This window comes from Gracilibacillus sp. YIM 98692 (assembly GCF_010993965.1).
GTDB lineage: Bacteria > Bacillota > Bacilli > Bacillales > Amphibacillaceae > Gracilibacillus.
Window position 1 is genome coordinate 1 of the sequence record NZ_WIXM01000025.1, and the last position, 57401, is coordinate 57401.

Annotated in this window: 57 protein-coding genes, 1 rRNA gene, 2 pseudogenes and 1 other annotated feature; of the genes and pseudogenes, 45 read left to right on the forward strand and 15 right to left on the reverse strand. The window is 34.0% G+C overall.

Annotation, left to right across the window (positions count from 1 at the left end; translation table 11 throughout):
* Positions 1-173 precede the first annotated feature (173 nt).
* From rrf to GHD00_RS21485, 3 genes and pseudogenes are all read left to right on the forward strand, one after another.
* Positions 174-289, forward strand: a 5S ribosomal RNA gene (gene rrf, locus GHD00_RS16140).
* 173 nt (positions 290-462) lie between these two features.
* Positions 463-921 (forward strand): annotated as a pseudogene (locus GHD00_RS16145) (transposase family protein); the annotation flags it as partial.
* Entirely contained in the window at positions 903-1040 is a 138-nt protein-coding gene (locus GHD00_RS21485) for a transposase (RefSeq protein ID WP_163539247.1), read from the forward strand. The pseudogene GHD00_RS16145 and the gene GHD00_RS21485, both read left to right, overlap by 19 nt.
* Positions 1041-1260: 220 nt before the next feature.
* On the opposite strand, the gene GHD00_RS16155 is transcribed toward GHD00_RS21485, so the two are convergent.
* Complete coding sequence (locus tag GHD00_RS16155; protein WP_163539195.1) at positions 1261-2523, reverse strand: BaiN/RdsA family NAD(P)/FAD-dependent oxidoreductase; 1263 nt, start codon at positions 2521-2523, stop codon at positions 1261-1263.
* 195 nt (positions 2524-2718) lie between these two features.
* On the opposite strand from GHD00_RS16155, the gene GHD00_RS16160 reads away from it, so the two are divergent.
* Together GHD00_RS16160 and GHD00_RS16165 are read left to right on the forward strand one after the other, a co-directional pair.
* Complete coding sequence (locus GHD00_RS16160) at positions 2719-4338, forward strand: putative polysaccharide biosynthesis protein (RefSeq protein ID WP_163539196.1); 1620 nt, start codon at positions 2719-2721, stop codon at positions 4336-4338.
* Positions 4339-4359: 21 nt separating this feature from the next.
* Positions 4360-5076, forward strand: coding sequence for a pseudouridine synthase (locus GHD00_RS16165; RefSeq protein ID WP_163539197.1), 717 nt, complete (start codon positions 4360-4362; stop codon positions 5074-5076).
* Positions 5077-5139: 63 nt separating this feature from the next.
* Here the strand turns inward: GHD00_RS16165 and GHD00_RS16170 are convergent, their stop codons facing one another.
* Positions 5140-5358 (reverse strand): HTH domain-containing protein, encoded by a 219-nt coding sequence (locus GHD00_RS16170; protein ID WP_163539198.1) that lies wholly within the window; start codon positions 5356-5358, stop codon positions 5140-5142.
* Positions 5359-5470: 112 nt separating this feature from the next.
* On the opposite strand from GHD00_RS16170, the gene GHD00_RS16175 reads away from it, so the two are divergent.
* The 4 genes from GHD00_RS16175 to GHD00_RS16190 all read left to right on the forward strand — a co-directional run bounded on the left by GHD00_RS16175 (position 5471) and on the right by GHD00_RS16190 (position 8921).
* Positions 5471-6514, forward strand: coding sequence for a potassium channel family protein (locus GHD00_RS16175; protein ID WP_276208286.1), 1044 nt, complete (start codon positions 5471-5473; stop codon positions 6512-6514).
* A gap of 5 nt (positions 6515-6519) precedes the next feature.
* The gene (gene thpR / locus GHD00_RS16180) at positions 6520-7071 is read left to right on the forward strand and encodes an RNA 2',3'-cyclic phosphodiesterase (protein ID WP_163539200.1); all 552 of its coding nucleotides are present in this window, start codon (positions 6520-6522) and stop codon (positions 7069-7071) included.
* 8 nt (positions 7072-7079) lie between these two features.
* Positions 7080-7976 (forward strand): NERD domain-containing protein, encoded by an 897-nt coding sequence (locus GHD00_RS16185; protein WP_163539201.1) that lies wholly within the window; start codon positions 7080-7082, stop codon positions 7974-7976.
* A gap of 132 nt (positions 7977-8108) precedes the next feature.
* Positions 8109-8921 carry a phosphotransferase family protein gene (locus tag GHD00_RS16190; RefSeq protein WP_240468730.1) on the forward strand — a complete coding sequence of 271 codons (813 nt, stop codon included), beginning with the start codon at positions 8109-8111 and terminating at the stop codon, positions 8919-8921.
* Here GHD00_RS16190 and GHD00_RS16195 read toward each other — a convergent pair.
* A complete protein-coding gene (locus GHD00_RS16195; protein WP_163539202.1) occupies positions 8902-9186 on the reverse strand; it encodes a YtzH-like family protein in 285 nt (94 codons plus the stop codon). The two genes, GHD00_RS16190 and GHD00_RS16195, sit on opposite strands and share 20 nt — an antisense overlap.
* 114 nt (positions 9187-9300) lie before the next feature.
* Here GHD00_RS16195 and trmB point away from each other — a divergent pair, with 114 nt between their 5' ends.
* Entirely contained in the window at positions 9301-9945 is a 645-nt protein-coding gene (gene trmB, locus GHD00_RS16200) for a tRNA (guanosine(46)-N7)-methyltransferase TrmB (RefSeq protein ID WP_163539203.1), read from the forward strand.
* Between the two features lie 141 nt (positions 9946-10086).
* Here trmB and GHD00_RS16205 read toward each other — a convergent pair whose 3' ends face one another.
* Positions 10087-10419: a PepSY domain-containing protein gene (locus GHD00_RS16205; RefSeq protein ID WP_163539249.1), complete on the reverse strand. Its 333-nt coding sequence runs from the start codon at positions 10417-10419 to the stop codon at positions 10087-10089.
* Between the two features lie 159 nt (positions 10420-10578).
* On the opposite strand from GHD00_RS16205, the gene GHD00_RS16210 reads away from it, so the two are divergent.
* From GHD00_RS16210 to ytxJ, 12 genes are all read left to right on the forward strand, one after another.
* Positions 10579-11646 (forward strand): M42 family metallopeptidase, encoded by a 1068-nt coding sequence (locus GHD00_RS16210; RefSeq protein WP_163539204.1) that lies wholly within the window; start codon positions 10579-10581, stop codon positions 11644-11646.
* A gap of 14 nt (positions 11647-11660) precedes the next feature.
* Positions 11661-12164 (forward strand): DUF84 family protein, encoded by a 504-nt coding sequence (locus GHD00_RS16215; RefSeq protein WP_163539205.1) that lies wholly within the window; start codon positions 11661-11663, stop codon positions 12162-12164.
* Positions 12165-12261: 97 nt separating this feature from the next.
* Complete coding sequence (locus GHD00_RS16220) at positions 12262-12780, forward strand: hypothetical protein (protein WP_163539206.1); 519 nt, start codon at positions 12262-12264, stop codon at positions 12778-12780.
* A gap of 27 nt (positions 12781-12807) precedes the next feature.
* Positions 12808-13125 carry a thioredoxin family protein gene (locus GHD00_RS16225; protein ID WP_163539207.1) on the forward strand — a complete coding sequence of 106 codons (318 nt, stop codon included), beginning with the start codon at positions 12808-12810 and terminating at the stop codon, positions 13123-13125.
* 367 nt (positions 13126-13492) lie between these two features.
* The gene (locus GHD00_RS16230) at positions 13493-14296 is read left to right on the forward strand and encodes a DUF1444 domain-containing protein (RefSeq protein ID WP_163539208.1); all 804 of its coding nucleotides are present in this window, start codon (positions 13493-13495) and stop codon (positions 14294-14296) included.
* A gap of 24 nt (positions 14297-14320) precedes the next feature.
* Positions 14321-14926, forward strand: coding sequence for a YtpR family tRNA-binding protein (ytpR, locus tag GHD00_RS16235; protein ID WP_163539209.1), 606 nt, complete (start codon positions 14321-14323; stop codon positions 14924-14926).
* Positions 14927-15294: 368 nt separating this feature from the next.
* Entirely contained in the window at positions 15295-17400 is a 2106-nt protein-coding gene (locus tag GHD00_RS16240; RefSeq protein WP_163539210.1) for a DNA translocase FtsK, read from the forward strand.
* 247 nt (positions 17401-17647) lie between these two features.
* Positions 17648-18775, forward strand: coding sequence for a nicotinate phosphoribosyltransferase (locus GHD00_RS16245; RefSeq protein WP_163539211.1), 1128 nt, complete (start codon positions 17648-17650; stop codon positions 18773-18775).
* Between the two features lie 106 nt (positions 18776-18881).
* Entirely contained in the window at positions 18882-20180 is a 1299-nt protein-coding gene (gene murC / locus GHD00_RS16250) for a UDP-N-acetylmuramate--L-alanine ligase (protein WP_163539212.1), read from the forward strand.
* A 183-nt stretch (positions 20181-20363) separates the two neighbouring features.
* Positions 20364-20771: a DUF948 domain-containing protein gene (locus GHD00_RS16255; protein WP_163539213.1), complete on the forward strand. Its 408-nt coding sequence runs from the start codon at positions 20364-20366 to the stop codon at positions 20769-20771.
* Positions 20772-20794: 23 nt separating this feature from the next.
* Positions 20795-21223: a YtxH domain-containing protein gene (locus tag GHD00_RS16260; RefSeq protein WP_163539214.1), complete on the forward strand. Its 429-nt coding sequence runs from the start codon at positions 20795-20797 to the stop codon at positions 21221-21223.
* Positions 21224-21291: 68 nt separating this feature from the next.
* Entirely contained in the window at positions 21292-21612 is a 321-nt protein-coding gene (gene ytxJ, locus GHD00_RS16265) for a bacillithiol system redox-active protein YtxJ (RefSeq protein ID WP_163539215.1), read from the forward strand.
* Positions 21613-21694: 82 nt separating this feature from the next.
* Here the strand turns inward: ytxJ and GHD00_RS16270 are convergent, their stop codons facing one another.
* Positions 21695-23842: a cell division protein FtsA gene (locus GHD00_RS16270; protein WP_163539216.1), complete on the reverse strand. Its 2148-nt coding sequence runs from the start codon at positions 23840-23842 to the stop codon at positions 21695-21697.
* Positions 23843-24002: 160 nt separating this feature from the next.
* Here GHD00_RS16270 and GHD00_RS16275 point away from each other — a divergent pair, with 160 nt between their 5' ends.
* From GHD00_RS16275 to motS, 4 genes are all read left to right on the forward strand, one after another.
* Positions 24003-25067 (forward strand): bifunctional 3-deoxy-7-phosphoheptulonate synthase/chorismate mutase, encoded by a 1065-nt coding sequence (locus tag GHD00_RS16275; protein WP_163539217.1) that lies wholly within the window; start codon positions 24003-24005, stop codon positions 25065-25067.
* 245 nt (positions 25068-25312) lie between these two features.
* Entirely contained in the window at positions 25313-26308 is a 996-nt protein-coding gene (gene ccpA, locus GHD00_RS16280; protein ID WP_163539218.1) for a catabolite control protein A, read from the forward strand.
* A 179-nt stretch (positions 26309-26487) separates the two neighbouring features.
* On the forward strand, positions 26488-27303 hold the full coding sequence (gene motP / locus GHD00_RS16285) for a flagellar motor protein MotP (protein WP_163539219.1): 816 nt from the start codon (positions 26488-26490) through the stop codon (positions 27301-27303).
* Positions 27293-28021, forward strand: a complete 729-nt coding sequence (motS, locus tag GHD00_RS16290) for a flagellar motor protein MotS (protein ID WP_163539220.1) — start codon at positions 27293-27295, stop codon at positions 28019-28021. The genes motP and motS overlap by 11 nt, the downstream gene beginning before the upstream one ends.
* 525 nt (positions 28022-28546) lie before the next feature.
* On the opposite strand, the gene GHD00_RS16295 is transcribed toward motS, so the two are convergent.
* The 3 genes from GHD00_RS16295 to GHD00_RS16305 all read right to left on the reverse strand — a co-directional run bounded on the left by GHD00_RS16295 (position 28547) and on the right by GHD00_RS16305 (position 33552).
* Positions 28547-29689, reverse strand: coding sequence for an acetoin utilization protein AcuC (locus GHD00_RS16295; protein ID WP_163539221.1), 1143 nt, complete (start codon positions 29687-29689; stop codon positions 28547-28549).
* A 21-nt stretch (positions 29690-29710) separates the two neighbouring features.
* Positions 29711-30328: a GNAT family N-acetyltransferase gene (locus tag GHD00_RS16300; RefSeq protein ID WP_163539222.1), complete on the reverse strand. Its 618-nt coding sequence runs from the start codon at positions 30326-30328 to the stop codon at positions 29711-29713.
* A 200-nt stretch (positions 30329-30528) separates the two neighbouring features.
* Entirely contained in the window at positions 30529-33552 is a 3024-nt protein-coding gene (locus GHD00_RS16305) for a transglycosylase domain-containing protein (RefSeq protein WP_163539223.1), read from the reverse strand.
* Positions 33553-33679: 127 nt separating this feature from the next.
* Positions 33680-33886, forward strand: a binding site (T-box leader).
* Between the two features lie 150 nt (positions 33887-34036).
* Between GHD00_RS16305 and tyrS the strand changes: the two genes are divergently transcribed.
* A complete protein-coding gene (gene tyrS, locus GHD00_RS16310) occupies positions 34037-35311 on the forward strand; it encodes a tyrosine--tRNA ligase (protein ID WP_163539224.1) in 1275 nt (424 codons plus the stop codon).
* 153 nt (positions 35312-35464) lie between these two features.
* Here the strand turns inward: tyrS and cydS are convergent, their stop codons facing one another.
* From cydS to GHD00_RS16330, 5 genes are all read right to left on the reverse strand, one after another.
* Entirely contained in the window at positions 35465-35563 is a 99-nt protein-coding gene (gene cydS, locus GHD00_RS21490) for a cytochrome bd oxidase small subunit CydS family protein (protein WP_481810397.1), read from the reverse strand.
* 13 nt (positions 35564-35576) lie between these two features.
* Positions 35577-36593, reverse strand: a complete 1017-nt coding sequence (locus tag GHD00_RS16315) for a cytochrome d ubiquinol oxidase subunit II (RefSeq protein WP_163539225.1) — start codon at positions 36591-36593, stop codon at positions 35577-35579.
* The gene (locus GHD00_RS16320; protein ID WP_163539226.1) at positions 36593-37936 is read right to left on the reverse strand and encodes a cytochrome ubiquinol oxidase subunit I; all 1344 of its coding nucleotides are present in this window, start codon (positions 37934-37936) and stop codon (positions 36593-36595) included. Before GHD00_RS16320 ends, GHD00_RS16315 begins: the two co-directional genes overlap by 1 nt.
* Before the next feature lie 488 nt (positions 37937-38424).
* Entirely contained in the window at positions 38425-39615 is a 1191-nt protein-coding gene (locus GHD00_RS16325; protein ID WP_163539227.1) for a tyrosine-type recombinase/integrase, read from the reverse strand.
* Between the two features lie 52 nt (positions 39616-39667).
* Positions 39668-40198: a helix-turn-helix domain-containing protein gene (locus GHD00_RS16330; RefSeq protein WP_163539228.1), complete on the reverse strand. Its 531-nt coding sequence runs from the start codon at positions 40196-40198 to the stop codon at positions 39668-39670.
* Positions 40199-40364: 166 nt separating this feature from the next.
* Between GHD00_RS16330 and GHD00_RS16335 the strand changes: the two genes are divergently transcribed.
* From GHD00_RS16335 to GHD00_RS16370, 8 genes are all read left to right on the forward strand, one after another.
* Positions 40365-40637: a hypothetical protein gene (locus GHD00_RS16335; RefSeq protein WP_163539193.1), complete on the forward strand. Its 273-nt coding sequence runs from the start codon at positions 40365-40367 to the stop codon at positions 40635-40637.
* 53 nt (positions 40638-40690) lie between these two features.
* Entirely contained in the window at positions 40691-42910 is a 2220-nt protein-coding gene (locus GHD00_RS16340; RefSeq protein WP_163539229.1) for a virulence-associated E family protein, read from the forward strand.
* A 1243-nt stretch (positions 42911-44153) separates the two neighbouring features.
* Positions 44154-45230 (forward strand): hypothetical protein, encoded by a 1077-nt coding sequence (locus tag GHD00_RS16345; protein WP_163539230.1) that lies wholly within the window; start codon positions 44154-44156, stop codon positions 45228-45230.
* Positions 45231-46137: 907 nt separating this feature from the next.
* Positions 46138-46662, forward strand: coding sequence for an RNA polymerase sigma factor (locus GHD00_RS16350; protein WP_163539231.1), 525 nt, complete (start codon positions 46138-46140; stop codon positions 46660-46662).
* Positions 46646-47290: a hypothetical protein gene (locus tag GHD00_RS16355; RefSeq protein ID WP_163539232.1), complete on the forward strand. Its 645-nt coding sequence runs from the start codon at positions 46646-46648 to the stop codon at positions 47288-47290. Before GHD00_RS16350 ends, GHD00_RS16355 begins: the two co-directional genes overlap by 17 nt.
* A 199-nt stretch (positions 47291-47489) precedes the next feature.
* Positions 47490-47705 carry an AbrB/MazE/SpoVT family DNA-binding domain-containing protein gene (locus GHD00_RS16360; RefSeq protein ID WP_163539233.1) on the forward strand — a complete coding sequence of 72 codons (216 nt, stop codon included), beginning with the start codon at positions 47490-47492 and terminating at the stop codon, positions 47703-47705.
* A gap of 272 nt (positions 47706-47977) precedes the next feature.
* Positions 47978-48655 (forward strand): DUF7003 family protein, encoded by a 678-nt coding sequence (locus GHD00_RS16365; RefSeq protein ID WP_163539234.1) that lies wholly within the window; start codon positions 47978-47980, stop codon positions 48653-48655.
* Between the two features lie 183 nt (positions 48656-48838).
* Positions 48839-49417 (forward strand): hypothetical protein, encoded by a 579-nt coding sequence (locus GHD00_RS16370; RefSeq protein WP_163539235.1) that lies wholly within the window; start codon positions 48839-48841, stop codon positions 49415-49417.
* A 399-nt stretch (positions 49418-49816) separates the two neighbouring features.
* Here the strand turns inward: GHD00_RS16370 and GHD00_RS16375 are convergent.
* Together GHD00_RS16375 and GHD00_RS16380 are read right to left on the reverse strand one after the other, a co-directional pair.
* Positions 49817-50272: pseudogene (locus GHD00_RS16375) on the reverse strand (DUF5643 domain-containing protein); the annotation flags it as partial.
* 70 nt (positions 50273-50342) lie between these two features.
* Positions 50343-50582, reverse strand: coding sequence for a hypothetical protein (locus GHD00_RS16380; RefSeq protein WP_163539236.1), 240 nt, complete (start codon positions 50580-50582; stop codon positions 50343-50345).
* 440 nt (positions 50583-51022) lie between these two features.
* Here GHD00_RS16380 and GHD00_RS16385 point away from each other — a divergent pair, with 440 nt between their 5' ends.
* The 10 genes from GHD00_RS16385 (at position 51023) to GHD00_RS16430 (ending at position 57266) form a co-directional block, all read left to right on the forward strand.
* Positions 51023-51343 carry a hypothetical protein gene (locus tag GHD00_RS16385; protein WP_163539237.1) on the forward strand — a complete coding sequence of 107 codons (321 nt, stop codon included), beginning with the start codon at positions 51023-51025 and terminating at the stop codon, positions 51341-51343.
* Between the two features lie 389 nt (positions 51344-51732).
* A complete protein-coding gene (locus tag GHD00_RS16390; protein ID WP_163539238.1) occupies positions 51733-52206 on the forward strand; it encodes a hypothetical protein in 474 nt (157 codons plus the stop codon).
* On the forward strand, positions 52203-52691 hold the full coding sequence (locus GHD00_RS16395; RefSeq protein ID WP_163539239.1) for a hypothetical protein: 489 nt from the start codon (positions 52203-52205) through the stop codon (positions 52689-52691). The genes GHD00_RS16390 and GHD00_RS16395 overlap by 4 nt, the downstream gene beginning before the upstream one ends.
* A 571-nt stretch (positions 52692-53262) precedes the next feature.
* Positions 53263-53514 (forward strand): DNA-binding protein, encoded by a 252-nt coding sequence (locus GHD00_RS16400; RefSeq protein ID WP_163539240.1) that lies wholly within the window; start codon positions 53263-53265, stop codon positions 53512-53514.
* Between the two features lie 51 nt (positions 53515-53565).
* The gene (locus GHD00_RS16405) at positions 53566-53859 is read left to right on the forward strand and encodes a hypothetical protein (RefSeq protein WP_163539241.1); all 294 of its coding nucleotides are present in this window, start codon (positions 53566-53568) and stop codon (positions 53857-53859) included.
* 118 nt (positions 53860-53977) lie between these two features.
* Complete coding sequence (locus tag GHD00_RS16410) at positions 53978-54388, forward strand: hypothetical protein (protein WP_163539242.1); 411 nt, start codon at positions 53978-53980, stop codon at positions 54386-54388.
* A gap of 10 nt (positions 54389-54398) precedes the next feature.
* Positions 54399-54992 (forward strand): hypothetical protein, encoded by a 594-nt coding sequence (locus GHD00_RS16415; protein WP_163539243.1) that lies wholly within the window; start codon positions 54399-54401, stop codon positions 54990-54992.
* A 174-nt stretch (positions 54993-55166) separates the two neighbouring features.
* Positions 55167-55679 carry a hypothetical protein gene (locus GHD00_RS16420; protein WP_163539244.1) on the forward strand — a complete coding sequence of 171 codons (513 nt, stop codon included), beginning with the start codon at positions 55167-55169 and terminating at the stop codon, positions 55677-55679.
* Positions 55680-55845: 166 nt separating this feature from the next.
* On the forward strand, positions 55846-56679 hold the full coding sequence (locus tag GHD00_RS16425; protein WP_163539245.1) for a hypothetical protein: 834 nt from the start codon (positions 55846-55848) through the stop codon (positions 56677-56679).
* 170 nt (positions 56680-56849) lie between these two features.
* Positions 56850-57266 (forward strand): YxiG family protein, encoded by a 417-nt coding sequence (locus GHD00_RS16430; protein WP_163539246.1) that lies wholly within the window; start codon positions 56850-56852, stop codon positions 57264-57266.
* Positions 57267-57401 lie beyond the last annotated feature (135 nt).

Here is a 57401-nt window from a genome sequence, read left to right on the forward strand (position 1 = left end):
GAATACTAATCGATCGAGGACTTAACTATACTGATGAACGCTTTAAACCGTTTGGTTTTGATGTCTATTTTTCTTATCTAGTTTTTAGGGTATATCCTTTTTAAAACGAAAAGGATGATTGACTAAGATCGTCACATCGATGTGACAACGTCGATCGACCTGCATTCAGCAGGCCTGGTAACGATAGCGGAGAGGTCACACCTGTTTCCATGCCGAACACAGCAGTTAAGCTCTCCAGCGCCCATGGTAGTTGGGGCTTTGCCCCCGCAAGAGTAGGACGTTGCCAGGCAATACAAAGTAAAGCTGACTCAAATGATCGCAATTAGCGAATTTGAGTCAGCTTTTTTATTGGCTCTATTATATATGTTGGGGTATGGAAAAATTAAGCATAAGAAAACACGCAAGCTCCTATATCATTTACACTTGAATTGACTAGAAACAAATCAAAGGGATAGGAGTTGCGTGTACATGCAGTTTAACATGAATTTACCTGGATTAGAAAGTGTTATCGTTACGACAGATGGAGGAGCTAGAGGGGAATTTTTACTTACATGTAGAGTTACCTATTATAAAGCACCGATGTCCTGTTGTGGGGAGAGGACAAGCCGAATTCATGACTATAGAATACAAAAGGTACAGCACTTAAAGGTATTTAAACGAACATCATATTTGTTTTATCGAAAGCGTAAGTATGTTTGTTCATGTGGGAAGCGATTTGCTGAAAACAACCAAGTAGTAGATCGGTATCAAAGACATTCAAAGGAATGGAATCAAGCCCTTGGCCTTTGTGTTATTAAGGGGAAAAACTTCAAAGATACTGCTAGTCAGTTTAGAACGTCTCAAACGACAGCTATACGCAGATTTAATCAGATATCAGCTGTTAGTTTAGAAGAAGTGGACACATTACCGCCAGTAAATGCCAAGCGGAAGTTTTAAATAGCCTTGCCCTTGGATATAACAATGGGGTTGTAGAGGGATTAAATAACCAAACAAAGGATATGAAACGTAATGTATTTGCTTTAAACGATATGATCGAGTAAGGTTACGTGTATTACTGTAATACTAATTTAAGGATGATCTCAAGCAGGTTAAGGGATAGGAGCAAATACTCCTACCCCAACATTTGACGTAGAACTGGAATTCAAGAAAAATCCGAGATCGCTATAAATAAATGTAAAATAACGACGTAATCCAAGCCAGGTTGCATTGCAATCTGACGAAATGATTGCTAAAACATTATTCTTATTATAAAATGCTACCTTACCTGCTCATACTTTCCCAAGCAGCATGCATTCCAGCTACTCTACCAGTTACCATAGCTGCTGTTATATTGTAGCCGCCTGTATATCCATGAATATCTAAAATCTCACCACTGAAGTATAAACCGTTCATAAACTTGGACTGCATGGTGCTTGGAATCACTTCTTTTATAGAAATTCCCCCACCAGTAACAAAAGCCTTTTTTATAGGTAAACTGTCATGTACTTTAAATCGGAAATCTTTTATGTAGTTCGTTATAGATTCTAACTTTTCCCGGGAAATATTTGCACTATTCATTTGTGCATATATTTTATTTTGTTCAAGAATAAAGTCTAAATATCTTTCAGGAATGAACCCTTTTAGTACATTTTTAATACTTTTCTTAGGGTTTTCATTAACTAATGATAATATTTGATTGTAAAGATTGTTGTAATTCGTCAAAGGTAGAGCGTCAATTCCAACTTCTACTTCAATATTACCTTTCATCAGTAGTTTCACAATATATTGTGAACATCTTAATACGGCTGGTCCTGAAATGCCAAAATGGGTAAAAAGCATATCCATTTGATGTGTGATCTTCTTTTTTCCTTTTTCATCATAAACCGATAAAGCAATATCTCGTAACGCAAGGCCTTGAAGGGATTTCTGTTGGATAAACGTCTCTTCTGATACAATTGGAACTTCTGTTGGATAAATAGGTGTGATAGTATGGCCTGCTTTTTTTGCCCATGGATATCCGTCTCCTGTAGATCCAGTATGTGGCACGGCTTTTCCACCAACTGCAATGACAACTGTTTTCGTCTTTATTTTGTCACCATTCTCAAGAATAACAGTATGCTCGCTTTCTCCGTAGTCCATTGCTTTTACCGTCGTGTCTGTTTTGACTGTGACTTTCCATTTATCTAACTCATTTAACAAGGTTTTGACAACGTCTTGTGCATTATTACTTTTAGGAAACATTCGTCCATGGTCTTCTTCCTTAAGGGCAACTCCAAGTTCTTCGAAATAATCGATAATATCGTAATTGTTAAATGTAGAAAAAGCACTATATAAAAAACGGCCATTCCCAGGTATGTGTTTAATTACTTCATCTTCTGGTAATCGGTTGGTTACATTACATCTTCCACCACCAGAAATTGCTAATTTTTTACCTAATTTATTACCTTTATCAATAAGTAATGTATCAACACCTTGTTCAGCTGCAGCGATAGCGGCCATTAAGCCTGAAGGTCCACCACCTATTACGGTTACTTGATATGACATGTTCATTCGTCCTTCCTTCAGTTACGATAACAAATTTCTTCTGCAAATAAGCATATAGGAAATAAAGAGAGTAGTAAATAGTAAAGGATTATGCTCTCACATTATTTGATTAGTATTGACAACTTTTCATAACAATAAAAAAATAGTTATGTTAAAATAGATACGATATTTTAATCAAGAATCTAGGGTGAAAATATGTCGAATTTATTACGCGGTACGATGCTTTTAACTGGGGCAAGTTTTTTATCAAAGTTTTTAGGGATGGTATATGTTATTCCTTTTACAAACATAGTGGAAGAAGAAGGTATGACATTATATAGCTATGCATACACCCCTTACAGCATCATTTTGAGTATTTCAACAGTTGGCGTTCCGTTAGCTGTTTCAAAATTTGTTTCCAAATATAATGCTCTAGACGATTATCATACAAGTATGAGAATGTTTAAATGGGGACTTTCGCTCATGGCGATTACAGGTTTTTTAGCATTTCTTGTCTTATTTTTCGGGGCTGAAACGATTGCTCGTTTTACCATTGATCCTAGAACAGAAGATATTACGATTGATGATGTAAAACATGTTATACAAATGGTCAGTGTTGCTTTAATCATTATTCCAGCTATGTCGATTGTTAGAGGCTTTTTTCAAGGACATCAGTCCATGGGACCTACCGCCGTGTCGCAAGTAGTGGAACAAATTGTGCGCATCTTATTTTTATTAATTTCCGTATTTATTATTATGGTATTATTAAATGGAGATGTGACGGTAGCTATTGGATATGCCACTTTTGCCGCTTTTATTGGTGGTTTAGCTTCCTTTACAGTATTATACTGGTATTGGCAAAAACGTAAGGCTTATATAAAAGATAATGTTATCAAACAAAAGAAAAAGTCTAATATACCTAAGGTTCACTTGTTTCAAGAGTTGTTTCGATATGCTGGCCCCTTCGTTTTAGTAGGTATTGCAACACCACTATATCAACTTGTAGATCAATTTACTTTCAGTCGAGCGATGGCAGAAATTGGACAAGAGGATATCTCAAGCATCGCTTATTCCAGCTTTAACTTGCAAGGTCATAAATTAGTGATTATTCCTGTTACAATTGCCACAGGGCTTTCTTTAGCGCTATTGCCAGAAATTACGAAAGCATTTAATTTAAATCAAATGACCCGAGTGAAAAATCAGATTAATCAAGCTTTACAAATTATTATGTTTTTCGTTTTACCGTCTGTTTTTGGGTTGATGATTTTATCAGATGAAATATATGGATCGTTATTTGGTTATCGTACCATTGAAATATCTGGTCCTCTTTTTGCATGGTACACACCAGTTGCATTATGTTTTGCTTTTTTTACCGTCACTAGTTCCATCTTGCAGGGAATTGAACAACAACGCTTTACAGTTATCAGCCTTACTGTTGGATTATTGATCAAGATATTATGTAATGCGTTGATGATACAAATGATTGGAGGAGCAAAAGGGGCAATCTTGACGACCATTGTTGCTTCAGGTGCAGCAGTTTTCTTAAACTTATGGCAAATTAAAAAAACGATTGGCTTTCCATACAGAAAGTTTATGAAATTAACAGCCTTGATGGGGATTTTTACTGCAATCATGTCGATCATCTTGTTGCTTTTAAAATGGCTATTAGGGATTATCTTGAATTTCGATGACAACCGTTTGATCGCATTCATTGTGGTGATGATTACGGTTACTATTGGAGGAATAATTTATCTTTACTTAAGCTATGTCTCTACTTTGTTAGAAAGAGTCATAGGCAAAAAAATACGACCGTTAGATAAGTTATTCGGACGTTAAGTCAAGGATAGGAGGATATAAATGCGGTTAGATAAGCTGCTTGCTAATATGGGAGTTGGCAGTAGAAAAGATGTGAAGAATTTAATCAAGAAAAAGAAAATACAAGTAAATGGTTCTATTGCGAAAAAACCGAATCAAATGATTGATCCTGAACAGGATGAAGTTATTTGTAATGGAGAGCAAATCCGTTATCAGAAATACATCTATTTAATGTTGCATAAACCAAAAGGTTATATTTCTGCGACACATGATGACTCTCAACAGACTGTTCTTGACCTTATAGATCCATCGGACAAAGTATTGGAACCATTCCCAGTGGGACGTCTTGATAAAGATACGGAAGGTCTTTTGCTGCTAACAAATAACGGACAGTTAGCCCATCAATTGCTTTCTCCTAAAAAACATGTAGAAAAAGCTTATATAGCACATGTTGATCATTCTGTTTCTTCAAAAGATATAGAACTATTTGAAATAGGTATAGACATTGGAGAAAAGGAAATAACGCGGCCGGCGAAATTAGAAATATTAGACGAAACAGAAGCTAATAAGGTGAAAGTAACTATTTCAGAAGGGAAATTTCATCAAATCAAACGAATGTTTCATGCATTGAATAATGAAGTTACTTATTTAAAACGCATTTCGATGGGGAGTTTGAGTCTTGATAAATCAATTCAGCTAGGAGATTATCGTCATTTAACCGAAGATGAAATAGAAAAGCTAAAGAAAGATGGTACATAAAAATGCCAGTATTAAAAAATACTGGCTATATAAATACATATTATTTTTCATCTTTTCGTTATTCTAAGAAATTTTTACCTTTTTATTTGTGATTTTCCAACGTCCCCGATTAGGGCTATTGACAAGCCCATTATATGCTAGCAAGTGTAAATCTCGTTGTACTGTACGGTCAGTGATTCCAAACTCTTCAGCTATTTCACCCGTTGAAACTGGCCCATTTTCCCTGATAAACAAATAGACAGCTTTTACACGAGTGAGCATGCGGGTGGTTGATTGGCTCAAAAAATCACTCCTTAAAAGTTATCGGTAAACAGTAAGAGTATATTCATGTTGTTGTTTCCATTTTACACTTTTCAAAAAAAATTATCTAGTTTCACAAATAAATTTACTGAAAATTTTAAAAAAAGGAGGTTTGATAATTGTGCATGTACTAAAAGCAATTATGAAAAAAATGATTAAAATCTCTAATTATATATTATTTACTACTAGTTTATTGTTGGTGCTTGTATCCTCCATTCTTATAGTATTATTAGAAAGGGAATCTTTCCCTACTTTTTTTGATGGTTTGTGGTGGGTTATGACAACAGTCACAACAGTCGGGTATGGCGATTATTATCCAGTTTCATTTGGAGGTAGATTGCTAGCTTTATTTTTGTACATATTTGGCATAGGTCTGATAGGTGTAGCGATTGGAAAAATTATTGACGGTTTAGCTATTTATCGTAAAAAAAGAGAAGAAGGTGATATTGTGTATAAAGATAAAGGGCATTATGTGATTGTTGGCTGGTCTCAAAAAGCAAAATTTGCAATAAAAGAAATGTTAGATACGAATAAAGATATTGATATTATTATTATTGATGATAAAGAAAAAGCTCCTTTATTAGACCATAATATTTATTATATAAAAGGGAATGCTTCGGAAAAGGAGACATTACTCAAGGCAAATATAAAAGATGCAAAATCTGTATTAGTTTTTTCAGATGATAATATTAACGATGGTCAATTAGCGGATGGAAAAACATTGTTAATTGCCTCTACAATCGAATCACTGGCACCGGATGTGCATACCATTGTGGAAGTAATGGAAGAAGATCACCTGAAAAATTTTGAATATATTAATATCGATGAATTTATCATTTCTCATGAGACGATCTCTTCATTATTTGTGCGTTCTGCTTTTCGAAATGGCGTTTCTAATATATTCGGTCAATTATTAAGACGAAGTCAAGGTGATGACTTATATTATGTTCCTTTAAAAGAAGCTTGGAAAACATATCGAGATGCCTTTAATGATCTTCTTCAACAAGGAGCTACATTAGTTGCTGATCGAGATAAATTAAACATTAATCGAATGTTGGACGAATCATTATCAACCGATAGCGAATTATATGTAATATGTGATAAGGACACTTACAAACAAATTTTAGAAAGAAAGTGATAAGGATGCAAAATAAGCATTATTTCATCGCAGTAAAGCTGGATGAGCAATGTAAAAATTGGCTTATGGACATACAGAGTTATTTTAAGACATTGAATCTACCTTTTAAATCATGGGTTCACCGTGATGACTTTCATATTACTTTACAATTTTTAGGTGCACTTGAACAAGAAAAACTTCTATCTCTATCAGACGAGCTTGAGAAAATCAATAAGATACCAAAATTCGATTTAGAAATAGGTAATGTAGGGACTTTTGGAAAAAGTATTCAACCTAGAGTGCTTTGGGTGGATGTTGTAAAAAATAATGATTTAAACCATTTACACCAAAAAATCAAAGAAATATTAATCCAAATGACTCTACGAGTAGAAAAAAGACCGTATCGCCCCCATATCACGTTAGCAAAAAAATGGAGAGGGGAAGAGACGATTCATTTGAGCAAATCACATACAACCACAGAAATGAAAAAATTTCAAGTAGATCAAATAGCTTTGTATGAGATCTATCCAAACGAAGAAGTAAAATATAAACCGATAAAAGTGATTTCATTAAAGTGAGGGTGTTTATGGCACAGCTAATTAAACTTGACAATTATATATCCAGATATGAACAGGATTTATACCATTATCCTAGTCAGTTTTCCAGGTTAAAAAAACAAAACTGGCAAAATCTAAAAAAAAAATGGGAGTCTAATGATTTCACAAACACTAATTCGACAATGGAATCAGACGAGTATGTTAGCAAATGGCACTGGAAAAACTTCTTTTTTAAAAAAGAGCAAGAGGAAATGGGAAATGATGAACAGGTACTGCCTAATTCCGAAGCACACCTTAAACAATTTTATTTGGATATGTTATTTCCTTTTCAATTAAAGTGGGCTTCTACTACGTTAAAACGTAAGTCTTTTTTAGATAGAAAGTATTCGGATGATTTCCGGTTAAGATATCTACTACAGCGAATTCCAGATAATCATTTAGTGATGTATCTGCCTGTTTTTCAATTAAAGCATCAGCCAATGGATGGAGAAATTATGTTGATAAGTCCAGTTGGGGTAGAAATTATTACTTTTTTAGAGAGGTTTGACAATCAAACATTTATTGCTGGGGATGATAGGGGATGGTTTGTGGAGGAAAACAACATTCGAACTAAGATATTAAGTCCGCTTATTTCTTTAAAAAGAACGGAAAAAGTAGTGCGTAGCATTTTCAAAAAAGCAGGTTTGGAATTTCCTATTCAAAAAATTGTCTTATCTCGGTCTAACCATATTGATTTTCAACAGGAGGCTTATCAAACACGTTATGTGGGAGTAGAAGAGCATCTTACTTGGTTGAAAGAAAAGCAAAATTTATTATCTCCAATAAAACGCAGACAATTGCAGGCAGCAAACCATTTGCTTTCTTATTGTGAGACTGTATCTGTACAAAGGTCAGAATGGGATGAAGAATCACAACCTTTTGTGTAAATTTGACAAAATTCCTGATAAAATTATAGAAAAATACAATTTATACTTGAAATCGAACCTACTTTTACGTTAATCTATTATTACTATTCCCATTTTTAGAAATAGTTCATAGATTATTAAGAGGAATTGAGGGTGACAGCTTTGGAACACATATTAGGAGAAGATTGGACAGTAGTATCTGCTGGCGGTTCAACTGGTACGGCATATTACGCGAAATCTAATCAAAAAAGACTATTCTTAAAACGTAATTCATCGCCATTCTTAGCAGTGCTTTCAGCTCAAGGTATTGTACCAAAGCTTGTATGGACCAAACGGTTAGAAAATGGTGATGTTGTAACAGCGCAACAATGGTTAGATGGTAAAGCATTGAATCTAGAGGAAATGCAACATCCTAAAGTTGCTAGACTTTTAAGTAAGATTCATCATTCCTCTGAACTGTTAGATATGTTATTACGAATTGAAAAAACAACTCTTACAGCTGATCACCATTTATTCAAAGTAAAACAAAAAGTGCAAATGAATTCATTTGCAGCTTGTTCTTTAGTCATTCACAAAGCGGTTAAATACTTAGAAAGCCGTTTACCATATATGAATATCGATCATCCCGTTGTCTGCCACTGTGATTTGAATCACCATAACTGGATGCTTTCCCAAAGTGGTGAATTATACTTAATTGATTGGGATAATGCACGTGTCGGCGATCCAGCTATGGACATAGGTCGTATTTTACAATCTTATATACCGAAAGAAGATTGGAATCAATGGTTATCTAATTACGGGATAGAAAACAGCGAAGAGCTAATGCAGCGAATGCATTGGTATTTAATGATTGATGAAATCTCTGGTTATATTTGGTGTGTGAATAATTATAAAAATAAAGAAGCCAACCAACATTTAAATGAATTAATTAAGCTTCTTGAACAAATTAATAATTGGAATCTTTAATTGCTTGTAACCAGTTTTCAATATCATGCTGATGGTATTCAATATGTTGATTAAGATTGGCAGATGATTCCCCGACTGTACTATATTGATAAATAAAATCCAGATGTTCAAACAATTTAGATTGTTGAATATTTGGATTTTCTTGAATGGATTTAATTAATCTAGATATTTGTTGACATTCAGATGTACTTCCACAACACTCTTCAGCTTGCAGACTAAGTAAGTCATGCAATAGATCAAGTTGATTATTCATATTTAAAGACATTGATCAATCCCACCTTTTAAATTTATGTTGTACGAATTTGTTTAGAATATGCAATAAAAGAAATAATAAAATTTAGAAGTATCCAGTATTGGATTTAAGAAGGAGTTATGGTTTATGAGAGCGAGATATAAGCCTTGGGCTGATAATTATTTGAGAGAAAATCATGATATTATGGAATTACATCCATATTCACATAAAGGCAGATGGAATAACGTATTTAGTGCACCCGCTTCTCCATTGCATTTAGAGATTGGAACAGGGAAAGGACAATTTATCGCTGGAATGGCAAAGCAGTTTCCTAACATAAACTTTGTTGGCATGGAAGTAGTAAAAAGTATTATTGTGTCTGCAGTGGATAAAGTAAGTCAAGAAAGTATATCGAACGTAAGGTTAATCAATGAAAATGCTCATGATCTTTTAGAGATCTTTGCAGAAAATGAAGTGGACACGATTTATTTAAATTTCTCAGACCCATGGCCAAAAAATAGACATGAGAAAAGAAGGTTAACTTACTATACATTTTTAGAGAAATATAAACATATATTAAAACCTAATGGCCAAATCATTCTAAAAACAGATAATCAACAGCTGTTTGAATACTCTCTCGTTAGTTTTTCCCAGTATGGCTGTGTAATGGATGAGGTTTCCGTCGATTTACATAAAAAAGAGGATCCAGAAAATATAATGACAGAATACGAAGAAAAATTTTCTGCTAAAGGACAACCGATATATCGTTGTAAAGTACGGTTTTTAATGTAAAGAAAACTCGTCGATTAACTAGCCTTTAGCGAAGTTAGAGACGTAGTTGCCCTTATCTATCATCCTTATCGTGGTATCTACGTCGATTTTTATTTCATCTGTAACACGATATAAATCTGTTATGGTAAAAAAAGCTGCCAGTTACTTGGCAGCTTTTCTTATTTCTTCATTACTTATTTGGGTTATTTCAATTATAGTTCCTGTTTTAGCATCTGCCCAAAACTCCACAGGTATGTAAGAATCATTTACATGTTTGGTGATGCCGCCATGGTATACTTCATAAGCTAACCCTTGTTTCTCCAGCGTTTGTGATTTCATATAAATCCATGAGCCACTCACCTTATATTTCGTTGAGAATTGCGATTTAACTAATTTTAAAACATTTTCTGGCTTCATCATTTGTCCATCATCTACTTGTTTTCTTATTAGAAATCCTAAGCTGAACCCTAATATGACTGGCAATAGCCATTTCATTTGTTTCACATTTATCACCCTTCATTAGGTTTTTCCAAAATGTTATTTCTTTATGCTACAAATACTACTATAAAGAAAAGTTCTTACCAAAAGCAAGTAGTTAACGATAAACGGTAAAAATGGTATAGTAAGGATAATAAAAGAAAGGGTGGCGGTTAAATGAAACAAGAAACGTTAGAACTTTTTAGAGAACTAACAGAACTACCAGGAGCACCTGCAAATGAGCATAAAGTGAGAAATTTTATGCGTCATCATTTAAACAAGTATGCAGATGATGTTATGCAGGATCGTCTTGGTGGCATATTCGGTGTCAAACATGGAACAGGTCCAAAAGTATTAGTCGCAGGTCATATGGATGAGGTTGCTTTTATGGTTAAGCAAATCACCGATAATGGAATGATTCGATTTCAGCCCCTAGGTGGTTGGTGGTCTCAAGTTTTATTATCACAAAGAGTAGAAATACATACAGCAACCAAGACCGTTATTGGAGTGGTTGGGTCTATCCCGCCACATAATTTAACAACTGCTGAAAGGTCTAAACCGATGGCGCAAAAAAATATGCTTATCGATGTCGGGGCTGACGATAAAAAAGATGCTGAAGCAATGGGAATCAAGCCAGGACAATCCATTTTACCTGTTTCACCGTTTACACCAATGGCTAACGAGAAAAAGATTTTAGCTAAAGCATGGGATAATCGGTATGGCTGTGGTTTAGCAATTGAATTACTAAAAGAATTACAAGGAGAAACAGTACCTAATCAACTGTATGCTGGAGCAACGGTTCAAGAAGAAGTAGGATTGCGCGGGGCAAAGGTTGCAGCAAATATGATTCAACCAGATATCTTTTATGCGTTAGATGCCTCTCCAGCTAATGATATGTCAGGAGATGATCAGGAATTTGGTCAACTTGGTAAAGGAGCGCTTCTGCGTATATTCGACCGTTCCATGGTCACTCATCGAGGAATTAGAGATTTTGTGTTAGATATAGCAGAAACGAATCAAATTCCTTACCAATATTTTGTTTCTCAAGGTGGAACAGACGCTGGGAATGTACATTTATCCAATCAAGGTGTACCTTCAGCTGTGATTGGCATCTGCTCACGATATATTCACACACACGCATCGATTATTCATGTCGATGATTACGAGGCTGCTAAAGAATGGTTAGTGAAGTTAGTGAAAGCGACAGATCAAAATACTCTTGAACAAATTCGACAAAATCAATAAAAAGGATCAAATAAATGGATATTGTAGTAGGTTCCCATAATAAGGCAAAAGTCAACGCTGTTCGTAAAGCTTACCCCCATCAACATATTTTAAGTGCAGAAGTCGATTCCTTGGTGAGCGATCAGCCCCGTTCTGATACAGAAACAAAGCAAGGAGCCCTCAATCGGGCAGTGGCTTGTAGAGAGTTAAAACATGATAGTATTGGAGTAGGGCTAGAGGGTGGTGTAACTGAAATCGATGGTACACTGTATTTATGCAGTTGGGGTGCTATGATTACCCAAAGCCGTCATCAATATATAGCAAGTGGATCCAGGATTCCTTTGCCAAAAGAGGTGTCGCATCGCATCTTACTCGGAGAAGAATTAGGACCAGTTATGGTTGAGTATACGAATGATCATTCCATACGTCATAATCAAGGTGCAATAGGAGTTTTTACTAATGGTGTTATTTCTAGAGAAGAGATGTTTACACATGTGATGTATATCTTAAAAGGCCAAGCTATGAGAAATGAATCATAAAATGTAGAAATTTGTAGATTTATCTCTTGTCAAATTCTGAAAAAATAGTATGATAGGATATGAGGAATTGAAGGGTTTAAAAAACAGGAGGAAGATTATGAAAATAGATAGAATCGGTATCGTTGTCATCTCCCTTCTACTCATTTTTATCATATGGGTTAGTGCTTGGAGTATGCAACCTACAGAGGAAGTTTTACGAGAATCAGTTCAGATAGCAGAACAAGAATTTAATCAAGAGTCCAAAGTGACAAATACGAATTTAGAACATTTTAATATATATTTGCCCGAAGAGTTTACTGTTGCAGAGCAATCAGTAAGCAATGTTCTATTAGAGAAGGATAATCAAACATTTATTTTGTTTTATAATACGTTAGAAGATTCTACTAGCCGACTTAATTATGAAGCTGCAGTGAGCATGGATAATCATTTGGCATTAGAATCATTTGAAGATGAGGATAGGTTTGGCTATATAAATATCTCCAATAATCAAGAGGACGAGATACAATTACAAGTTGGAATTGGCGGTGTAAAAATCACCACTTTTACAGATTGGTCTGATATGAAACATGATGTATCAGATATGATGAAAATAGCCAATTCCTTAGCTTATGAATAATGCAGATGAAGTATGGAGGAAGAAAGAATGGAACAATTACAATCGCAGCAACAATTTCAAGAGTGGATCCAGAAGGAAAAAGTCGTATTTTTGTTTTCAGCTGATTGGTGCCCTGATTGTCGTGTCATAGAACCAATAATACCAGAATTAGAAGAAAAATATTCGAACTATCACTTTGTATACGTGGATAGAGATTCATTTATTGAGATATGTCAAGAAAATGACGTGTTTGGTATTCCAAGCTTTTTAGCCTTTGATCAAGGTAAAGAAGTAGACCGATTCGTTAGTAAAGACCGTAAAACAAAAGAAGAAATCGAAAACTTTTTATCAGGACTATTTCAATAAACAGAAATAGATAGTGAAAAAGACTTATCAAGTAAGATAAGTCTTTTTGTTATGGTAGTAGTAACTCTAATTATTTTTTTGATGTTAAACAGCTGAGGAATGTTACGAGACTCCTGTGGGAAAAAGAGTTTCTTTCCACAGCGTCAGGTTAAGCTATTTTTTAATGGAGACTAAAGTAGAGATAAATGAAACGAGAATTTATTATATTCTTAATAAAGATAGAGTAGAAACATAATCTCAATGAACTAGATGATAATTAGTCAATATTTCTTATTTTATTAAGCAGTAGTATTAATATTTTAAAACAAAAGAAAACATGGTATAATGAAAGATGGTTGTTTTCTTCCTAAAAGGAGATTGATATATAATGAAAATGACATCAATTAAAATGAAAAGAAAATTAGATGAATTGTTTAAACATGATGAATGGCGAGTTTCGTTCAATCGAGATAAAGATTTATACCGAGTGGAATGGAAGGATACCCATCAAGGTGTGTCCATAAATATACCAAATGTTATTTCCAAGTATGAGGAACGAGGGGAAAAAGCACTAGAAGAGCTTCAATATCACGTTAGTGAATCCTTAAAAATGATGCGTGAAGATCATCAACTGGAAGGAAAAGAAAAATATATCTATCCAGTGATTAGGTCCACTTCATTCCCGAAAAAAACAAAAGCAGATATTCCGTTAGTCTATTCCGAGCATACAGCAGAAACAAATATTTATTATGCATTAGATTTAGGCACAACTTATCAGCTTATTGACGAAAATATGCTGAAGGATCAAGGATGGACAAAAGACAGGTTAAAAGAGATTTCCATGTTTAACATTCGCTCATTATCACCTGATTATAAGAAAGATACCGTAGCAGATAATGATTTTTATTTTGTTGCTACTCAGGATGGGTATGATGCCAGTCGAATTTTAAATGAATCTTTTCTAGAAGAAATGAAAGCAAATGCGATAGGAGAGCTTGTTGTTGCTGTTCCTCACCAAGACGTACTAATACTAGCTGATGTAAAGAACGAAGCAGGTTATGATATTATCGCACAAATGACCATGAAATTTTTCGCAGAAGGCAGAGTGCCGGTTACATCGTTACCTTTTATATATGAAGATAAACATTTAGAGCCAGTATTCATCTTAGCAAAAAACAAACCAAAGAACTAGAGTGGGAAGGGAAGATATGAACGCATGTACGTGTATTATAACGAAATTGGGTTAGGAGATGTCCTTTTATTCCCAGTTAAAAATAGCGAACAGAATAGAGTGACTTTTCAAACATTTGGAGATGTTGTGAAAATCACGGATCAAAATACTGACGAATTACTAGGATATAATGTATTTCAAGCATCGAAGTATTTTAAGCAATTAGGCCAAGGCAAGACTAAACTCACAGCAAATTTACTTGACCGTTTAAAACAAATCTTCGATGAAAATGATTTAAATGATAGCTTGGAATTTGATTTAACACCTAAATTTGTTGTAGGTCACGTAACTGAATTACAACAGCATGAAAATGCAGACAAATTAAAGGTGTGTCAAGTTGAAGTTGGAACGGAAAAGCTGCAAATAGTATGTGGTGCGCCGAATGTTGCGGAAGGACAAAAAGTAGTGGTTGCAAAAGTTGGTGCTATTATGCCAAGTGGAATGGAGATAAAGCCAACACAGCTTCGAGGCGTAGATTCATTTGGAATGATCTGTTCTCAAAAAGAATTAGGTCTCCCGAATGCACCAAAAGAAAAAGGAATATATGTCTTGGATGCTCAGGAAAAAGTAGGAGAAGTTTTTAAGTTTTAAGCCTTTGTCAATAGACAAGGGTTTTTTTAACCATATCAGAACTTATCACGGTGAACAATCGTCCGTAAGCCCCCACTACAAGACTTACAAGAATAAAGAAGTGTAAGAGGAGGGTAACGGACGCTAGCACGCTAATAAGTTTCGCTAACCATTAGTGGGAGATGAAGGAAATCTCTCTCTTTATATCGTATTACAGCTGAAGTGAATTCGACATAGATACCACGATGAGGAAGATAGATAAGGGAAACTAGGCTTCCGCACTGCGCCATAAGGCTTGGGTAAGCCCAAGTTTTCTTTACACAATGCAGATTAACAAAGTTTTTTAGCTTTACATTAAGTCATACTACTGAGATGGGAGTGAGAAATGAATGTGGAAAAATATTAAGGATAAATGGAATGCCTTATTTGAAGAAGACAATGGGAAAGAGCAAGCTGAAGAAAAGGTGAAAGAAGAAAAGCTTTCCGATACATCTATACATAAAACAGTAGAGACAAAAATGTCTTATCGATATCCAAAAAATAAACCAATGAATCTTCAAACCGAACCAAAGCGTACGACTCGTCCTAGACATTCATCTGCTAGACAAGTTAACGTTGCAGATCATGCTTCAGAACAAAGGAAGCATTTTGATTCTGAAACGGCGGGAAGAGGTTTTGAAGTAAGTCATGTACCATCCCCTATCCATGGATTTCGCAAGCCAACTATTGCTACTACTCAATGGAACGATAAACCCAATAAACAAAAAACAAAAAATTCTGACATGGGTCATACAAAAAGAGAAGAAACTTTACCAAAAGTAATGAAAAAGAAAGAAGAAAAAGAAGAAGTTAAGCATAGACAAGCAGAACATAAACCTTCGCTATCTATGAAAGAAGATCAGCAAAACGTAAGTCAGCACTCTCATCAATCAACCGATACACAAAAAGAAAAACAGGCACCTAATCAACAAAAAAGCCGGTCATCTAGTAAACCATTTAATGTCATCATGACACCCAGAGACAAAAAGAGAAATATGGAAAAATATAGTCACATGGAAAAAAAGCCGATGCAACATCGTATAAAAAGGGAAGTGCCGATTCAATTATTAGATGATGACGTTAAACAAGAAAAGCAAAACATCGAATGGATGGAGCAGCAGAAAGAATTATTGCAAGTGACATTAAATTACTTCCATATTAAAGCGACAGTTGTGGATGCAACACAAGGCCCTTCTGTAACCCGTTTTGAAGTCCAACCAGAGCCTGGTGTTAAAGTTAGTAAAATCAAAAATTTAAGTGATGATATTAAGCTGAACTTAAAGGCAAGAGATATTCGCATGGAAGCACCCATACCAGGAAAGAACACGATTGGAATAGAAGTGCCTAATCTCGTATCAGAACCTGTTGTATTACAAAATATGCTAATTGGCGATCATTTCAAACAACAAGCATCACCATTAACGGTTGCTTTAGGGTCTGATATCGAAGGAAATGCTATTGTAACAGATCTGAAAAAAATGCCACATGGTTTAATTGCGGGGGCAACTGGTTCAGGAAAAAGTGTATGCATCAATACAATATTAATAAGTTTACTTTATAAAGCTTCCCATGAAGAAGTTAAATTTTTATTAATTGATCCCAAAATGGTGGAATTAACCCCATATAATCAAATACCTCATTTGGTATCCCCTGTTATTACGGATGTTAAAGCAGCGACATCTGCTTTAAAGTGGGCCGTATCTGAAATGGAAGATCGTTATGAAAAATTTGTAGAAGCTGGTGCACGGGATATTGAACGGTATAATCAGAAGATGGAAAGACAAGGTGACAATGAATCTAAATTACCATATATGGTTATCGTGATAGATGAATTAGCAGATCTTATGATGACATCTCCACAAGATGTCGAGGATGCCATATGCAGAATTGCACAAAAAGCAAGAGCATGTGGTATTCATCTTATTATTGCAACACAAAGGCCTTCTGTAGACGTTATTACCGGGCTTATTAAAGCGAACATACCAACTAGAATTGCCTTTAGTGTATCGTCTCAAGTGGATTCTCGCACAATCTTAGATACCAATGGAGCAGAGAAACTATTAGGAAAAGGGGATATGCTGTTTATTGAGAATGGGTCTGCAGACTCAAAGCGTATTCAAGGGGCTTTTGTATCAGATGATGAAATAGAGCGGGTCACTTCATTCGTTAAAAAAATAGCCCCACCTAATTATTTATTTGAACAAGAGCATCTAATTCAACAGGTAGAATCAGATTTGGCAACGGACGATCTTTATAATGAAGCAGTGGCATTCGTTATGGAACATAATGGAGCGAGTGCTTCTCTGTTACAACGTCGCTTTAAAATTGGATATAATCGAGCGGCACGCTTGATTGATACAATGGAACAGCATGGGATTATTTCAGGCCAAAATGGAAGTAAACAACGAGAAGTATTACTTTCAAGCAGTGAATTAGAAAACTATTTGCAAGGATAGAGCTCTATATCAAAATAACTTGTCGAATATATAGAATTGCTTTATGATAGACAAAGGTAATTTATCACGGTTAACAATCGTCCGTAAGCATCTCACTTCCAGACTTAGAATAATGAAAGAAGGATAAGTGGAGGATAACGGACGCTAGCACCCTGATAAGTTTCGCTAACCATCAGTAGGGGATGAAATCCTCTACTGACGGAAGTCTCACTTTATCTCAAACATTGAAAGACTGAGGAGAAAGCTGATGAAAGAAATAACAAAAAAATTAAACGGTGAAATAGATCGTTTAACAAATAAAACATTTAAGTTTGATAAAAGAATTGGGGAAGGCTGGTTCTCAGGCGTTTACTTTTTAAAAACAAAGAAAATTGCAGAAGAAAAGTTACCGAATAATGAGATAACCATGCAATTTTTCCAAAAATCTTACGCAGTACTATGTGGTACAGATGAAGTTATTGCACTAGTACATACATTTGCAGATGATCCAGAATCATTAGAGATTTATGCATTAAAAGATGGGGACAAAATTAGTCCAAATGAAACGGTTTTAACTATAACGGGACCTTATCAATCTTTTGGGTACCTAGAAGGTATTATTGATGGGATTTTATCTAGAAGAACATCCGTAGCTACTAATGTATATAATGTGGTAAAAGCAGCGCGCATTTCCGGTAAACAAAAACCCATTATATTTATGGGAGATCGGGATGATCATTATACCCAACAAGCAGGAGATGGGTATGCTGCATTTATTGGAGGCTCAACAGCACAGGCGACCCATGCAATGAATGAATGGTGGGGAAAACAAGGTATGGGGACTATGCCACATGCCATGGTACAAATGTTTGAAGGTGATATTGTAGCGGCAGCGAAAGCTTATCATGAAACCTATCCAGACGACGACCTCACCTTATTAGTTGATTATAATAATGATGTTATCCAAGATTCATTAAAGGTAGCAAGAGAGTTTGGGTATACTTTAAAAGGAGTTCGTTTGGATACATCTAAAAATATGGTGGATGAATTTTTTTTGCGTGAGCCTGAAATTATGGGAGATTTCGATCCTCGAGGTGTTAATCCTACTCTCATTTTTGCACTGCGAGAAGCATTAGACAGAGAGGGATTTGAGCATGTTCAAATAATTGCTAGTGGTGGCTTCGATGAAGACAAAATAAAAGCATTCGAACAAGAGAATTTTCCTGTTGATATGTATGGTGTGGGCAGGAATTTATTAGATAATAAAATAGGTTTCACTGGAGATAACGTTCTGCTTAATGGCAAGCATGAGGCAAAAAAAGGAAGAAAGTATCAACCGAATCCTCGCTTGAAAAAGGTTCATTACCATCTAAATATGGAAATGGCAAAATCATAAGGCTTGGTTGAGAAACGAAGCAACAAATATGCTTAAAAAAGAAGAACTATCTGGGAAATTCGTAGCGATAGTTCACACTGATCAATGATTTTGGAGGTTCATGTTTATGACAACTTACCATTTTATCGGTATTAAAGGGACGGGGATGAGTGCATTAGCTCAGATTTTACATGACTCAGGAATGAAGGTACAAGGTTCTGATATAGAAAAGAGAATTTTTACACAAAAGTCATTAGAAGATAGAAATATACCCTTATACTCTTTTTCAAAAGAAAATATTGAAGAGGGGCAAGTAATTATTGCAGGTAACGCATTTCAAGATGATCATGAAGAAATCAAAGAGGCGCAAAAACAAGGACTCCCCTTTTATCGATATCATCAATTTTTAGGTGAATGGATTAATAAATTTACTAGTATTGCAGTGACAGGTGCGCATGGAAAAACCTCTACAACAGGTTTATTAGCACATGTTCTTGATAAAGCATTTCCAATCTCTTATTTAATTGGAGATGGTACAGGAAAAGGAACAGAGGAAAGTCAATATTTTGTTTTTGAAGCATGTGAATATAGAAGACATTTTTTAGCTTATCATCCAGATTATGCCATTATGACAAATATTGATTTTGATCATCCGGATTATTTTAAGGATATTGAGGATGTATTTGCCTCATTTCAAGAAATGGCAGAAAATGTTAGGAAAGGGATCATAGCATGTGGTGACGATGAGTATTTGCAATCTATACAAGCCAAAGTTCCAGTACTTTACTATGGTTTTAATGAAACAAATGATTTTCAAGCTAAAAATATTCAAACAGATGCTGAAAAAACAACTTTTGATGTCTTTGTTCGTAATAATTATTATGACACTTTTCACATTAACACATTCGGAGAACACAATATTCTAAATGCATTGGCAGTGATTGCTATTTGTCATTACGAAGAAGTAAAAACATCTGATATTAAAGAAATTGTATCTTTTCAAGGTGTAAAGAGGAGATTTTCAGAAAAAAATTATCAAGATCAAGTGTTAATTGATGATTATGCTCATCATCCAAAGGAAGTAGAAGCAACTATAAATGCTGCAAGACAAAAATATCCTAATAAAGAAATAGTAGCTATATTTCAACCGCATACCTATACAAGAACCATGACCTTTTTAGAGGAGTTTAGTGAATCTTTATCGAATGCAGACAATGTATATTTATGTGACATATTTGGATCTGCTAGAGAAGGAGAAGGAGAGCTTACTATTCATGATTTAAGGAAAATTGTACCGGATAGTCAATTGCTCGAGCTTGATAATGTCCACTTATTGACCCGACACAAAGATAGTGTGCTTGTTTTTATGGGAGCAGGGGATATCCAGAAGTATCAAGAAGCATATGAAAAAACTTGCTTAAGCTAAGCAGGAAATTAGAAAATTTTAGAGAATATAGTATGTATCAAAGAAAGAAGGACATGTAAATTCCTTCTTTCTTTCTATAAGAATGAGATTTTTCGATCATTTTTGTTTAGAATATGTTTTATCGGGTAAAACATATTTAGGAGACATGATACATAGATGGCATACATATAAGGAGTGAATGCAATGGAGATTTTAGGTTATCTTGCAGCAATAATAGCCGCGGTAGCTTTTGCTGTGTTAGTGGTATACCTAGTTAAAGTATTAAAAGAAACTAGGCGTACCATGTCACATGTAGCCGATACATTAGAAGGTCTGGAGAAACAAATGGAAGGAATAACGGTAGAGACAACAGCTTTGCTAAATAAAACGAACAAGCTTGCTGAAGATATTAATGATAAATCAACAAGACTTAACACATTGGTGGATGGTGTGAAGGATATTGGAGATAGCGTAAAAAATTTCACACAGTCCATACGTACTGTTTCTGAATCTGTTTCCACTGTTGCTGAGGAGAATAAAGAAACAACAGCACAAGCGGTTAAATGGAGCACTGTTTTTATGGAACTATTTAATAGAAATAAGAATAAATAATTTTTGAAATGGAGGAATGATCGATGAGTAATCAACAGGAAGAAAATCAAAATATTAATAGTAAGGACTTTTTAATTGGATCATTAATTGGTGGTATTGTTGGAGGTTCATTAGCATTGATTTTTGCACCAAAGTCTGGAAAAGAGTTAAGAGGAGATATTAATCAAGGTGCTCACTATGTGAGAGATCGCGCTAACGACTGGAAAGATATTGCCTATGAAAAAGGCAATGAATGGAGAGATTATGCAAAAGAGCAGTCTGGTCAAATTGGCCAAACTGTTTCAGAGAAGTCACAAGATTTAACTAGTAAATTAAGAGAAACCAAAGAAACTATTCAAGAAAAAATAAATAAAACAGAAGATCCAGAAAAAGCTGCAGAAGAAGTAGCACAAGCAATCGATGAAGCTGCTCGTGCGGTAGATCAAGACGAAGATAATGTAACAAATGTATAATAAGAAAGAGGGGCTGTTCTATATTTTAGAACAGTCCGTTTTACATTAACAAGGGAGGTTTTTTAAGGGTGGAAATTAAAACAATCAAGGATATTAAAGAATTTAAAGAATTAGAATATACACATGACTCACTTGTCGTTTTCAAACACAGCTTAACATGTCCCATTAGTGCAGCTGCAAATACTGAATTTGAAAACTTTAGTAAAAAGGTAGATTTACCATTATTCCGGTTATATGTGCAAGAAGCGAGAGATTTATCATCATATCTTGAAGAAAAATATAACGTGAGACATGAATCACCACAGGCACTAAAAATTGAAGAGGGAGCCGTTGTGTGGCATGCTTCTCATGGAGCAATCACAGAAGATAGCTTAAACGAAAATGTTTAAGGATTTCTTTGATGGAGTATAGCCACGGAGAAACATTCTCCGTGGTTATAGGATTTCCTATCAACGCGTCATCATTTGAAAGCTAGTGTTTCTCAGCGATGGATTCGAATGTTATTTCTATCGAATCATTAGGAAAAAGCTGATCAAAAAAGGTAACATCTTCTCCATTTCTAGTCATTTCTACTCTTCCTTTTACATTTTGAAGGTCTAGTGATATAAAACGGAATATGTCTTGAAAAATAAATGGGGATTCCTTTTCTTTTACTATTTGTAAGGAGTCTTGATGATAAATAGGATCATCTAATGATAATTTTTTACCATTTCTAAATACTGTTAAAATCGGCTTTGATAAAGTGAGCGGTTTTTGATTATAAGTAATATTTATTTTTATTTCATAATCTCTTTGTTCCATTTTTAATAGATCAAGAACTGTTGGTTGAAACCCGGATTCAATAGTTAGCTGATCACTGTTATTTAATATAGTGTGATCATTTATTATGTTTCCATTTCTCTTTAATGTTTGTGACCATTCTTGATAAGTAATGAGCTTGTCATTGGCATAAATGGAAAATGGCTGGTTCATATCTGTATTTACGTTGATAAAATCAAGAAAATCTCTCACATATATGTTTTTATTAAATGTAACATGATCCCCATCTTTTAGTAAATAGGCAGTAGGAACTTCATGGTTATTCACTTGAACAGTCGGATGCATAGCATATGTTGTATCATTTAATGAAATAGTTATCGGCGTTGTTTCACCAATGAATTCCTCAATAGTGTACTGAGGAGATTCGCCATCCTTCCCTTTTGTAACGTTTATCATATCCCCGTCCTTTACAACGGAATCAATGGTTACTGGCTCATCATTTAACGTAATATTAGGAGCTGTACCAAAACTACCTGGCAGTGTTACCTGCTGTCCATTAAAATGAATCATATAGGCCATTCCGGGACGTCCATAAAGCTTTTGAACTTCAATTCCTGCTGCTAATAAACTATCTCCCACTGTAAGTTGTTTCATTTCAAATAAACGTAATACACGACCGTTCACGATCACACTGAGATAGTGAACTGGATTTTGCTTGGCTGCAATGGCAATCCCGATTGGTGTGATGTATTCCGGTCCAATTGGCAATCCCTCTTGCTTTATAAGACCTTGAATGGCATCGACGCCACGAATAGCTACTCGATTAAAAGGTAAATGGAGTTTAAGTGCTAATCGTTTCGTTAATTCTGGTGTTTGACTGCCGCCACCGACAAGCATCACTGCTTTAGGAGCCAATCCGTTTAGCTCTATAATTTCCTCTGCAATCGCAGTTGCTAATTCATCAATGGTTGGCTTTATCTGACATACTAATTCGTCGTAAGGAACTTCCTGCTCAAAACCTAAAATGTCAGTGACAGTCGCTTTGTAATTGGTTGTGATCTCTTTTTTTAATTCTTCAGCTTGATTAAAATCTAGTAAATAATGATCACTAATGGCTTCCGTTATTTCATCTCCAGCTTTTGGAACCATTCCATATGCCGTAATGGTCCCTTCTGAAGTTAAGGCAATATCACTGGTGCCTGCTCCAATATCTACTAAAGCAACATTTAATCGTCTCATAGAGGCTGGAATAAGTATATGAATAGCGGCAATAGGTTCCAAAGTTAAAGCTTCTAGTTGTAAACCTGATCGTTTTAAAGCAGAAAGTAAAGATTCTACTACCACTTTTGGCAAGAATGTGGCAATGATTTCAACGCTAGCTTTATCTCCTTGTTGATCAATAAGTGATCCAATTTCCTCTTGATCTAACTGATAATGAAGAACAGAATACCCTACACAATAGTAATCAGTGCTATTTTCTTCAGAATCATCAGATGCTAAGTCAAATTGAGCTTTTTGTACAGCTTCTAGTTCCAAAAATCGAATATCTTCTTCATCCATTAAAGGTTGTTTCGTTATGTTTTTCGTGGCCTCTACTCTTTTTGTTTTTAGAGCACGTCCCGCTGCAGCGACGCATACTTTATGAAGTTCTATTTGGTGTTTTTCTTCTAAAAGCTTTTTCACTTGTTGAATGACACGAGAGACAGAAACTATATCATGAATTTGTCCATCAAGCATTGATCGTTCTTCGTGTTCCACTGTATAATGATCAAGTAATTTGTATTCATCACCATCTTTTTTCATCAATAAACCAACAACAGATCGAGTTCCAATATCTAGTGCAAATAAAAAATCTGACATATTGTGATTCCTTTCTACCATAAATTAAAAAATATTCTGTAAAATATTAATGCTAACTGGTGACAAGTCGAAAAATTTTAGCTATAATTATCTCTAATTATGTATATAGAAATTATAACATTCTTTATGCAATTTAAAATAGGAACAGGGGGATTTTACAATGAGTAATGAACAATTGGATCAACTTCGAGAAAAGCTTGACCAAGTCAATTTAGAAATTCTTGAATTAATTAATAAACGTGCGGAATTAGTTAAAGAAACTGGTCAAGTAAAAGAAAAGCAAGGTGCTAACAGAAGCTATGACCCAGTTCGCGAACGCGATATGTTAAACTTAATCACAAAGAACAACAATGGTCCATTTGAAAATTCTACTATTGTTCATTTGTTCAAAGAAATTTTTAAAGCAGGTTTAGAGTTGCAAGAAGATGATCATAGTAAAGCATTACTCGTATCGCGTAAGAAAAAACCAGATAATACTGTGATTGATATAAACGGAGATAAATTTGGAGATGGTGAACAACACTTTATTTTTGGTCCATGTGCGGTAGAAAGTTATGACCAAGTAGCAGAAGTAGCAAGTGCTATTAAGGATCAAGGTCTGAAACTTATCCGCGGAGGTGCGTTTAAACCAAGAACCTCTCCATACGATTTCCAAGGATTAGGATTTGAAGGTTTAGAAATCTTAAAGAAAGTCTCAGAAGAGTATGGACTTGCCGTTGTTAGTGAAATTGTAAATCCTGCACATATTGAAGAAGCAGTAGATTACATTGATGTGATTCAGATTGGTGCACGAAATATGCAAAACTTTGAATTGCTAAAAGCGGCAGGTGAGACAAATAAACCAGTATTGTTAAAACGAGGAATGTCTGCGACTATTTCTGACTTTATTAATGCAGCTGAGTACATTAATTCTAAAGGGAATGGCGACATTATTTTATGTGAACGTGGTATCAGAACATACGAAAAAGCAACGAGAAACACACTAGATATCACAGCAGTACCAATTTTAAAACAAGAAACTCACTTACCAGTTATGGTGGATGTGACACATTCAACAGGTAGAAGAGACTTACTCTTACCAGCAGCAAAAGCTGCATTGGCGATTGGAGCAGATGGTGTTATGGCTGAAGTACACCCTGACCCGGCTGTTGCCTTATCTGATTCAGCACAACAAATGGATATTCCTACTTTCCAAAACTTTATGAACGAATTATCGAAAAAATAACTCAAAAAAGCCTTGCATATGCATATGCAAGGCTTTTTTTTTATGTTAAAATGAAAACTCTATCGAAAAATGAAAATAAAATGAAAATAATATGTAAAATTTGTCTAATTTTTTGTTATACTATAAGTAAGATACATATCCCATATCAAGAAATGGGCAAAATAATGGAAAGATTGCAGAATTTGTCGTTGTAAAGAATGAAATCTGAAATAAAGCGTTTTTATGCATAATGGAGGTAGTTAAAAATGAATGTGACAATTTATGATGTAGCAAGAGAAGCAAATGTCTCGATGGCTACTGTATCAAGAGTTGTGAATGGAAATCCGAATGTAAAACCAACCACAAGAAAAAAAGTTTTAAACACGATTGAGCAGTTGGGATATCGACCTAACGCGGTTGCCCGAGGTTTAGCTAGTAAGAAAACGACGACAGTTGGGGTTATTATTCCTGATATATCTAGCATCTTCTTCTCAGAGCTAGCGAGAGGGATTGATGATATTGCTACTATGTATAATTACAATATCATCTTAAGTAACTCTGATCAGAATAAGGAAAAAGAACTTCGCCTTATTAACACCATGTTTGAAAAACAAGTGGACGGATTAGTTTATATGGGAGCTACCATTACAGAGGATCATGTGGATCAATTAAAAACATCACCAGTTCCTGTAGCTCTAGCGGCAACAGTTGATGGCTCCCAAACCATTCCATCTGTGAATATTAATTACGAAGAGGCCGCTTATGAAGCAACTTCTATTTTAATACAAAATGGTACTGAGCATCCAATTTTTGTAACAAGTGAAGAAGATTCAGATGTAAATGAACGAAAATTCGCTGGATATACACGTGCTATTAAAGAAAAAAATGATGAAGTTAATCAAGAGTATGTTATTCAAACAGATTCTTCATATGAAGCTGGAATTGAGGCAGCAAATCAAATCATAGAGAAAAAAGACTATCCAAAAGCTATATTTGTAGCGACAGATGAAATGGCGCTAGGTATTATACATGGTTTCCAGGATAAAGGTCTTCGTGTACCTGAAGATGTAGAAGTCTTTGGTTTTGACAATACAAGACTTGCTACGATGGTACGCCCAACATTAACAACTGTTGTACAGCCAATGTATGATATCGGAGCGGTTGCGATGCGTCTTTTAACAAAGTATATGAACAAAGAAACCGTAGAAGATCAAAATGTTGTTTTACCGCATCAAATTGTACAAAGAAACTCAACAAAATAAAAGGATTGTCCGATATTAAAACTAGGGTGTCTAAGCGCCCTAGTTTTCTTATACTATCAGAAAGTACAAAGTATTATGGTTGATAGTATAAGTAAAACTAAGGCTTTCGCCATTAAGACTTAGCGATAAGCCAAGTTTTTCTTTATTGCACGATAGATACGATTAGGGAGAGAGATTAGATGAAAAGAAGAGATTTTTTAACTCCTATAGGCATTACCGTAGGATTTTTAATGATTATGTTTGGAATTGTTAGCAGTGGAGGAATGGGTGGATTTGTCGGTTTTCTCCAAGGATCCTCTGTACTAATCGTGATTGGCGGTTTGCTCGCAGCGTTACTTGTTAACTTTAATGTTAAACATATAAAAACGACCAAACACGTCATTCAAGAAACTTTTAGACATGAGGATCATGATTTAGCTGAGTTAATTGATCTATTTGAGCATTTATCGGAGCGAGCAAGGCGAGAAGGATTACTGACATTAGAGAATGAATTAGAGGAAGTAGATGATCCTTTCATTAGAAAAGGAGTTTTACTTGCGATTGATGGTATTGAACCGGAAGTCATACATGATATTCTAAACGCGGAAATTGATGCAATGGAAGATCGACATTACCGCGGAAGGTTAATTATAGAAAAAGCAGGGGAATATGCTCCATCTTGGGGAATGATTGGTACATTAATTGGTTTAATATTAATGTTGCAAAATCTAGAGGACCCTACCACACTTGGACCAAGTATGGCCATTGCTTTGCTTACTACTTTCTATGGGTCTGTGTTAGCTAATCTAGTATTTATTCCAATGGCGGGCAAATTAGAAACAAAAACGAATGAAGAAATTTTTATGAAACAAGTAATCATTGAGGGCGTCATAGGTGTTCAATCAGGGCAAAATCCGAGGATATTAAAGGAAAAATTAAGTGCCTTTTTATCCAATAAGGTAAAGGACAAGAAAGAAGAGGAGAAAGGATCGGAGGATTCCGTATATGAGGCTTAGACGGAAAAAACGCCCTATTAAAAAAGGTGCTCCCAAATGGATGGCAACCTATTCAGATATGGTTACATTGGTCCTTGTTTTCTTTGTTTTATTATTTTCTATGTCCCAAATTGATGCACAAAAATTTAGAGCTATATCGGAAGCCTTCCGAAATGACAGTATATTTGAAGGGATGCCTTCTGTTATGTCTTCCGACAAATTAGAACAAGTAGATAAGAGTCGTGAACATAAAGATATAGAATCGGAACAAGATACTTTAGATGATTTATATGAAGAAGTGATCTCCTTTTTAAACCGAAATGAATTAAATGAGCATATTTCAGCAACAAGGACTAGTGAAGGGGTAGAATTAGTGTTGCAGGAAAATATTCTATTTAATACAGGAGAAGCAGAGATATTAGATTCTGCGAAGCCTTTTTTAGATAGAGTAGGAACACTACTTACCACTCTGTCAAATAAGGTAAGAGTAGAAGGTCATACAGATAATCGTCCGATCTCCAGTTACCGCTATCCATCAAATTGGGAATTATCAGGTGCACGTGCAAGCAGTGTCATTCGGTACATAATGTCTGCAGAATCACTTGACTCCTCTAGATTTATGGCAGCTGGCTATAGTGATACACAACCACTAGTTCCTAATAACTCTCGTGAAAATTGGAGCAAAAATAGAAGAGTCGAAATTATTATTTTAGAAAAAGGAAAACAAGAAGCAACATAATGGCAAATTAATTTCAAAAGTAACTTTCTTATAGAATCTTTTCATATGGTTTGTTGTTCTATGTCGCAGTTGAACCAAACTGCGCAATAGTGTGGGGCGAGAGTTTAAATGACGCTTCGGAAATATACTTCGCTTTCCGCGGGCAACGCTTCAGCTTCCTCGGAAGCAAAATACACTTCCTGCGGGATCTTCAGCCGTTGCTTTTCCCGCAGGAGTCTACGTATATTCCCTACGCTGTTAGGATGGTGAATTTTTTGTGCAAACGCATTATATATAAAAGCTACTAGAATTTTTTCTTACTAAATACGAAAACTCACACAAGCGAGCGTTTTTCCAAAGCGCCGGACTAGCACTCATCTAAGAAAGAATGTTAGAAAGTCATGATAGGATTACGTCGTAGTTTATGGATATTGTGAAAGAGGTTATTTTAAAAAGAACAGGCTTTTTATAAGATCATTACCTAGAATATAGGGACTTTTATAGGAAAAGCGGTATATTCTTGTAACGTATATGGTTAACATGTGTTTATAGCAGGTTATATAAAAACGATAAGGATTGTTGTGTCATAGATCGATTATTTGTTCTTATTTCTTCTCTGCGTGGAATAGAAGGGAAATTTTCTTCTTTATCATCCCATCTCTTGGGTAAAGCATCGTTTGTTTGCTTTTCCCATTTTTTTAACCACGTTTCAGGTAAAGGACCCTGAAAAGGTTGCCCATCTTTCATCACTTTCCATAATTGTGACCATGCTCTAGGTACTACTTTCCATATATTATATCCCCCACCGCCCGTAGCTACCCATTTTCCATCACAATAGTGATCTGCTAATTTTTTTATCAATACAGGTATTTGTTCATAAATTTTCATTGTACTATGTAAATGTGTAAGAGGATCCAAGATATGAGCATCAACACCATGCTGGCTAATGATGATATCCGGTTCAAAGTACTCCGCTATTAATGTTAACGATTCTGTGAATACTTCTAAAAAAGACTCATCTTCTGTATAGGCATCCAATGGGAAATTAAAGCTGTATCCATATCCAGCTTTTTTTCCTCTCTCATCGACTTTTCCTGTACCTGGGTATAAATATCTCCCTGTCTCATGAAAAGATACGGTACACACATTGGGATCATCGTAAAAGCAATGTTGGACGCCATCTCCATGATGCGCATCTGTATCAATGTACAAAATTTTATAAGGGTAATTTTTTCTGATTTGTTTAATAGCAACAGCTAAATCATTAAATATACAAAATCCAGCTGCATATCCAGGAAAACTATGGTGCAGTCCTCCTCCAAGGTTGATAGCTCGTTTTTTCTTTCCAGAGGCAACTAAGTCACAAGCATGAATGGTCCCCGCTGAAATGGCTTTGGAAGCATGATACATGTTAGAAAAGACAGGTGTATCGATACTTCCTATCCCGAAATTTTTTATATCAGGTATAGCTTTTTTGACTGCAGTTAAATATTCTTTTGTATGAATAGATGCTAATATGTCATCTGTTATAGGTTTAGGAGCAATTATTTCACCTTTACCTAGAGATTGCATCAATTCTAACAAATCTTTAGTAAGTACTAACCTTTTTTGATTAAATGGGTGTTGTGGGTGAAAAGCATAATCTAGAAAATCATCTGAATATATGAAAGCATTTACATTGTTTGGCATCATGATCCTCCTAAAACTTCTTTATAAAAATCGAATTTGATCAAACAAAGAAATATCTTCCTTGCTGACATATTTCCCTATTCGCATCATTAAGCAATTGGCAGGATGAGCCATGATTTCTGGATCGTTAGTTGGTGCTGGCTTTAGTCCTCCTGCATTCATCATTCTTTCCATTAGTTTGCGATAATCCCAGATACTTAGTTTGGAATGATGTATGTCCCAATGCCAATAATATTCCGTAGAGATGACGATATAGTGTTCCACGTTTGGGTCAGACATCGCTAATTGAATTAAACGACTGCCGATACCAGCTCCACGATAATCAGGTGCTATTTCTATCGCACCTAATTCTAAAAGGTTATCTTTCCTATATGTTGACCAGCGTTCAATTGGATCTGGGAATAGAAAAATAACATACCCTATGATTGTGTCCTCATCTAATGCTATGATGATTCTGGATTCAGCGTCTGTTGCAATATCTATTAGTGCTTCTAATTGTTTTAACGGTGGGCGAAATGCATCTAAATCATGATGTATTTTGTATTCATGAAGTTCTTTGGCGTGGACAGGTCCCTGGATGAGAAGCTTTTTGTTTTGAAATAGATGCTGTTTCTCTAAATAGGTTTTATGATGTATCAAAAACAAGGCCACCTTTCACGAAAGATGTTACTTCCAAGTATATCGAAGAATGCTGATTTTGAAAATCTATAGCATGGTAAAAAAGATGGAGCTGTCCCAAAAGTAAGTTTACTGTACACACAATTATAATAACTTCCTTTTCCTTGGTGTATGTTAGCAAACTAAACTTATGAGATAGCTCCTACTTTTTTTACTCTTAACTATTCATTTTCTGTATTCTCTTCATCGTTTGATTGTGTCTCGGTATTATCGTCATTAGAGTTACTATTTTGATCTTGGTCACTATTTGTGTTTTCTTCCGAATTATCTTCTGATGATGAATCTTCGGAGTTATTACTATTGTTATTTTCATTTTCATCTGCCTGTTCTTCTTGTTGGTCATCCTCCTGATTTTCTTGTTCCTTCTCAGGTTCTTCAGGTTCAGAGAAATCTCCCATAATTACTTCTGTGGAAGCTTTGGATTCTTGCCCAAAATAATCTACAGCGCGGACATGATAAACAGCTTCTCTGCTTGGTAACGTGTAGCTTAAATCAGTGGTGCTTCCGATACGTTGAAAATTATCATCGTCTGGATGACTAGAACGATATATTCGATATCCAACTACGTCTTGACTAGAAGAAGCATCCCAAGATAAATTTTGTTCGTTTAACGATACCGAAGTAGGCATAAGTGGATCTTCACCATCATTATTGATTTCATCTGTTTCAGGGAATTGGATATCACCCCATACTCCCGAATCAGATGGAATGAGTTGTTCAATATCAGAGAGTTTGTCATATCCCATATCTTCTAACCAGTCTGGGTTAAAGGCGACTCCATCTCCTTCAGTAAATTCCTTTGGTGTATCAGTACCAGCAATCACTGCTTTGTCACCAACCATCACGTACGTTTCTTCTACTAAACTGTCATCACGTTTAGTTGGTACGTAATTCGCATTGTAAATATCAGTTTGAACTAATCCTAACTCACTGCATAAGTCTGATGGTAACATACCAGATGTGGTACAATACGTTCTAGACACTATTCCACCAGGACGTTCAAATGATTGAGATGGAGCCATTAATTCTGGTCTAATTTCTGTAGCGGCATTGACTAGCTGAGCCCAAAATACATTGTTTCTGGCACTATAACCGCTATCTAATTGTTGATTGTAGTCATAACCCATCCAGCTTCCTAAAGTAACATTAGGGTTAGTCGCAACAAACCAAGTATCACGAAAGTCGTTAGATGTTCCAGTTTTACCAGCCCAGTCTACGCTTTTATTATTCAAATTAGCTCTTGCGGCTGTCCCAGTACCTCTAGTTAATACATCTCTCATCATATCGATCATGAGATAGTTAGTTTGTGGACTGAAAACATCCTCTGTTGTTTCACTTTGATGTTCGTAAATCACTTCTCCATCATTTGTTTCAATTTTCTCAATCATATACCCATTAACAAAGTCACCGCCGTTGCCAAAAGTCGCATAAGCATTTGTATTTTCCTCAACGGTTACTCCTCTATAAGAGCTTCCTAATGCTAAGGATAAGTTGGCATAGTCATTGTGTGCTGGGTCATCAGATAAATGATCAAATCCCATTTTATCTAGAAATTGTTGTGCCGGGTTTTGACCGAGTATATCCTTATATACTTGCAACGCTGATACGTTGTGTGATTTATATAAAGCCTCTCGAGCCGATACTAGTCCATAATATCTCCCTGTATAATTAGTTGGCGGTCGATTATATCCATAGGAAGAAAAATCTTCCTCTACGTCAGCAATCACAGATCCAGGTTGCACTTGCCCGAGTTCCATTGCAGGTGCATATACGGCTAATGGTTTCATTGTACTACCATTATGTCTCGGAACAGATGTAGCGTGATTTTGTTGCGAGGTATTATAATCTCTTCCCGCGACAAAACTAATAATCTTCCCCGTAGAATTTTCTAGTAAAACACTTCCCGCTTGGACGGGTACTACCAATGGTTCTAACTCACCGGTTTCTGGGTTTTCTACTCGAATGACTTCTCCCGTTCTTTCATTTCTTGCTACTTTGTCTCTTCCGTAGTTGCTATATTCTTTAGCAATCTTTTGGAAAGCATCGTAGACTTCCTTATCAATGGTAGAATGAATTCTATATCCATTACTTTCTAAAGCGCGATTAGCAAGAATGTGATATTCTTCTTCTAGAATATCACTATTGTTTAAATCTTCTTCTGTATATCCATCTTGCTCAGCTAATACATTGACTAAGATATCCGTCGCACGGTCTTTCAATTCATTCATAAGAAACGGGTATTCCTCTAAAACAGATGGTTCTCTAGGCTTAAAGTCTGATACAATGTCATAGTCAAGGGCTTCTTGATATTCATTGTCGGTAATATAACTTTCCTCATGCATTCTTGCTAAGACGGATTTCATTCGGTTTAATCCAGGTTGTAAGCCTTCTTCGCTCTTTAGCCCCCCTCCATTATTGAATGGGGTATAGTATGAAGGGCTTTGAGGTAAACCAGCAATAAAGGCAGCTTGAGCTATGTTTAATTCATTTGCTTTTAAACCAAAAATACCTTCTGCTGCTGTTTGGATACCAGCGATATTCTGACCAGATGAGTTTCGGCCAAATGGGACGATATTTAAATACGCCTCTAAAATTTCATCTTTATCAAAGTACCTCTCTAATCGTAAGGCTAGGAGCATTTCTTTTGCTTTACGCTCAAAAGATACTTCATTCGTTAAAATTTGATTTTTTATTAATTGCTGTGTTAATGTACTACCACCAGTTTTGTTGGCAGCGTTGGTGACCTCTTGAAATACTGCCCGAAAAATGGCTTTTGGTACAATACCATTATGTGTTTCAAAATATTCGTCTTCTGTCGCAATCACGGCATTTCTTACATTTTCTCCGACTTGGGTTAATCCAATTTCATCTCTTAGCAGGTCTGTACTAATTTCGGCAAGAAATTGATCGTTCGCAAAATACATTTCTGATGTTTCTTCATAGCTGTAAATAGCACTAGCCATTTCTTCTTCTGATTGAACACTTTCATCGTCGACTAGTGATGCAAAATAACCGGCACCAAGTCCTCCTAAGAAAAAAGCACCAACGATGGCTATCGTTATAAAAAATAATACGATATTCCAAATAATGTGATAACCAATTCTAGTAGATGTTTGAATCGTTTGCTTCTGCCAAATATTTTTTATGTTATTCCACGATTTTAGTAAAAAGTCCTTTATCTCCATTGTTAAAACCTCCTGTTTCTCCAATCCATATTATAGCATAATCGTCAACTTAAATTGATATTATTGAATGAAATTTACATTGCATTTTATATTAATTTATGCTAAAACTAAAATAACAATAAAAGATACAAGAGCGTTGAAAGATTGCAGTAATTTCTTGATTCCCTATTTTTAGAGAGCTGGCGGTTGGTGAGAGCTAGTATATAATCAAGAGATGAATTACGATCAGGAGCTTCTTCATGAAAATGAAGACGGTGTGGTCTACATCGTTATTTCCTTAAGTGGCAATGATGAATTGCAACAAGGGTGGTACCACGAGCAACTCGTCCCTTTTCTAGGGAGGAGTTTTTTTTATACTATCAGAAAGTATAAAAATTTATTGTTGATAGTATAAGAAAACTAAGGCTTTCGCCAGTAATTGGCGATAAGCCAAGTTTTTCTTTATGTTTCTATTAACTAAAACAAAAGAGGAGTGTGAATATAAATGCACATTTTAGATGAGTTACAAAAACGTGATCTGATTCAACAAACCACTGATGATGAAGGGTTAAGAAAGCATTTGGAGGAAAATGTTGTTACTCTATATTGTGGATTTGATCCAACAGCGGACAGCTTACATATCGGTCATTTATTGCCGATTCTTATGTTAAAGAGATTTCAAAAAGCAGGCCACCGTCCAATTGCTTTAATTGGCGGCGGGACAGGTATGATTGGTGACCCAAGTGGAAGATCAACCGAAAGATCTTTAAATAGTGCAGAGGTTGTAAAAGGGTATAGTGATAGTATTGCCCAACAACTAGCGAAAATTATCGAGTTTGATAAAGGAGAAAACAGTGCTGTAGCAAGGAATAACCATGAATGGTTATCTTCTATCACTTTAATTGAGTTTTTAAGAGATATTGGAAAACATTTCAGCGTGAATTACATGCTTGCAAAAGATTCCGTAGAGTCAAGGTTAGAAAATGGGATTTCATTTACGGAATTTAGTTATATGATTATGCAGTCGATTGACTTTGAAAAGCTTTATAAAGAGGAAAACTGTACGTTACAAATTGGTGGAAGTGATCAATGGGGAAATATAACGGCTGGTAAGGAATATATTCGCAGAAGGAATTCTCAAGAAAATGGGGAAGAAGCAGAGGTATTCGGCTTAACGGTACCACTGATCACTAAAAGTGATGGTACGAAATTTGGAAAAACTGCAGGTGGTGCAGTATGGCTTGACCCTGAAAAAACAACTCCTTATGAATTTTATCAGTTCTGGATTAATACAGATGACCGTGATGTCATTCGATTTATGAAGTATTTCACTTTCTTGGATTTAGGAGAAATTGAAGAATTAGAAAAAGAATTAGAAACTGCTCCAGAAAAACGTATCCCTCATAAACGGTTAGCGGAAGAGATGACGAAATTGATTCATGGAGAAGAAGCTTTACAGCAAGCTCAAAAAATAACAGAAGCTTTATTTAGTGGAGAATTAAACAGTTTAAATGCAGATGAAATTGAGCAAGGTTTTAAAGATGTACCGTCTGTCACCATTGAAGATAAAGAATTAAGTTTAGTCGACTTGTTGGTAAATGCTAAGATATCTTCTTCGAAACGACAAGCTCGAGAGGATATTAAGAACGGTGCGATTTATATTAATGGTGAACGAAATCAAGAATTGACTTACCAAATGTCTGAAGCAGATCGTATCGAAGATCGCTTTACTATCATTAGAAGAGGAAAGAAAAAATATTTCCTTATTCGCTATCAGTAATTTGGTTAGAAGTATCTGTCCCTAAAAATCAGCTCACTGTACACGCAACTGGAATATACTCGCTTTCCCGCACGAGTCTCGTATATTCCAGTTGCTGACACTGAGTACATTTGTAAACTTACCAAATAAAACACTCCTTTTGCTTTGTATTCCTTATCGAAACAAGTCATCTTTCCAAACGAGCCAAAAAGTAAATATAATGGATAATACAAGGGTAATAACAGGTGCATAAAAGTAAATAAAGGCATCCATCTTGCTTTCCTCCTTATTTTAATTTTCCCTGTACATAGTCTTTATTAAATAAGAACAAACGAAGTAACAGGTATAATGATGGGAGTAATAAACAAATCCCTGCTGTAAATGCTACAATAAGTGCTACAGCCATTCCTTGACTTGTTAAACTTTCTGTTATCGTTAAATAAGGGTATAACAAATAAGGATAATGGGAAAAGCCATATGCAAAAAAAGCAATGAAAAACTGCATAACTAAAGCAAGAAAGGCAAACCCATAATTTTTCCTGCTCCATAGTAAGTATACAGTACAGATGAAAAATAGAGCTGATAATCCGAACATCCACCATAGATTTAATATATTTTGAAAATGTAATGGATTATGAGTACGGAGTTCAACGATAATACCTGTGGCAGTCACAATGGCAGGTACAGACCAAATTAAAGCATAACGTCGCATTAACTCCGTTGCTCTTGAATCATTTGCTTTATGCGCATACCATGTCAGGAAGACAGCTGATATATATAGGACAGATGTTAAACTTAGAATAACAATGCTCCATGTCAGAGGAGAGGTAAATAAAGCCCAATAATCTAATGATAAGCTATTACCCTGTTCATAGATAAAACCACCTTCCGAGATAGTTAAAACAGTAGATAAGGAAGCAGGTATTAGCAAACCAGAAATTCCATATAAATAAGTCCACATATTTTTATCTAATTTCCCATATGTCGTAAAGGCATAGTATGATCCCCGAATCGCAAGTAAAACAATCGAAATGTGAATAGGTACAAGTAGTACCGTTCCATAATAATAAGCGGTCTTAGGAAAGAAGCCAACCATTCCAACAAAGAAGAAAACGAGAAAGACATTCGTTACCTCCCAAACAGGCGACAAATACCTTTTAATAATTCTGCTTATAATATGATTTTTTCTTACAAAAACACTGTATGCATTGAAAAATCCTGCTCCAAAATCAATCGAAGCAATGATCACATAACCAAAAAGAAAGAACCAGAGAACAGATATTCCAATGAGTTCATAGGGCATTAGTAGATACTCCCTTCTGTTTGACGTTCTTTTAATTCCCGTTCAATAGGATTATTTTTAAACATTCTTGTGAGTACAATAATGCTGGCAACTCCTAGGATGATATATAACCCTACGAATAAATAAAGCATCAAGTCTACTTGATTACTGGTAGTAGCAGCATCTTCTGTTCTTAGAATCCCACGTAGAACCCACGGTTGTCTCCCGACCTCTGCTAACCACCAACCGGCTTCAATCGCAATCATCGACAGAGGGCCTGTAGCCGCGATAAGCCATAAAAACTTACGGTTGAACACAAATTTTCTCCTTAACCAAGCACCTATGAGGAAAATAAGCCCGATGAGAGTGACGCCCATTCCGATCATCACCATGATATTAAACATATAATGAATATAAAGAGGGGGTGTTTCATCATCTGGAATTTGATCTAAACCTATAACTTCCGCATTGGGATAGCCATGTGCGAGAATACTTAGTGCGTATGGAAGTTCTAGAGAGTATTTAATTTCCTCTTCATCCGTAAGTATTCCAAATAAAGTTAAAGGGGCATTTTCTTCTGTTTCAAAATGCCATTCCATTGCTGCTAATTTTTCAGGTTGGTATTCGGCTAGAAATTTGCCTGAAAAATCTCCGATAATGGCAGCGGCAATAGAAAAAATCAGTCCAACTTTTATGGTTAAATACAATGCTTTTTTGTGATAAACATGATTAGAACCTTGTAATATTCGGAATGCACCAATGGAGGCCAACACAAATGCCGATGTCATATAAGCTGTAACGACAACATGGGTTACTTTTGTTGGCATAGATGGATTAAACATTGCTTTTAATGGTTCTACATTCATCAATTGTCCATTAATCAGGTCAAAACCTTGAGGTGTATTCATGAAAGAGTTCATCATTGTAATAAAGACAGCCGAAAAAGATGCTCCAATCGCTACAGGTACTAGTAATAACATGTGCTTTCTTTGGTCTTCAAAACGGTCCCAAGTATATAAATAAATCCCTAAAAATATTGCTTCAAAGAAAAAGGCGAAAGTTTCCATAAACATTGGCAAGGCAATAGAGTTACCAGCAAGCTCCATGAATGTAGGCCAAAGCAAATTTAATTGTAAACCGATCGCAGTTCCCGTTACAACCCCTACAGCTACGGTAATCACATATCCTCTTGTCCATCGTCTTGCCAGTAAAATATAGTGCTCGTCTTGTTTTTTTATTCCCATCCATTGAGCAAGCAAAATGAGTAAAGGTATACCAACTCCAATAGTTGCGTATATAATGTGAAAGGATAACGTCAATTCTGTTAATAACCGGCTATAAAACACAGACTGCTCTGTATCCATATGTATGTCTCCTTTTTTTCTGTATCAGAATTTATATCGTGTTACAAATGAAGAGAATCCGACGTAGATTCCACGAATAGGAAGATAGATAAGGTCAACTACGTCTCTAACTTCGCCAAAGACTCGTTGGTCGACAAGTTTTCTTTACGATAAAATTCGCCCCAGAAGAGCAACACCTAATACAATGACTATGATTGCCATTAAAATAATTAACCAACGTTCTTGTTTTCGGTACATGAACAAACCTCCACAACTTATTCACCATAACGATAGTGGGCAAAAGGGCACAGGTACCTACACTATTTTATTCGCATCGGTGAGATTTATACGAGAGTATCCTATTGTATATATTGACAAATAAAAAAAGCCTTAAACACCATTGTAAATAAAAATAGTGTTTAAGGCTTTTTGTTTGGTTAAAACGATTAACGAGAGTAGTACTCAATTACTTCAGAACCCTTGATAAATAAAGGACTAGAACACTTTTTCTAAAAAGGTGCCCCATTTTTTGCCCCAGCTGATTTCATTTTATCAGTAAAAGTAGAAACTGTCTTTTCTTCGTTCTCCTTAATGGTGTGTCCATAGATATCCATAATCATTGCTGGGGTGTTACCCAGCCGTTCGGCAATATATTTAATACCCACATTCTCATTTAATAATATTGTGGCATGCGTATGTCTTAAACCATGGGGAGTTATTCTTTTAATTCCACTTTTCTTTAGCACTCTTCTTAAACAATAAAGGATAACAGAATCAGTAATAGGTTTCCCAGTTTGATAAGACAGGAACATAAAATTATCTTGTTTCAGATGCTTACCAAAGCACAATAATGTTTCCTTACACCATTTTTGGTAATTTGCTAATTGATTAAGAAGTATATCGTCGATAAGTATCGTTCTATAACTATTTTTGGTTTTTGGTGGTCTTGCTCCTTTATTATCTCTTGTTAATTCAATAGTCAGACTTTTATTTTCAAAATCAATGTTCTTCCATTTAAGTCCACAAGCTTCACCACGCCTTACCCCTGTATAAGCAAGAAGTAATACTAATGTATAGTTCGTAATATTTTCATATTTTTTAGTTGTTTCAAGGAGTATGTTAAGTTCCTCTGCTGTTAAGAAATTTCCATCTATTTTATCAACTGTTTCTTCGATATCCTGTATAGTAATTTTATTGAACCGATTTCTATTTAATATCTCATTGTCAACGGCAGAGTTTATAGCAACCTTGAAGATTCGATGGAAAAGCTTTACAGTGCTTGGTTTATACTTCTTTAAAAGAGTATTGATAAAAACTCTTTTATATGTTGTTTTATCTAACTCTTGTAGCTTATATTTTCCCAAAAGTGGATTAAACACATTTCTAATTGCCATTTCACGTTGCCTTAGGGTTGTTACTTTCCAGTCGCTTTTATGTGTTTCGTACCAAATGTCCAACCATTCACTGATAGTTAATTTAGATTTTTCAACTTTCTTAATATCACCATTAGCAATTGAAGTTTTAATTTCAAGTAATGCACGATAAGCTTCATTTTCAGTTCTAAATCCTTGCCTTCTGACTTCTTTTCGATTATCAAGAGAGTCATAATATTTGTAGCGAAAATTCCACAGCTCTTTTCCTTTACCATTTAAGTACGATTTTATTAATGGATCTTTTTTAGATACTTTATTTTTATACATTATACCAACACCCTTTCAGCTAATTGCGGACAGATGCTGAAGGGTTATCTTGTTATTCAGTTGAGTTTATATATATTTCAATCCATTCCCTAACAAAATCCTTAAGCTCTTTATGAATATAGTCTTCTATATAAGAAGGAAAATTAGTGTTCTTTAAGAAATGTTTAAACTTTATTGATGGTATAAGATCAATTATTTTATAACTACTTATTTCAAATTCGTGGAAAAACGTACACTCAATTTTAAAATGAAAATTATGATTTTTCCCATCAATCATAAGTAAACAATTTAACGTCAAATCTAATAAGTCTTCAATTGTTTTTTCTTCATTTGATAATTCCATTATAGAAGAGTCTATCTCCTCAAACTTTAATTCAATATCATGCATAACTAAAAGATCGCCAGGTTTACAATTTAGCAACTTACAAAGAATTACTAGTGTGTCAAATTGTATTCCGTTACTGTAATGGTTGATTAAATTACTGATAGTAGTTCGAGAAAGAGAGGTACTTTCTTGGATTTTTTTTATGTTTAAATTTTTTTCAACCATTTTATCGTTGAGGGTGCAAAATATCTTTTCCAAATGGTCACCTCCTTAAAACTGTTTATTTACAACCATTATATTGGTTATTTTGAAAAAGTTCAATATATTTATTGACATATACAAGACTATGGATTATATTTACTTCATAACCAATAAGGTGGTTATAAATTAAATAACCAATAAAAAGAGAGGTGAGGTGATATTTATGGCTATTACAAATGTAAAGTTAGACGTTGATACTAAAGAAGTAAAAGATTACATCGTGAGAAAATTAGAAAAAAATTTTGATGAATTGTTATTTACTTGGGATTTGGATGAAATGGTAAAAAGAACATGTATGAGTAAGTCCTTTCTAGAAAAAGAATTTTTGCAAGATCCTAGAATGAAGTTAATTGAAAGAAGAAAAGAAAAAGGTAAACGTTTCTGGTTTTTCAGTGAAAGTATTGAAGTTATGAAAGAAATTATGAATGAGTGGTAAAAATGCGGACAGATGCTGAACTGAAATAAATTATAAAGTGTAGAGATCTGATTATGATCGGAGGTGAAAATATAGAACTTACTATGAAGCAAGAAAAAAAATTGACTTATGACCGTTATATTCATATTACTGAATATAAATCCATTTTCAACACAACTTCTTTTACTAAAGAGGTGACATATGGACAATTTATAAACAAGTTCATTAAACCAAAGATCACTAATACAAAAGGTGGAGCTGGTTGCTTTATAGGTGGAAAGGTGATTGGAAGTCGTACTAATAAAAATGTAATTTCAAGAAGTTTGGTAACACTAGACATTGATAATCAAGTTACTGCAGATGGAGAGTTAGTTACTGAATGGATAAAGAAAAATTTAAAACGCTGTTTCAAAAACAGTTATGTTATTTATTCAACTCATAATAGTACAGTAGAAAATCCAAGATATAGATTAATAATTCCCTTAGCAAAAGACGTAGATTCCATTACCTTTCAGCTAATAAGTAAATTTGTTGTGGAAGAAATATTAAGGATTGATGTTGATGTATCAAGCTTCAAACCCAGTCAAGCAATGTATTATCCTACTTGTGTTGATGGTGAAAATTATGAATTCTATTGTCAAGATACAGGTATGGTTAATCCTGAAGATTTAATGGAGGAAATAACCAGTTCTAGGAAAAGGTATTTTAAAAAAGGAGATCCTCGAAAAAAGAAAAATTGGATAGGTGCTTGGTGTAACGTTTATAGTGTAATAGATGTTTTAAAAAAATTTTTATCAGATACTTACAAGCCAGTTAGTCAAAATCGATACACTTATACTAAAGGAAGTTCTGAAGGGGGGCTAGTTGTTTATGATAATCAAACCTTCATTTACAGCTTTCATGCATCTGATCCTATTTCTGGTAAGTGTTTAAATGCATTTGATTTATTAAGATTAACTCGGTTCGGAGATTTAGATAAAGGTTATAGTAAACAGACTCCAATACATGAGCGACCATCTTATTTGAAAATGATTGAACTTTGCAAGACTGATAGTAGAGTTTTAGATTTTTATAGCAAACTTAAAAATAAGAAAAGTAAAGTTTCTTGGGAAAAGACATTGGAGCTTGACCAGCGGGGGAACTATAAAAACTCAAGGTTAAATATGTTAAGAATATTAAAAAAGGACAAAAATTTAAAAGATATTGGTAGACTAAATGAATTTTCGGGTGAAAACGAGATTTATAAAAAGCCACCATGGAGAAAAAACAGTGATCATAATTTTCAATGGGCTGAAACTGATGAAGCTCAGCTAAGAAACTATTTTGCTTTAAATTATGGAATTGAACATAAAAATAGATTGAATGACTGCCTAACACAGGTATTTTATGAAAATTCTTATCACCCAATTAAGGAATATTTAAGCAGATTAAAGTGGGATGGAAAACCAAGATTGGATACAGTTTTTATTGATTATTTAGGTGCTAAAGATAATCTGTATTCAAGAACAGTTACTAAAAAAATGTTAGTAGCAGCAGTCGCTAGAATATTTAAACCAGGTATTAAATTTGATTATGCATTGGTATTGATTGGTGCTCAAGGTATTAATAAAAGTCTAATATTAAAAAAATTAGGACGAAATTGGTTTAATGAAAGTTTAAGCTCTTTTAAAGGGGATGACGCTTTTATCAAAATAAGAGCTAGCTGGATAGTTGAATTAGCTGAACTATCAGCCTTGAAAAATTCGGAACTTGAAGAAGCTAAATCATTTATTAGTGCACAAGAAGATATTTATAGGCCAAAATATCAAAAAAATGTACAAAGGTTTCCTCGCCAATGTGTTTTCTTTGGGACTACTAACAATGTTGAATTTTTAAATGATATAACTGGCGGAAGAAGGTTTTGGCCTTTAACTGTAAAAATCCATGCTAGAAAATTCGATCCGCATTCTGATCTAACAGATGAAATAATCGATCAAATATGGGCTGAAGCTTATTTCTATTATAAAAAAGGTGAGAAATTATATTTAGATAATGAAGAAGTTGTAAAAGAAGCTTTAGATTTGCAAGAAGAACATACCACAGAGAATGGGATGATGGGCATAGTTGAGGAGTATATTTCAAATAAAAATTTTATTTGTGCTAGAGAGATTTGGAATGAATGCTTAAATTATTCAAAAGAACCAACTAAAAAAGATATTAGAGAGATAAATGATATGTTAAGAAAATTTGGTTGGACTGAATATAGAGGTTCCTTTAAAAATTATGGACTACAAAGAGGTTTTAAAAGAAACTAAAAATGTCAAATTGTCAAGAGAATGTCATGAAAATGTCAACCTTTAAAAGCCTTACCACTACGGGATTTGTGAAGGATTTTTGACATTATGACATAATAAAATAAAAAAAGTTTTTCAAAAGTATTGGATTGATTGGAGAAAAAACTGAAAAAATTTAATAGGGAATAATGTCAATTTGTCAATAAATGAGCTGGAAACGTTGATAAATCAAGCTTTTACACCTTGACATTCCTTGCTTTGAAAATGTCAAAAAAAAAGATCTTACGAATTTTTTCGCAAGATCAGTACGCTCACAAAAATTTTAACATAGTTTGTTTAAATTGAAAACTATTAAAGAAGCAGTATAAATTATAGAGAATCGTCTTATAAATTGGATAGGTGAATCCATCTTTACGTGAAAATAATTTTCAATGTATGGGCTGAAGTATAAAGGGTTTAGGATTACTAACTCTTTTCAGCCCTTGTAATGAACCTCTTATAACGAAAAAATTCTGTTTTACTTATAATGTGATTAGGAGAACTTAAAAATGAGGGGGAATTAAAACCTTACTGTAAGGAATAGGGTATAAAATGTAAACAAGGATAAATCTATGTATATCAAAGGATATTGAATGATGGAAACCAAAATGTTTACAAAATTCAAATAAAATGTAAACACTACTTTTTCCATTGACTAGTGTGATTCAAGTTGCTTTTTCTCACTAAAATGTTTACAAAAATATAATTTTTAATAAAAACTAAGTAAAAATTGTTTACAAAAATAATTATAATTCCATAGATAGTCCATGTACATAGCGACTAAGCATGTTTACAAAATGAAAAAAGGATACTTATAACTGTCTATATGCAATACCTCTTTCGTATGATACCCCATAGCCCTAAAAAAAAATAAATTCTACAATAATATAAGTGCTTAAAAAATGTAAACAAATTCAAGACAAGACGAATTGGAACTAGATTAAAGTTTATAGAACGTTAGAGAAAACTAATAATAGATATAATAAACAACATCACAATATGTGTAACAAATATAAAGTTTTGAATAGTTGCTCGTTATACCCATTGTTATATAAATAATTATGAATTTATAACAATTACCCTTGAGAAAAGGGGAAAATTGTTTAAACGGTTTTAAATTATGAAAGTTCAAAAAAAACAAGTATAGAGTGAGTAGGCAGAATCGTGGATCTGAATACGTAACTCTATACAGGCAACAAACTCGAGCTGGAGGGAGTTTTCAGATATGGATGAATTTTTTATTTATGAGAAGTATTTAACAGATAAACAAATTGCTATATTAAAAGATTTACTAGAATATCGAGTAATGACTACTAACATGTTAAGGGAAAGATTTTTCAATGGGAAAGGGAGATATGTAGAACAAGTATTAATGGGATTGAGAAAGGATGGCTTCATAAAAACAGATACACTTAGACGAAGCAGGAAGGGAATAAAAGGATATCCTGTACATCAGATAACAGAAAAAGGGAGAGACGCTATCCAACGATATATACCTAGAGATGATGAATTGCAGCACATAGGGTTGCAAAAAGTAAAAGAACACCAGATGCCACAAATACTGTTAGCAAACGAAGTGTTTTTTGAGTATAAGAGAGTAGGATGGGTAATATGGGATTCAAGAATCGTGAAAAAGAAATATAAATTAGATTATCGGTATCATATACAAGGAATGGTCATATCAAAAGAAGGAAAACGTTATGCTATCTACGCCTTTGATCGGGGACTAAATGAAAATGTAGTTGGTAAGGTACAAAAAGAAGTGATCCAACAAGATAAAGCAAACGGAATTCACAACAATATATTTTTGTTCAAAGGGATAGAAAGTTATGGAAAATTTATTGACTATGGATTACGAAAAGTTGAAACTAGAAATAGTGAAGGATATGAGCTTAGACCTCCACTACAGACCGTTGGAGAGATCATAATTGAACCATATACACTACACATGCAAAAGTTGACAAAAGGGATAAGTAAACAAGACTGGTTTCAAAGGTTATGTGATTTTTTTGATATTAAGATAACTCAAAACAAACTTCATAAGAAACGTCAAGCTTTTGAAACGATAGGGGAATATCAGGGTCAAGAATTTTTTGTTGTGGATCTAACAGATGGAGATATAAACAAATACCATTCGATAAAAGCATACTCTCAATCAGAGCAATCATGGAATAATAATCGAATGATAATGGTATTTATGTTACCTATGGAAACCGATATGTATATATCGTTAGATGAATTACCTTATGTAAAGATCATGGATATTACTGGCGATCAATTTCCAACAATTATTGACATGTGAATTTTTGAGCAATGTTATCTGTTAAACATAGTCCTTTAATATGAAACAGTAATGTGTTAGAAAAATTCACAAGTGTAAAGCAAAACCATATTGAGAAAATGTATTGATTCAAAAATAGTACTAATAATTAGAATGAAGAAACATCGAACGATAGAACCTTACGTGTGAGTCCTTTGTGCGGATGGCAAAAAATCAGCCTTTTGGGCTCCATCCGCACAGACAGCGTACCATGACCGATCACTTCTAAGCTTCAGTGGTCGGGACCCTGCACCCAGCTACCGAAAGCTATGAAGTGGCACGTCAGTCAAGGGCAAGCAGCTATGCTATGGCTTTATTAAGCAATAACTAACAAGTGAATCTAGATCCCACCACTCTTACCACGACCGCAAACAAAGTCAAGGGTGGCGAGGTTTTCACCTTATATTTTAGGTGGTTATTTCATTGCTCAAGTAGATCAAAAAGATGACAATCGTGTTATTATTCGTTGTCATTAAGCTTATCTATAACAACATGTACACAAAGATAAACGGTGCTTCATTTCAATGTTTTATTGCTGATACTGTAGATAAAGGCAGTTTACTTGAATAAGCTTATGATCAAAAGACTACCTTCAATATACAACAATTATACATTTGCTGTATATTGAAGGTCTTTTTATATTCAAAAAATATACTGCCATTTTATACATGAATTAAATGCCAAATACAGTCCAAGAAGTGATAAAGTAGAACATTTAAATGTTATTAACTAAAAATCCTAATATTATGAGCTGCCCCCCAAAAGTTAGACCTAAAATCTAACTTTTGGGGTCACCATATTACCCGTTAGGATTATTTTTTTGATTGGGTGTCATATATGATAACTTTTTACGTCTATTAACTGAAATATGAAACCGGAGGAAACTTTAATGTCAAAAAAAATTACTATTTCCAAATGGTTTAGTCAATATGGTAATGATGTATATCGCTTCTTAGTTTACTATACTGGAAATTCAGATGTAGAAGATTTAGTACAAGATGTTTTTATAAAAGCTTTAAAAAATTTACATACCTATAAACATGATTCAAGTCCTAAAACTTGGCTGTTCGTTATTGCAAGAAATTTGGCGATTGATGAGTTAAGAAGCAAAAAAAAGAATATATGGAAAAAGTATGTTGCAATAGATGATGTTGATAAGATATTATCATCTAACGAACAAAATCCTGAAGAGGTATTTCTAAATAATCAGAACGAAAAAGAACTATATGATGTTATCCAGTTATTAAATAAAAATTACAGGGCTGTAATCATATTGAGAGGGGTTAATCAGTTATCCGTTGAAGAAACAGCTTCTGTTTTAGATTGGACAAAGGACAAAGTTAGAACCACTTATTACAGGGCGTTAAAATCACTACGAAAACAATGGAGGGATAACCATGGAGGAAAAGGATGACTTAAAGCATATAGAGCAAAAAATAGAAAGATATTCAAAAATAAGTATGAGTGATAAGGACTTTAAGAACATACATCAAAAACTAATGAATGCTGCTAATCGTTATGATGAAAAAGAAAGAAAAGGTATATTTATGAAAAAAATAGGTATCGGTTTTAGTAGTGTTATAGCATTTCTATTAATATTAATTTTGGTACTTTCAATAAATGATTTTACAAGTACAGACGAATATATAAGTCAAGGTAGCAAAGGAAGTGATTCTGGAGAATTATCGGAAAAATCGGGTGTAGAAGGTAATAAAAGTAAGGACACGGGTGAAATGAGTATTGAAGAAATTAAAGAAAGAGCTATAACGGAAGTTTTAGAAAAATACTCTAATAAATCTAGAAAAGATGTAAAAGCAAGAATTGGCAACATAATAGAGATAGATGATAAAAAGGATATCGTCCTATTTGAAGGAGAAATATCTAAAGATGAAGATGGGATAATTTCTTTTACACCAATGGAAGAGCAATTGGTAGATAGAACTCTTGTAGGAAAAAAGGTATTAACTATTGGTAATAATTCATTATTTTACTCTGACCCTTTAAAAGGTGGTCTTTATAAGGTTATAGTGTTAGACAATTGAAAATAAATTTTTGCATTGAGCTTAATTTTAAGAAGGTGGGCTTACAGCCTTGAAAGTACGGAATGTGCTAAGTTGAAATAAGTAGTTGAATTTTTTTATAGTATTGGTATAAATGATGTTAGATAAATAATACAAATTTATTTTGAATAGTAATTGCGAAGATGTTTTTTAAATTCTTAGGAAGGAGCAATAGACCTAAATGAAAAAAATCAAGGTTGTTAGTGTTGGAGATGGGCTTGGTATTCAACTTCCACAGGAGATAATTGAAAAATTAAGTGTCAAAGCGGGATCTTACCTCTATTTGAATGAAACACATAACGAAATAAATATTTCTATGAAAAAAAAGCCAACATTAGAAGAGCTTTTAGAAAGAGTAACGGAAGAAAATCAACATGATCCAGTCGATTGGGATTGATAAATAAGTTAAGGGAGATCCTGACAGGACTCAAAAAACATCATCCGAGAATAAGTAATTATTAAAGAATAAGGGATCATCTTTTGATGGTCTTTTTTTACCCCTTCGAATGAGACATAAATATATTTAGGCTCATTCATTTTTTATTTGTTAAACTATATATGTGAAGAAATGAACTTAAACTAACGTGGCAGGTTACTTGAAGAAGGGTAGGTGAAAAATAGAACTATCATAAAAGCAATAAACGATTTAAAAATTAGAGGGATGATTATATGGAGTCTAAAAAAATTTTACAAATGTTAGACAATTATGCGTCAGAGTTTGAGTTTCCTGTATTAGATAATTATAACTTCGATTTGGCACAATGCAGACTTACTGTATTCAAGAAACAAGAAGAATGGTTAATTATCATAGAAATGGTAGGGGCTAGAAATGATGCCATAGAAAATGTCATTTATGCCTATGGTAACTGTATAAAACAAAACGGCATTATTATCAGTGTAGATAATTTGGTTTCTTTAGATAATGATGAGTGGTGGTACGATGATGATGGAAAATTGGTGTTAAATCCATTGCATTTAAAGTTAAATATTCAACAAGAACAAATGAAGATTTCTCCCACAAAAGAGGATTATAAAAAATATGGTATAGAAATGGAGCCTTTCAGCTTAACAAAACTAATTCGCTTCCTAAGTGCACAATACAGTGAAAAATTATGGCTGTCCACTCAGGAACTGTTAATGGAAGTAGGCATGCAAAACAAAATGCCAATGTTTTTTGAAATAAATGAGTGGGAACATCCAGACATTAGCCAAAGTCAGATGCCAAGTGATTCCCCTTTTTTTCAACAATTATCCAATGCTATTGAAAATAATGATACCTCTTACATAAAGCTGAATAAGCCTAATACTCATTGGCCTAATTGGACTTGGTGTGATTTAGATACGTAGGAAGAAATAACCGAGAGATAAATTGGTGCCCTTTGTTCAACAAAACCAGCTAATAGAAGCGTTTCTTATTGCATTAACGGGTAGCAAGAGTTGAATATGCAAATATGAATTGTTAAGGCTGAACTTTCTAAATTAGAGTTATGTTGCAGAAGTAAAATCAAAGTATTTTAGGATGGGTGATTGATGAAAAAGTTAATAAGTTTTTCCCTAATTACTGTCATATCAGTAGCACTGATTTATTGGCTTGGTTTTTCAGATTTTGAACTTGGAAAATACGATAATTTTCAAGAAGCTATTGAAAAAGGTATTCCTTATAGAGTAAATGATATAATCCACACTGAACAATATGATAATGTAACCATTGTAATGTACACAACAGAACCTAACAAAGAAGATTTCCCCTTTGCAGATTGGGAAGCTCTTGCAGTAGCTTTCTTCATAGGTAGTGACGAAAAAGGATGGAAAAATATTGGTCATCATGGATGGGACCACTACGAGAATGACAACATGACAATTTACAGTGAGTCTCTTCGTGAACATGACAATGACGGCAATAAGCTTCACGAATTTTATGTGGTGTTCGGTGAAGTAAATAATGGCGAAATCATAAAAGTGGAAACTAAAGCTAAAGAAGAAGAAAAATTTGAAGAAGCTAAAATTATCACGGCAAAAGGAAAACGTTATTATTTTAAAATTGGTAGAGAAATGATTGTTAGAGGATTATCTAAAAGTGGTGAAGTTATTGACAGACAAGGTGGATAATAAAATAATTGTGAAAAATTGTACTTAAAGTAAAGGGTAGCATTTCTACAATAAGATAGATACGCATCAGCGTATCTAAACAAGTAAAATAAAGTATTAAAAGCCTGGATACTCCAAGCTCTTAATACGGATAAAAGTCCTCGGTCTTTTTTGACATCCTATTATTTAAGATCCTTTACGTTAGTTTTCCTTGCAAATTCCATTTTTATAGTGAGGTCATCGAGATAATCGATAGCGCGAAGCTTTTCGGTTCCAACATATATATTTTCTATCTCTTCTACTTTAGAAAAAGTCAATTGATACGTATGCTTTCTATCTTCCAATCGTTTCGGAGGGGTATCGTTTTTATATCTTTTTCCGGTTTCGTTTTCTACCATACCGAATTAGCTTGAAAATAATTTAAATCACCTTGAATTTTATAGGTAACGTTACTTTATCTCTTTTCTTTTTTACGTCATGTACTAAAATTGTTCCACTTTCGCCCTGGGACAGTGTAAAACTCTTTCCTTCCCACTTTTTTTTCATTATCTTTGGTGTATGTTGATCAAACGGGCGTAAATAAGGCTGTACTGTTAGTGATTCTGGTACGGAGTCTAATGGCTCAAAATAATAGTTATCGATCATAAGGATTTTGTCGTTTTCTATCGTTTTTCCATGACCATCTCCTCCTAATGGTTGAAGAATGCGCCCTTCCTGATCGTTGACATGTAATCCTATATCAATCGGATTTTTGTGTTGTTTGATCTCTTCTTCGTTAACCGTGTATTGAATCGTTACCATTGTAGTGGTGGGATAAAACGTCACATTTTTATACTCAATTGAAAGGATGTCGGTTTTTTTGGTTTTATTTATAGCAAAAAGCTTACTTTCTCGAGATTACTCAAATAATTACTCGGTAAGCGAGACTTGGTTTTAGGAGATTGGATTAGATAAGCAAGATGTATATTTGAGCCATCATAAAGCTTTCGGTAATAAGGATGGTATGATCTTTTATTGTTAACTTTTTATTTACGGGAATGGTAAGCCCTTGTTTACTAGCTTTTACTTGACCAATATTCCCTGCCTTTTCGAAAATAGATTCCTTTGCCAGTACCTGAAGCGGAAACAAGAGAGAAAGCCAAAAAGCTATGATGCCGGTGATTATAATATATTTTCTTAAAAGCATGGGTGCCTCCTTTGAATGAATACTTTTTAAATAGCTTGCTCAGAAAAAGTGGCAAACATGTACTTATATTGCAAGTTAAAAACATCATCTGTCTTCGCAGCGATGTATACAACATATTGCGTCCTCTTAATTTGAAGATAATTACTCTATTCGTAATGTTCTCCATCTTATAATAAAAATTCTTAAAAAAGAAATAACAGACATGGTAACTTGTGCAAATAAAGGAGGCAACGGTTAGAGATCGAATTTTGATAAGCCCATTGAAAGGAGTATCACTTTAGTAAATGTTCTTAAGTGAGTGTCTTTATATGACATCTACAGAGATATTACTAGTGGATAAATATGTTACAATTTTCCATATGATATGTTAATATGAGCGTGCTGTATGGCAATGGCAGAAATGTCTATTAGGAAATATATATTATTGGAGGAATAAATAAATGGCATTAAAGAAAAGGGGTATATTTTCTATTGTTATATTATTTATATTGATATTCATGTCAATTACCATTATAAAACAACATAATAAATTAAATGAATTAGAAAATATTCACTCCCAATCTGAAGCAAGATTAATTAGTCACTTTAATGCTCAGCATATTAGTTATTTGTTTGGTGAAGTATTGGAGGAGCCAAGTAAACAAAATATAGAAACTCTTTATAATTCATTAAGTAATACAGAGTCTATAATTCGGGCTCTTATCGAGTTAAATAAGGAAGATATCACGATCTCTTTTGAAGGAGGTGGCTTCATGCGGTGAGAAGATGGATGGGTTAGACATGAAGCTACACCAGTTTATTTATATAATTTAATACCTGATGATGAGCAACCTGTAAACCTAAAAGATAAAGACAAAGAAAGAATTTTAGAAACGAAGGAAGCTTGGGATAAACTTATAAATAATAATCAAATAAACTTCAACATGAATCGTCGAATTAAAGATGCTAATCTATTGACAGAAACTTACCTCAGGTTGGTTAAAAGAATACATGAGTGAACAATTGAGGAAATCAGTTCTTTATTATTGAAGTAAGGTGCAGGATAACTCTGTAATCTATGTTTAACGTTTTTAGGAAAGAATAGGAATAATTATTTACTTAGGACGAATAATAAGATTAAGAATATACGTCTTGGTGGAGGGTTTTATTTATGGCGATTGCAGTGTTTTTCTTCGCTTCTTGGCTAGTTTGTGTGGCTTTTGCAGTTATGCAAAAAAAACTTTCGCTTGTAGAAAACACATTTGTTTACTTAATCATATTAATCGTAAGTATTAATTTTTTATGGATAATTATCGAAGAATTTAAATTAATAACGCTTACGAAAAATGGTGTTGATTATACTGCGTATATTCTCAACCGCAGTGTAATAATTCCCATGTTAATAATAATGCAGTTGAATCTAATTCAAAAAAGTAATAGTGTTGCTAAGTCGGCTGTAATCGTCATTGCTACTGTGGCAATAATGCTGGGGTTAAGTGTTCTCTCTACACAATTCAATATAACAACAAATATAAAATGGAACTTTGGGTACGATGTTATATACTTTTTAACGCTTCACCTCATTGGATATTATGTTTTCAAAACGTTTAGGAAAATAGCCTATCGTGAGGTGAAGAACACATGATGTTATATGAGAATTTCGATAAAAATGAGATATATATCTTATCAATGTTAATTATTGCATACGGAGCCTTTTTTCTTTTTCCTAAAAAACTACCTCGTGATGTTACATCAATGTTTTTGGTGTGGGGATTTGCCTATTCAACTTTTTTTGACTTCACGATTGGTGGAGGTTTACTTGATTTCTATAAAGTAAATGACTCAAATAAGTACGAGTTATTTGACCTTTTAACTTATTTTCCATTTGCTACGTTCAGTTATTTTTTTATTTATTTTTATGAAAGACTTAAAATTGATAAAAAGAAATTTTTATTTTATGTAATTGGATGGACTATAATTGGACTGGTCATGGAGAGGATATCAATATGGATGGAAGTAATCCATTATCAAAATGGTTATAAACAGTATTACTCCTTGATTGTTTTCCTGGTGGTTCAAACGGTTACAGGTCTTTATTATGAATTAATAAAGAGACAACATAAGTATTGACCTTTTTATCTTGATTGTTATTGCACTAAAGGGGGCGATTATTCAATAAGAATAGTCGCCTTTACTTTACTGTTCAATTAAGCAGTAAGATCAACACATCCGAGATAGATTAACGCCAATAAACTTACTTTTCATTAATGGGTGATTTTGTATTTAATGTATGAAAATGATACGAAATTTTTCTATTTATGAATAAGAAGGATAGGGGGTTAATTATGGACATATTGATGTTTGTAATAGTAACTATTACTCTAATCATCATAGCTATAATTACTTCTAATCACTATCTAAAAAAGGGATATAAGAAGAGAGCCCAATTGTATCCAGCGGATCTGGATTAGGTACTCTAGTTGGAGTGTTAGTTAAGGGGTCATTCCTTGAAACTTTAGTTGTTATTTTGTTTTTGATCATATTGTAATATTCTCAATTCATGATGATTACTCGGTCCTCAAAGTCATTCCAATCTATTAGAAGCAAGCTTAAAAAGTAATAAAGATTTTGTGTAAAAATCTCAAATTCGAGACTTCAACTAACGGGTGGCTTATTTGGAACAAGGTAAGGTGATATGTTTATGAATGAACCTAATATGAAAGAAGTCATTGAGATGTTGGAAAAGGTGCTTTCTGGTGATTTAAAGAGAGAAGAAATATCAGAATGGGCTGAATCATATGTTATGGCTGACGAACCAAAGGTTGATGACAAAAATGTTTGGGAAATGTTACAGATAATTAGTGGAATTGATATTTTAGATTCACCCAAAACCTATCTACATAACGAAGAAGACATAAAGGAATGGATTGAAAAAGCAAAAGATTTGTTGTGAAGCTAACGGGTGGCTCATGTTTAACAAGGTCAAAAGAAATTGGAGGATAACATGGTAATACCAAATGATTTGGACGGTGCGAGAGTAATCCAATACACTCGAAATATAAAAAATAATAAATTTGGAACAGTAGGGATTATAAACGATAAAAATGAAACAATAGGTGAATTGCCAATTACAGCTATGGCTATTTGCCAGTATGAAGGAAGTAAAGTGTATTACCTATTCTCTTGTGATTTGAATTGGGATGTTATTGGTGATTTTGATTGCTATTCTATAAAAGAAGCTATGGAGATAGCTAAGGATAGTTATAACGTGATACTTGAGGATTGGATAACTAAATAGCCTTATTGCATTAACGGGTGGCGTATCTGGAATAAGCAGATACGCTCTTTGCAGAAAGTTTGAAAAAGTTGAACTATATTATTGAGAATAACGTCTAATTTTATGGAGGTGTATGTATATGAAAAAAATAATGAGCATTATTTTACTTTTTGCAATCATATTATTAGCTGCTTGTTCTGGACAAGAAAAAGGGGAATTAACAAGAGTAGATGTTCAAAAGGTTGATAAAGAAGGAAATTACGAAGAAGTTGTAATGATAACAGATAATGAATCTATTGAGTTGTTAAAGAAAACATTCGAAGATATTAAATGGGATGATAAAGTGGTTAACATGGCTAGAAAAGCAGATGTAAAAGCGACATTGTTTTATGAGTATGATAAAAACATGCCTGAAAGATTGGTTGAATATGAAATTTGGTTTAATGAAAATACAGGTACAGCAGAAATTGTCAGTAATAATGAAAAAGAAGGCTATGGAGAATTAGACAAAGAAAATACAAATATTCTTAGAAAAAATTTACTAAAGTAACGGGGGGCGATTGTCCAATAAAGGCAATCGCTCTTGTGCTAAAAACGTAGTTGAAGAGAGAATATCAAATAACAAAAACCTGGGGGAATTCATTATCAAGATTAGGACTATATGTACAATTGTGGTTATTGTCTTATCAATTGGTTTAGTTGGTTGTGTAAATAAGGATATGGATGTTACATCTCCTCTAGTATTCTACGGAGAGAGTGATACTTGGACTGGAACATTATATGTAGAACAATCCCAAAATGATGGAGAGAATACATTTCAGGTGAACCAACTATCAAATCTGACTTATAAAGGTGATTTTGAAAAAATCAGTAAGAGACAAATAGATGAGGACAGTATTCCAGTTCACTCTTCTTTTGAAGGTGTTATGAGAAGTGGAGGTAATAGCAGTCAAATACAAGAAACCACTGGAAGGAATAAGTCTTCTAGTCATTCAGATGAATATGCAACAAAAGATGATGAGTTCAAAGTGGTTGTAGAATGGGACAACAAAAAAGAAACTTTTATAATGACCTTCAATGAGGAAAAGACTTCGAAGGCACAAAGACTTGATAAAGAGGAAGCTCTTAGATATTTTTATGAGCCGCAAAAGTGACCTAGTATGATTTCATTGTTTCACTAAAGGGTTCTTTCCTGAAATAAGGAGTTGTCGATCTATTTGGTAGCTCCTATTTAGATTGAATAGGCAGTTTATCCAAATTGATTAACTGAATTTTCTTACATGTTTTTCAATGAATAGATAACTAAAATTTAAAGAGGAGGGAATAGAATGATGATGAAAATATACATTGCTTTGTTATTTTTGTTCGTTTTAATTTTAACAGCTTGTAGTTCAGAGAAGACTTTAAAAGATTGGGAAATAGAAATACAAGATAGACCAATAAATATAGCTTATGTAGGTGTAAAACCAAATCTCAACGAAGATGGAGTTACTTTTATTTCTTACTCAGATGGTGGAGACTATGAAGCTCTATGGATTGATGGTTCAGAATTCGAAAATTTCACTTCTAAGGAAGCAATAGCTGATATCAAAGAAATACTTAATGAAGGTAAGGTTGTAGTATTTTTAACCAAAGAAAATGCGTTTGATACAATTGCTCCAGAACTAGGTATAAATGGTTATGAAGAATCTGATGGAGGAAGTGCTGTTCAGCATGGTTTTTATCTATGGGATGAAAATGGAGAAGTTCGTATCGGATTTGTGTTAGGAGATAAAGGTGAAAAATCGTGGACAATTTTTTTAGAAAATACTATACAGAAGAGTCGAAATATACATAAATAAACTACAATTTCTTATTACACTAACGGGAGCTTATCTTGAACTAGGATACAGCTCATATTGTGAGGGCAGGATAGTTCAAAAAGAGAGTGCATCTTGATGACTAAAAGGATTAGATTTACAATTTGTAAGGTAGGTAAATTATCCGTATAAAAGTAGGTAGGTTAATATGAAAAAGTTACATAATAGGCGTTTAATAAGAAAAAATGTTTTAAGTAATCGTAGAAAAAACAGAAGAGAAAATATTATCGCTAATGAAGCTACACAAAAAAAAGAGTTAGTATGGAGAAAAATGGAGATAAGATTTTCTTTGTTTGCATTAATTATTTCACTGCTAACGTTTTCTTGGACTTTATACCAAGATTATAAAAATAATCAAGAGGAAATAGTTATTAACTCATTTACCCCTACATTGGATACTAACGTGTCTTTTAATAAAATTGAACTTCCAAAAAGTCCATATATAGTAACAATGAGAATTGGTATCTTACTAACTAATACTAATGAAAAAACAGTAACATTAACTAACTATAGATTGGAGCAAATTGGGAAAACAGATCTCGATATAAATTTTGAATACCCAACTTTTTATTCCGGAATGGATCAAGGATTTAGTGATGAAAATGGTACTAGTCAAGACCTACCCTTTATTCTTAAAAAGGGAGAGAGCAAACTTGTATATATTAATACAGGAATATTAATCAATAATAATGTATTTGAAAAGATCAATGAGGTTTATAAGATAGAAAATGAGAAAGATATTCCAGAAAATATAGAATTAACCTATAGAGAATTATCATATTACTTAGTAAAAGCCCAAACTGATTTATATGGCAATAAAATAGAGGGTGATGCTTATAAAAGTGATGAGGGGGAAAAATCTTTTCATCATGTAATAGACATAGATAAAAGTGATTTTCCTATTTTTTCTATTACTTTTAAGTCTGTGAACGGTACATATTTCGAACATATTTTCTATGAATACAAACATGAGAATTTTTAAACTGTTTTTTCACCCTCTTTTCTAACAGGGGTCTTAATCCAAGGAAGATTGACAATTTTTGGTTGTACTTATAGAACTAAAGGGTGGCATTACCGCAACAATGGCAATGCTTTTTCTTTACGTAAAGGGCAGAATACTTTAATAAAAGGATTAAGAAAGAAGGGAGTAATTTGAAAAATTTAAAAGTCTGTTTAGATGATTTATGGGCAAATGTAATAGAGGAAATGAATATTGATGTTTTTAATCATAGTATTTCATTTACTACAAAGGCAATTGATAATGGAACGATTACAAATAACCAATTAACATTTGAAGAGGTATCATCATTTTACTTCGTCGAAGGCACTGGTGATGAAAGATTTAACTTATTAGAGCCAGAAGAGGATAGTTATTTAGAATTAACCTCAATTGACTACCATCCAAAAGGAGTGGGGTTAATTTCAGTTAAGTCAGAGACTGAAGAATGGGTAAAACAGTATATTTCTAATTCAAACTTTTCAATAGAAATTTGGAGTTCAATGTTATTTGTTGAAGCGAACCGAATAGTTATAAACGGGAAAACCTTTGATGTTGGACAACCACATTAGACTAAAACCTTATTAAATTAACGGGTGCGTATTTCCAATAAGCAGATACACTTTTTTACTAACGAGTGGCGTTAGTTTAACAAGCCGATATTATAAAAATGGAACTTCCATAAACTAGGAAGTTCCATTTTTATA

Excerpts from the sequence above, each read along its gene's own strand:
- GHD00_RS16155 (WP_163539195.1), bottom strand. The coding sequence starts at position 2,523 with ATGTCATATCAAGTAACCGTAATAGGTGGTGGACCTTCAGGCTTAATG.
- GHD00_RS16160 (WP_163539196.1), top strand. The coding sequence starts at position 2,719 with ATGTCGAATTTATTACGCGGTACGATGCTTTTAACTGGGGCAAGTTTT.
- GHD00_RS16165 (WP_163539197.1), top strand. The coding sequence starts at position 4,360 with ATGCGGTTAGATAAGCTGCTTGCTAATATGGGAGTTGGCAGTAGAAAA.
- thpR (WP_163539200.1), top strand. The coding sequence starts at position 6,520 with ATGCAAAATAAGCATTATTTCATCGCAGTAAAGCTGGATGAGCAATGT.
- GHD00_RS16185 (WP_163539201.1), top strand. The coding sequence starts at position 7,080 with ATGGCACAGCTAATTAAACTTGACAATTATATATCCAGATATGAACAG.
- GHD00_RS16195 (WP_163539202.1), bottom strand. The coding sequence starts at position 9,186 with ATGTCTTTAAATATGAATAATCAACTTGATCTATTGCATGACTTACTT.
- trmB (WP_163539203.1), top strand. The coding sequence starts at position 9,301 with ATGAGAGCGAGATATAAGCCTTGGGCTGATAATTATTTGAGAGAAAAT.
- GHD00_RS16205 (WP_163539249.1), bottom strand. The coding sequence starts at position 10,419 with ATGAAATGGCTATTGCCAGTCATATTAGGGTTCAGCTTAGGATTTCTA.
- GHD00_RS16210 (WP_163539204.1), top strand. The coding sequence starts at position 10,579 with ATGAAACAAGAAACGTTAGAACTTTTTAGAGAACTAACAGAACTACCA.
- GHD00_RS16215 (WP_163539205.1), top strand. The coding sequence starts at position 11,661 with ATGGATATTGTAGTAGGTTCCCATAATAAGGCAAAAGTCAACGCTGTT.
- GHD00_RS16220 (WP_163539206.1), top strand. The coding sequence starts at position 12,262 with ATGAAAATAGATAGAATCGGTATCGTTGTCATCTCCCTTCTACTCATT.
- GHD00_RS16225 (WP_163539207.1), top strand. The coding sequence starts at position 12,808 with ATGGAACAATTACAATCGCAGCAACAATTTCAAGAGTGGATCCAGAAG.
- GHD00_RS16230 (WP_163539208.1), top strand. The coding sequence starts at position 13,493 with ATGAAAATGACATCAATTAAAATGAAAAGAAAATTAGATGAATTGTTT.
- ytpR (WP_163539209.1), top strand. The coding sequence starts at position 14,321 with ATGTACGTGTATTATAACGAAATTGGGTTAGGAGATGTCCTTTTATTC.
- GHD00_RS16240 (WP_163539210.1), top strand. The coding sequence starts at position 15,295 with ATGTGGAAAAATATTAAGGATAAATGGAATGCCTTATTTGAAGAAGAC.
- GHD00_RS16245 (WP_163539211.1), top strand. The coding sequence starts at position 17,648 with ATGAAAGAAATAACAAAAAAATTAAACGGTGAAATAGATCGTTTAACA.
- murC (WP_163539212.1), top strand. The coding sequence starts at position 18,882 with ATGACAACTTACCATTTTATCGGTATTAAAGGGACGGGGATGAGTGCA.
- GHD00_RS16255 (WP_163539213.1), top strand. The coding sequence starts at position 20,364 with ATGGAGATTTTAGGTTATCTTGCAGCAATAATAGCCGCGGTAGCTTTT.
- GHD00_RS16260 (WP_163539214.1), top strand. The coding sequence starts at position 20,795 with ATGAGTAATCAACAGGAAGAAAATCAAAATATTAATAGTAAGGACTTT.
- GHD00_RS16270 (WP_163539216.1), bottom strand. The coding sequence starts at position 23,842 with ATGTCAGATTTTTTATTTGCACTAGATATTGGAACTCGATCTGTTGTT.
- GHD00_RS16275 (WP_163539217.1), top strand. The coding sequence starts at position 24,003 with ATGAGTAATGAACAATTGGATCAACTTCGAGAAAAGCTTGACCAAGTC.
- ccpA (WP_163539218.1), top strand. The coding sequence starts at position 25,313 with ATGAATGTGACAATTTATGATGTAGCAAGAGAAGCAAATGTCTCGATG.
- motP (WP_163539219.1), top strand. The coding sequence starts at position 26,488 with ATGAAAAGAAGAGATTTTTTAACTCCTATAGGCATTACCGTAGGATTT.
- motS (WP_163539220.1), top strand. The coding sequence starts at position 27,293 with ATGAGGCTTAGACGGAAAAAACGCCCTATTAAAAAAGGTGCTCCCAAA.
- GHD00_RS16295 (WP_163539221.1), bottom strand. The coding sequence starts at position 29,689 with ATGCCAAACAATGTAAATGCTTTCATATATTCAGATGATTTTCTAGAT.
- GHD00_RS16305 (WP_163539223.1), bottom strand. The coding sequence starts at position 33,552 with ATGGAGATAAAGGACTTTTTACTAAAATCGTGGAATAACATAAAAAAT.
- tyrS (WP_163539224.1), top strand. The coding sequence starts at position 34,037 with ATGCACATTTTAGATGAGTTACAAAAACGTGATCTGATTCAACAAACC.
- cydS (WP_481810397.1), bottom strand. The coding sequence starts at position 35,563 with ATGGATGCCTTTATTTACTTTTATGCACCTGTTATTACCCTTGTATTA.
- GHD00_RS16315 (WP_163539225.1), bottom strand. The coding sequence starts at position 36,593 with ATGCCCTATGAACTCATTGGAATATCTGTTCTCTGGTTCTTTCTTTTT.
- GHD00_RS16320 (WP_163539226.1), bottom strand. The coding sequence starts at position 37,936 with ATGGATACAGAGCAGTCTGTGTTTTATAGCCGGTTATTAACAGAATTG.
- GHD00_RS16325 (WP_163539227.1), bottom strand. The coding sequence starts at position 39,615 with ATGTATAAAAATAAAGTATCTAAAAAAGATCCATTAATAAAATCGTAC.
- GHD00_RS16335 (WP_163539193.1), top strand. The coding sequence starts at position 40,365 with ATGGCTATTACAAATGTAAAGTTAGACGTTGATACTAAAGAAGTAAAA.
- GHD00_RS16340 (WP_163539229.1), top strand. The coding sequence starts at position 40,691 with ATGATCGGAGGTGAAAATATAGAACTTACTATGAAGCAAGAAAAAAAA.
- GHD00_RS16345 (WP_163539230.1), top strand. The coding sequence starts at position 44,154 with ATGGATGAATTTTTTATTTATGAGAAGTATTTAACAGATAAACAAATT.
- GHD00_RS16350 (WP_163539231.1), top strand. The coding sequence starts at position 46,138 with ATGTCAAAAAAAATTACTATTTCCAAATGGTTTAGTCAATATGGTAAT.
- GHD00_RS16355 (WP_163539232.1), top strand. The coding sequence starts at position 46,646 with ATGGAGGAAAAGGATGACTTAAAGCATATAGAGCAAAAAATAGAAAGA.
- GHD00_RS16360 (WP_163539233.1), top strand. The coding sequence starts at position 47,490 with ATGAAAAAAATCAAGGTTGTTAGTGTTGGAGATGGGCTTGGTATTCAA.
- GHD00_RS16365 (WP_163539234.1), top strand. The coding sequence starts at position 47,978 with ATGGAGTCTAAAAAAATTTTACAAATGTTAGACAATTATGCGTCAGAG.
- GHD00_RS16370 (WP_163539235.1), top strand. The coding sequence starts at position 48,839 with ATGAAAAAGTTAATAAGTTTTTCCCTAATTACTGTCATATCAGTAGCA.
- GHD00_RS16380 (WP_163539236.1), bottom strand. The coding sequence starts at position 50,582 with ATGCTTTTAAGAAAATATATTATAATCACCGGCATCATAGCTTTTTGG.
- GHD00_RS16385 (WP_163539237.1), top strand. The coding sequence starts at position 51,023 with ATGGCATTAAAGAAAAGGGGTATATTTTCTATTGTTATATTATTTATA.
- GHD00_RS16390 (WP_163539238.1), top strand. The coding sequence starts at position 51,733 with ATGGCGATTGCAGTGTTTTTCTTCGCTTCTTGGCTAGTTTGTGTGGCT.
- GHD00_RS16395 (WP_163539239.1), top strand. The coding sequence starts at position 52,203 with ATGATGTTATATGAGAATTTCGATAAAAATGAGATATATATCTTATCA.
- GHD00_RS16400 (WP_163539240.1), top strand. The coding sequence starts at position 53,263 with ATGAATGAACCTAATATGAAAGAAGTCATTGAGATGTTGGAAAAGGTG.
- GHD00_RS16405 (WP_163539241.1), top strand. The coding sequence starts at position 53,566 with ATGGTAATACCAAATGATTTGGACGGTGCGAGAGTAATCCAATACACT.
- GHD00_RS16410 (WP_163539242.1), top strand. The coding sequence starts at position 53,978 with ATGAAAAAAATAATGAGCATTATTTTACTTTTTGCAATCATATTATTA.
- GHD00_RS16420 (WP_163539244.1), top strand. The coding sequence starts at position 55,167 with ATGATGATGAAAATATACATTGCTTTGTTATTTTTGTTCGTTTTAATT.
- GHD00_RS16425 (WP_163539245.1), top strand. The coding sequence starts at position 55,846 with ATGAAAAAGTTACATAATAGGCGTTTAATAAGAAAAAATGTTTTAAGT.